The sequence below is a fragment of the uncultured Streptomyces sp. genome, assembly GCF_947488945.1.
In the GTDB taxonomy this organism is placed as follows: domain Bacteria; phylum Actinomycetota; class Actinomycetes; order Streptomycetales; family Streptomycetaceae; genus Streptomyces.
Genome location: NZ_CANLBS010000016.1, coordinates 115,343 through 171,971 on the forward strand (window position 1 = coordinate 115,343; position 56,629 = coordinate 171,971).

Annotated in this window: 48 protein-coding genes and 1 pseudogene (2 of these 49 cut by a window edge); 20 read left to right on the top strand and 29 right to left on the bottom strand. The window is 73.1% G+C overall.

Going from position 1 to position 56,629, the window contains the following annotated elements:
• The 10 genes from Q0994_RS23645 to Q0994_RS23690 form a co-directional block, all read right to left on the bottom strand.
• On the bottom strand, positions 1-141 hold the 5' portion of the coding sequence (locus tag Q0994_RS23645; protein WP_299538091.1) for a hypothetical protein. Its footprint begins 15 nt before the window's first position; only the first 141 of its 156 coding nucleotides appear in the window; the start codon lies at positions 139-141; its stop codon lies beyond the left edge, outside the window.
• Positions 138-686 (bottom strand): hypothetical protein, encoded by a 549-nt coding sequence (locus Q0994_RS23650; RefSeq protein WP_299538092.1) that lies wholly within the window; start codon positions 684-686, stop codon positions 138-140. The genes Q0994_RS23645 and Q0994_RS23650 overlap by 4 nt, the downstream gene beginning before the upstream one ends.
• Before the next feature lie 972 nt (positions 687-1,658).
• On the bottom strand, positions 1,659-1,988 hold the full coding sequence (locus Q0994_RS23655; protein WP_299538093.1) for a hypothetical protein: 330 nt from the start codon (positions 1,986-1,988) through the stop codon (positions 1,659-1,661).
• A complete protein-coding gene (locus Q0994_RS23660) occupies positions 1,985-2,491 on the bottom strand; it encodes a DUF6232 family protein (protein ID WP_299538094.1) in 507 nt (168 codons plus the stop codon). The genes Q0994_RS23655 and Q0994_RS23660 overlap by 4 nt, the downstream gene beginning before the upstream one ends.
• Before the next feature lie 337 nt (positions 2,492-2,828).
• Entirely contained in the window at positions 2,829-3,080 is a 252-nt protein-coding gene (locus Q0994_RS23665; protein WP_299538095.1) for a hypothetical protein, read from the bottom strand.
• Between the two features lie 568 nt (positions 3,081-3,648).
• The gene (locus Q0994_RS23670; RefSeq protein ID WP_299538096.1) at positions 3,649-5,172 is read right to left on the bottom strand and encodes an aldehyde dehydrogenase family protein; all 1,524 of its coding nucleotides are present in this window, start codon (positions 5,170-5,172) and stop codon (positions 3,649-3,651) included.
• A gap of 123 nt (positions 5,173-5,295) precedes the next feature.
• Positions 5,296-6,552: a GAF domain-containing protein gene (locus tag Q0994_RS23675; protein WP_299538097.1), complete on the bottom strand. Its 1,257-nt coding sequence runs from the start codon at positions 6,550-6,552 to the stop codon at positions 5,296-5,298.
• A gap of 107 nt (positions 6,553-6,659) precedes the next feature.
• Positions 6,660-7,241 (bottom strand): N-acetylmuramoyl-L-alanine amidase, encoded by a 582-nt coding sequence (locus Q0994_RS23680; RefSeq protein WP_299538098.1) that lies wholly within the window; start codon positions 7,239-7,241, stop codon positions 6,660-6,662.
• Positions 7,242-7,415: 174 nt separating this feature from the next.
• Positions 7,416-8,690: an SWF or SNF family helicase gene (locus Q0994_RS23685; RefSeq protein WP_299538100.1), complete on the bottom strand. Its 1,275-nt coding sequence runs from the start codon at positions 8,688-8,690 to the stop codon at positions 7,416-7,418.
• Positions 8,687-11,563 carry a DEAD/DEAH box helicase gene (locus Q0994_RS23690; RefSeq protein ID WP_299538102.1) on the bottom strand — a complete coding sequence of 959 codons (2,877 nt, stop codon included), beginning with the start codon at positions 11,561-11,563 and terminating at the stop codon, positions 8,687-8,689. Before Q0994_RS23690 ends, Q0994_RS23685 begins: the two co-directional genes overlap by 4 nt.
• Before the next feature lie 290 nt (positions 11,564-11,853).
• Here Q0994_RS23690 and Q0994_RS23695 point away from each other — a divergent pair, with 290 nt between their 5' ends.
• From Q0994_RS23695 to Q0994_RS23710, 4 genes are all read left to right on the top strand, one after another.
• Positions 11,854-12,948, top strand: coding sequence for an acyl-CoA desaturase (locus Q0994_RS23695; RefSeq protein WP_299538103.1), 1,095 nt, complete (start codon positions 11,854-11,856; stop codon positions 12,946-12,948).
• A gap of 95 nt (positions 12,949-13,043) precedes the next feature.
• Positions 13,044-13,226, top strand: coding sequence for a hypothetical protein (locus Q0994_RS23700; RefSeq protein ID WP_299538104.1), 183 nt, complete (start codon positions 13,044-13,046; stop codon positions 13,224-13,226).
• A 963-nt stretch (positions 13,227-14,189) separates the two neighbouring features.
• Positions 14,190-15,161, top strand: coding sequence for an oxygenase MpaB family protein (locus Q0994_RS23705; RefSeq protein WP_299538105.1), 972 nt, complete (start codon positions 14,190-14,192; stop codon positions 15,159-15,161).
• The gene (locus tag Q0994_RS23710) at positions 15,158-16,678 is read left to right on the top strand and encodes an aldehyde dehydrogenase family protein (protein ID WP_299538106.1); all 1,521 of its coding nucleotides are present in this window, start codon (positions 15,158-15,160) and stop codon (positions 16,676-16,678) included. Before Q0994_RS23705 ends, Q0994_RS23710 begins: the two co-directional genes overlap by 4 nt.
• A 41-nt stretch (positions 16,679-16,719) precedes the next feature.
• On the opposite strand, the gene Q0994_RS23715 is transcribed toward Q0994_RS23710, so the two are convergent.
• Positions 16,720-17,346, bottom strand: a complete 627-nt coding sequence (locus Q0994_RS23715; protein ID WP_299538107.1) for a TetR/AcrR family transcriptional regulator — start codon at positions 17,344-17,346, stop codon at positions 16,720-16,722.
• Positions 17,347-17,484: 138 nt separating this feature from the next.
• Here Q0994_RS23715 and Q0994_RS23720 point away from each other — a divergent pair, with 138 nt between their 5' ends.
• Positions 17,485-18,627 (top strand): acyl-CoA dehydrogenase family protein, encoded by a 1,143-nt coding sequence (locus Q0994_RS23720; protein ID WP_299538108.1) that lies wholly within the window; start codon positions 17,485-17,487, stop codon positions 18,625-18,627.
• Positions 18,628-18,702: 75 nt separating this feature from the next.
• Here Q0994_RS23720 and Q0994_RS23725 read toward each other — a convergent pair whose 3' ends face one another.
• The 3 genes from Q0994_RS23725 to Q0994_RS23735 all read right to left on the bottom strand — a co-directional run bounded on the left by Q0994_RS23725 (position 18,703) and on the right by Q0994_RS23735 (position 21,818).
• On the bottom strand, positions 18,703-20,538 hold the full coding sequence (locus Q0994_RS23725) for a long-chain fatty acid--CoA ligase (RefSeq protein WP_299538110.1): 1,836 nt from the start codon (positions 20,536-20,538) through the stop codon (positions 18,703-18,705).
• Between the two features lie 93 nt (positions 20,539-20,631).
• Positions 20,632-21,657, bottom strand: coding sequence for an LLM class F420-dependent oxidoreductase (locus Q0994_RS23730; RefSeq protein ID WP_299538111.1), 1,026 nt, complete (start codon positions 21,655-21,657; stop codon positions 20,632-20,634).
• A complete protein-coding gene (locus Q0994_RS23735) occupies positions 21,657-21,818 on the bottom strand; it encodes a hypothetical protein (protein WP_299538112.1) in 162 nt (53 codons plus the stop codon). Before Q0994_RS23735 ends, Q0994_RS23730 begins: the two co-directional genes overlap by 1 nt.
• A gap of 279 nt (positions 21,819-22,097) precedes the next feature.
• Here Q0994_RS23735 and Q0994_RS23740 point away from each other — a divergent pair, with 279 nt between their 5' ends.
• Positions 22,098-22,766: a TetR/AcrR family transcriptional regulator gene (locus Q0994_RS23740; RefSeq protein ID WP_299538113.1), complete on the top strand. Its 669-nt coding sequence runs from the start codon at positions 22,098-22,100 to the stop codon at positions 22,764-22,766.
• A gap of 19 nt (positions 22,767-22,785) precedes the next feature.
• On the opposite strand, the gene Q0994_RS23745 is transcribed toward Q0994_RS23740, so the two are convergent.
• Positions 22,786-23,592: a hypothetical protein gene (locus tag Q0994_RS23745; RefSeq protein ID WP_299538114.1), complete on the bottom strand. Its 807-nt coding sequence runs from the start codon at positions 23,590-23,592 to the stop codon at positions 22,786-22,788.
• 232 nt (positions 23,593-23,824) lie between these two features.
• Here Q0994_RS23745 and Q0994_RS23750 point away from each other — a divergent pair, with 232 nt between their 5' ends.
• Positions 23,825-24,727: an oxygenase MpaB family protein gene (locus tag Q0994_RS23750; protein WP_299538115.1), complete on the top strand. Its 903-nt coding sequence runs from the start codon at positions 23,825-23,827 to the stop codon at positions 24,725-24,727.
• Positions 24,728-24,747: 20 nt separating this feature from the next.
• Here Q0994_RS23750 and Q0994_RS23755 read toward each other — a convergent pair whose 3' ends face one another.
• A complete protein-coding gene (locus Q0994_RS23755) occupies positions 24,748-25,359 on the bottom strand; it encodes a class I SAM-dependent methyltransferase (RefSeq protein WP_299538116.1) in 612 nt (203 codons plus the stop codon).
• A gap of 174 nt (positions 25,360-25,533) precedes the next feature.
• On the opposite strand from Q0994_RS23755, the gene Q0994_RS23760 reads away from it, so the two are divergent.
• The 4 genes from Q0994_RS23760 (at position 25,534) to Q0994_RS23775 (ending at position 29,920) form a co-directional block, all read left to right on the top strand.
• On the top strand, positions 25,534-26,340 hold the full coding sequence (locus Q0994_RS23760) for an MHYT domain-containing protein (protein WP_299538117.1): 807 nt from the start codon (positions 25,534-25,536) through the stop codon (positions 26,338-26,340).
• 79 nt (positions 26,341-26,419) lie between these two features.
• Entirely contained in the window at positions 26,420-29,005 is a 2,586-nt protein-coding gene (locus tag Q0994_RS23765) for a nitrate- and nitrite sensing domain-containing protein (RefSeq protein WP_299538118.1), read from the top strand.
• Positions 29,002-29,436: a roadblock/LC7 domain-containing protein gene (locus tag Q0994_RS23770; RefSeq protein WP_299538120.1), complete on the top strand. Its 435-nt coding sequence runs from the start codon at positions 29,002-29,004 to the stop codon at positions 29,434-29,436. Before Q0994_RS23765 ends, Q0994_RS23770 begins: the two co-directional genes overlap by 4 nt.
• Before the next feature lie 79 nt (positions 29,437-29,515).
• Entirely contained in the window at positions 29,516-29,920 is a 405-nt protein-coding gene (locus Q0994_RS23775) for a DUF742 domain-containing protein (protein ID WP_299538189.1), read from the top strand.
• Between the two features lie 59 nt (positions 29,921-29,979).
• Here the strand turns inward: Q0994_RS23775 and Q0994_RS23780 are convergent, their stop codons facing one another.
• Positions 29,980-30,474 (bottom strand): MarR family winged helix-turn-helix transcriptional regulator, encoded by a 495-nt coding sequence (locus Q0994_RS23780; protein WP_299538121.1) that lies wholly within the window; start codon positions 30,472-30,474, stop codon positions 29,980-29,982.
• Positions 30,475-30,695: 221 nt separating this feature from the next.
• Here Q0994_RS23780 and Q0994_RS23785 point away from each other — a divergent pair, with 221 nt between their 5' ends.
• Positions 30,696-32,834: an MMPL family transporter gene (locus Q0994_RS23785; RefSeq protein WP_299538122.1), complete on the top strand. Its 2,139-nt coding sequence runs from the start codon at positions 30,696-30,698 to the stop codon at positions 32,832-32,834.
• A gap of 49 nt (positions 32,835-32,883) precedes the next feature.
• Here the strand turns inward: Q0994_RS23785 and Q0994_RS23790 are convergent, their stop codons facing one another.
• On the bottom strand, positions 32,884-33,426 hold the full coding sequence (locus Q0994_RS23790; RefSeq protein WP_299538123.1) for a GNAT family N-acetyltransferase: 543 nt from the start codon (positions 33,424-33,426) through the stop codon (positions 32,884-32,886).
• Between the two features lie 320 nt (positions 33,427-33,746).
• Here Q0994_RS23790 and Q0994_RS23795 point away from each other — a divergent pair, with 320 nt between their 5' ends.
• Positions 33,747-34,418: an ATP/GTP-binding protein gene (locus Q0994_RS23795; protein WP_299538125.1), complete on the top strand. Its 672-nt coding sequence runs from the start codon at positions 33,747-33,749 to the stop codon at positions 34,416-34,418.
• Positions 34,419-34,753: 335 nt separating this feature from the next.
• Here Q0994_RS23795 and Q0994_RS23800 read toward each other — a convergent pair whose 3' ends face one another.
• The gene (locus Q0994_RS23800; RefSeq protein ID WP_299538126.1) at positions 34,754-35,182 is read right to left on the bottom strand and encodes a PPOX class F420-dependent oxidoreductase; all 429 of its coding nucleotides are present in this window, start codon (positions 35,180-35,182) and stop codon (positions 34,754-34,756) included.
• Positions 35,183-35,322: 140 nt separating this feature from the next.
• Here Q0994_RS23800 and Q0994_RS23805 point away from each other — a divergent pair, with 140 nt between their 5' ends.
• From Q0994_RS23805 to Q0994_RS23815, 3 genes and pseudogenes are all read left to right on the top strand, one after another.
• Positions 35,323-35,739: a roadblock/LC7 domain-containing protein gene (locus Q0994_RS23805; protein WP_299538128.1), complete on the top strand. Its 417-nt coding sequence runs from the start codon at positions 35,323-35,325 to the stop codon at positions 35,737-35,739.
• 150 nt (positions 35,740-35,889) lie between these two features.
• Positions 35,890-36,738, top strand: a pseudogene (locus tag Q0994_RS23810) (DUF6397 family protein); the annotation flags it as partial.
• Positions 36,739-36,979: 241 nt separating this feature from the next.
• Positions 36,980-37,468, top strand: a complete 489-nt coding sequence (locus Q0994_RS23815; RefSeq protein WP_299538130.1) for a GNAT family N-acetyltransferase — start codon at positions 36,980-36,982, stop codon at positions 37,466-37,468.
• A 764-nt stretch (positions 37,469-38,232) separates the two neighbouring features.
• On the opposite strand, the gene Q0994_RS23820 is transcribed toward Q0994_RS23815, so the two are convergent.
• On the bottom strand, positions 38,233-40,524 hold the full coding sequence (locus Q0994_RS23820) for a SpoIIE family protein phosphatase (RefSeq protein WP_299538132.1): 2,292 nt from the start codon (positions 40,522-40,524) through the stop codon (positions 38,233-38,235).
• A gap of 316 nt (positions 40,525-40,840) precedes the next feature.
• Here Q0994_RS23820 and Q0994_RS23825 point away from each other — a divergent pair, with 316 nt between their 5' ends.
• Positions 40,841-41,899, top strand: a complete 1,059-nt coding sequence (locus tag Q0994_RS23825) for an enoyl-CoA hydratase/isomerase family protein (protein WP_299538133.1) — start codon at positions 40,841-40,843, stop codon at positions 41,897-41,899.
• Positions 41,900-42,071: 172 nt separating this feature from the next.
• Here Q0994_RS23825 and Q0994_RS23830 read toward each other — a convergent pair whose 3' ends face one another.
• From Q0994_RS23830 to Q0994_RS23860, 7 genes are all read right to left on the bottom strand, one after another.
• On the bottom strand, positions 42,072-43,550 hold the full coding sequence (locus tag Q0994_RS23830) for a rhamnulokinase family protein (RefSeq protein ID WP_299538135.1): 1,479 nt from the start codon (positions 43,548-43,550) through the stop codon (positions 42,072-42,074).
• Between the two features lie 230 nt (positions 43,551-43,780).
• Entirely contained in the window at positions 43,781-45,826 is a 2,046-nt protein-coding gene (locus Q0994_RS23835; RefSeq protein ID WP_299538137.1) for a bifunctional aldolase/short-chain dehydrogenase, read from the bottom strand.
• Positions 45,827-45,950: 124 nt separating this feature from the next.
• Positions 45,951-47,117 carry an L-rhamnose isomerase gene (gene rhaI / locus Q0994_RS23840; protein WP_299538139.1) on the bottom strand — a complete coding sequence of 389 codons (1,167 nt, stop codon included), beginning with the start codon at positions 47,115-47,117 and terminating at the stop codon, positions 45,951-45,953.
• A gap of 372 nt (positions 47,118-47,489) precedes the next feature.
• The gene (locus Q0994_RS23845; RefSeq protein ID WP_299538141.1) at positions 47,490-47,723 is read right to left on the bottom strand and encodes a hypothetical protein; all 234 of its coding nucleotides are present in this window, start codon (positions 47,721-47,723) and stop codon (positions 47,490-47,492) included.
• Between the two features lie 298 nt (positions 47,724-48,021).
• Positions 48,022-48,459: a hypothetical protein gene (locus tag Q0994_RS23850; RefSeq protein WP_299538142.1), complete on the bottom strand. Its 438-nt coding sequence runs from the start codon at positions 48,457-48,459 to the stop codon at positions 48,022-48,024.
• Between the two features lie 263 nt (positions 48,460-48,722).
• On the bottom strand, positions 48,723-50,093 hold the full coding sequence (locus Q0994_RS23855; protein ID WP_299538144.1) for an FAD-binding oxidoreductase: 1,371 nt from the start codon (positions 50,091-50,093) through the stop codon (positions 48,723-48,725).
• A 382-nt stretch (positions 50,094-50,475) separates the two neighbouring features.
• Positions 50,476-50,988 carry an SRPBCC family protein gene (locus Q0994_RS23860; RefSeq protein ID WP_299538145.1) on the bottom strand — a complete coding sequence of 171 codons (513 nt, stop codon included), beginning with the start codon at positions 50,986-50,988 and terminating at the stop codon, positions 50,476-50,478.
• A gap of 421 nt (positions 50,989-51,409) precedes the next feature.
• Here Q0994_RS23860 and Q0994_RS23865 point away from each other — a divergent pair, with 421 nt between their 5' ends.
• From Q0994_RS23865 to Q0994_RS23875, 3 genes are all read left to right on the top strand, one after another.
• A complete protein-coding gene (locus tag Q0994_RS23865) occupies positions 51,410-51,961 on the top strand; it encodes a glycoside hydrolase family 25 protein (protein WP_299538147.1) in 552 nt (183 codons plus the stop codon).
• A 190-nt stretch (positions 51,962-52,151) separates the two neighbouring features.
• Positions 52,152-53,882, top strand: a complete 1,731-nt coding sequence (ctaD, locus tag Q0994_RS23870; RefSeq protein ID WP_299538149.1) for a cytochrome c oxidase subunit I — start codon at positions 52,152-52,154, stop codon at positions 53,880-53,882.
• A gap of 95 nt (positions 53,883-53,977) precedes the next feature.
• Positions 53,978-54,280, top strand: a complete 303-nt coding sequence (locus Q0994_RS23875) for a hypothetical protein (RefSeq protein WP_299538190.1) — start codon at positions 53,978-53,980, stop codon at positions 54,278-54,280.
• A gap of 55 nt (positions 54,281-54,335) precedes the next feature.
• Here Q0994_RS23875 and Q0994_RS23880 read toward each other — a convergent pair whose 3' ends face one another.
• Both Q0994_RS23880 and Q0994_RS23885 read right to left on the bottom strand, forming a co-directional pair.
• Positions 54,336-56,075 carry an FUSC family protein gene (locus Q0994_RS23880; protein ID WP_299538191.1) on the bottom strand — a complete coding sequence of 580 codons (1,740 nt, stop codon included), beginning with the start codon at positions 56,073-56,075 and terminating at the stop codon, positions 54,336-54,338.
• Between the two features lie 423 nt (positions 56,076-56,498).
• Positions 56,499-56,629, bottom strand: partial view of an antitoxin gene (locus tag Q0994_RS23885; RefSeq protein WP_299538150.1) — the 3' portion only. 61 nt of this gene lie beyond the right edge of the window; 131 of the gene's 192 nt are visible here — the last part of the coding sequence; its start codon lies beyond the right edge, outside the window; the stop codon is at positions 56,499-56,501.

Below are 56,629 nucleotides of genomic sequence, written 5' to 3' on the forward strand. Positions count from 1 at the left end.
TGTGCCCTCCCGCCGACGCGAGGGCGTTGTCCACCAGAGACCGAGGTAGCGGGTGGCCCAGTTGGTGATCACCGGGTTGCCGCTGATGACGGTGACGCCCTGGTCGTCCGTGTGGACGCGGGTTGCGAAAGTCGAGGTCATGAGCGCTCCTCCAGTGTGATGCGGAGGTGGGTGTACGCGGTGGCCGGCTTGGTTTGGGCAGCGGCCAGATCGCGGGACTCGGTGGAGTCCAGGGGCGGAAGGCACACGGTCGGGCGTCCGGCCGTGAACCGCAACGGCATTCCGAGGTAGCCGCCCTCGTGGGGGGCGGACAGTTCGATGACGCCGTCGGTCCGGCCGAGGACGCGTGCGAGGGCGGCGACGGTCGCGCCGGCGGGCCCGGAACGGACGCGGCCGATGCCCGCCGCAATCCGGCCGGGCCGGGCAACGAGTTCTTCACGGACGCGCTGGACGTGGATGCGGGCGGGTCGGCCGTGGATGGTGGGGGAGGAGGCGCAGATCACCGCGCGGTCACCGTGCTCGCCGATGACGTGCCCCTCGACGGCGTGCGTCGGTACCCCGGCCATGCGGGCCAGGATCAGCCGGCACCGGGCGGTGTCCGTGCTCGGTCCGATGTTCCGGACCCGGTTGCACCCGGACACCTCGGCGAACAGGCGCGGCATGATGTCGACGGGGTTGGTCACCATTATCACCGGCACGTGCCCGGCCAGTTGTTGGGCGAGACGTCGATGGTGGCCCCGTTTGCACGGAGCCCGGCCATGCGTACGTCGCGGGTGTGGGTGTTGACGAACTGGGCCCGAGGGCGGTCTGGTGGAGTACGGCGGGCCGCTGATGCCGTCGCACTTCCTGGCGAACGTGCCGGGGATGGACCGTTCGGGAATCGAGGTGTGTTCCACGAGGAACACGCCGGCAGAGCGGTGCAGGACGGGGGCCGGCTCGGCGCACACCCGACTGCAGAAGGCCGGCGGTGCGGTTACGTTCCTGGGCGATGGCGTCGGTCAGTGCGGTTCCGGGAACGTGTTCGGTGCACAGGCCGCCGGGCCGGTATCCGGCGACGGCAGGTACGCGCAGCCCGGCGGTGGCGAGGGTCCGGCGCTGAGCGGCTTCCCGTTCGAGGAGTGTGCCGGGCGAGGCGAGGTAGGCGGCCTGAGCCACCCTGACGGCGGCCCAGCCCCGGCGCTGCCGCGGAACACCGACACCAGCGGCATCCCCAGTATGTCGACTTTGGCGTAGAGGGAGCGGCCGTCGACGTTCAGCTCCTGGACGTGGCTGGTGACGCTCGGGACGATGGGGGACCGGGCTGTATGGCGGCGGTCGGCCAAAGGGTTGGGGCGGCGGCAATCCGGACAGCGAGACGGCCCCTGCTTAGCGCGCGCGAGGCGGGGGCCGCTGGTACGCCTCCGACTACACCCGGCCTCGGTGTGGCCCGCGGCAGTCAACCTGCTCGAACATGGCGATGCTCCCTCCCGCACGCTGGAGCAAGGAGGAGATCTCCTTCGCCCAGCTCGGGGCGCCACATGTCCGGACAGCAGGACGACCCCCTCCCGCGCGCTGGGAAGGGGGCCGTCCTGCTGTGGACTTCGAGATTGTGGGCGCTGCTCAGACGGGGGACGTTGCTGGGGGTGGGAGCGAGCGCGGGCGGAAGGCCGGCCGTGGGCTCACGCTCCGCCCCAGGACTCCATCACTCCGCGCGCAGCTTCCACCACGGGAACCCCGACGCTGCCGATCATGGTGGCGACTCCCGCGATGCTGGTAAGGGCCAGACGGACCCTGCTCGGCTCCGCACCGCTTCCGGGGGCCAAGGTCTGCATGCCAGCCTCCACGACGGGCAGGTCTTCCTCCGCCAGGTGGGGGCGCAGGGTTGCGACGGCGATCTGCAGACGGCGCAGCGCCTCCTCCTCGGACGGTGGCGTGTGGTGGTGCACGATGCCGGTGTTGTGGTCTCCGTGCTGAGTGACGGCGTCGCCGATGTGTATGCGCTCTGTCATGACCTGACCTTCTTCCCCGTGTTGTGGTTTCCGTACTGGTTGATGAGGTCCCCGACGTGCAGGGTCTCCACCCGCAGCGAGAAAGAGGCATGAGGGTCATCGATCGCGTCCATGATCATGTTCACTAGCCGGTACACCTCGTCCAGCGACCAGCTCACCAAGGCGGTCTCCGGTGAGCCCGCCGTTTCGATGATCAGGGCGTAGAAAGTCTTCCGGAGAAGAATTCTGACCAGTCGGATTACCGTCGCAGCGAGAAGCAGGCCCATTATGAACTGACTGAACGTTCGCAGTCCCGTCGCACCTGCGGCGTTCATGATCCAGAACCAGATGCCCGTCGCCAGAGCGAGCAGAGCGATGCGTCTGACGAAACTCTTGACCGCGTGCGCATAGGGGGGCTTGTACATCGCCGCCTGTGCGCGCGCAATGTTCTGGAGGGGATATGCCGCCGAACCAACCCATAACACTCGTCTGCTGACTCTGACTTCGAGCGTCTCGCTCTTCAATTGCCCCCAGTGTCACTCTTTACGGATGCACCAGCATCCACTACGTGCTGTACACCGGCAAGCGTCCGGCCTGCCGTGTGCCGTCGCAAAACAGCCAACTCACCAACTCACTTACGAGTTGCTGTGGTCCGGCCCCTGGGGCCCGGCGCCCCTCCGTGATCTCCAGCACCCGTTGGCCCACGCCCTCCGAAGGCTGCTGCCGACGGGGAAAGGGGCCCCGCCACGCCCCCCCTCTGACCCAGGGCCCGCCCCAGCACCCCGAACACCGACCCGACAGCACAACGGCCCCCTTCTCGCCGCGCGAGACAAGGGGGCCGAACCGTACGCGACCAGCCGGTCACAGATCCCGATCCCGATTCCATCGCGATACCGACATCGCGTAGAGCACGTTCCCGATTCCGGCCGTGCACATCAGCAGCCAGAAATGGACCCACGCCGACTGCCGGCGACGACGCACCCCGCCATAGCCGCCCACGGCAGCCGACGCGGCAGCCGACGGCGACGCCGCCGAGGACGAACTGTTGTTGATGATCACGGTGCGAACCGGCCCGTTGTACGGGGTCGGCTGCTGGTCTGGTGCGGTCGACATGCCCGTTGTCCTCCTGAAAGCGCTGGTGCTGGAGCGACCGCGCCCTAGGCATGCAGATCAGATCACCGCAGGGGAATCGCGGCGCGTCACCCGGAAGAGGGCGACCACGGCAGCCCTCTCCCACGTCGTGCGGGCAAGGGGGCCGTCGCCGATTCAGCTGGCCGGCCTCGTCGCTGGCCTCCGGCCTGGCCAAGCGCCCTTACGACCTGAGGCACGCCGGGATTCCCTTCTGGCTGTACTCGGGTGTGGATCCCGCTGAGTGTGCTCGTCCAGCGGGCCAGAGCATCGAGGTTCTCTTTCGCTTCCACGCCAAGTTCCTCGACGGCCTCCAGGAGCACGCCAACCGCCTCATTGAACAGTCGATGAGGGAGTGGGACCGCGTCAGCCGAGGCGCAGCTCCGGTCGAGTGAACCGTACTGGACCGGAAATAGACCGGAACGGCTGGTCCGGGGCGGGAATGCCGTGGGAGGAACTGGGATTTCCCCGTGCCTCACTCTCGATCCCTTCCGGGTCGAAGGGCGGGCGCCTGACCGGTGAAATTTCAGGTCAGGCGCCCTTTCGCATATGTCTAGAAGAATCCCTGCTTCGCCTCCGCGTACGACACCAGAAGGTTCTTGGTCTGCTGGTAGTGCTCCAGCATCATCTTGTGGTTCTCGCGGCCGATGCCCGACTGCTTGTAGCCGCCGAAGGCCGCGTGGGCGGGGTAGGCGTGGTAGCAGTTGGTCCACACGCGGCCGGCCTTGATGGCGCGGCCCGCGCGGTAGGCGGTGTTGATGTTGCGGCTCCACACGCCCGCGCCGAGGCCGTACAGGGTGTCGTTGGCGATGTCGATGGCGTCGTCGAAGTCGGTGAACGAGGTCACCGCGACGACCGGGCCGAAGATCTCCTCCTGGAAGATCCGCATCCGGTTGTCGCCCTCGAAGATGGTCGGCTGGACGTAGTAGCCGCCCGCCATGTCCCCGTCGTGTTCGATCCGTCGGCCACCCGTGAGGATCTTGGCACCCTCCTGCTGGCCGATGTCGAGGTAGGAGAGGATCTTCTGCAACTGGTCGTTGGAAGCTTGCGCGCCGATCATCGTGTCGGTGTTCAGCGGGTGGCCGGGCACGATCTTCTCGGTGCGGGCCACGGCGGCTTCCAGGAACTCGCCGTAGTGGCCGCGCTGGATCAGCGCCCGCGACGGGCAGGTGCACACTTCGCCCTGGTTCAGGGCGAACATGGTGAAGCCCTCCAGCGCCTTGTCCCGGAAGGCGTCGTCGGCGGACCACACGTCGTCGAAGAAGATGTTGGGGGACTTGCCGCCGAGTTCGAGGGTGACCGGCTTGATGTTCTCGGAGGCGTACTGCATGATCAGCCGCCCCGTCGTCGTCTCGCCGGTGAACGCGATCTTCGCGACCCGCGGGCTGGACGCCAGCGGCTTGCCGGCCTCCGCGCCGAAGCCGTTCACGATGTTGACGACGCCCGGCGGCAGCAGGTCCGCCACCAGGCTCATCCAGAGGTGGATCGAGGCGGGCGTCTGCTCGGCCGGCTTGAGGACGACGGCGTTGCCCGCCGCGAGCGCCGGCGCCAGCTTCCAGGTGGCCATCAGGATCGGGAAGTTCCACGGGATGATCTGGCCGACCACACCGAGCGGCTCGTGGAAGTGGTACGCGACGGTGTCGTCGTCCAGTTCGCTGAGCGACCCCTCCTGGGCGCGCAGCGCGCCCGCGAAGTACCGGAAGTGGTCGATGGCCAGCGGGATGTCGGCGGCCAGCGTCTCGCGCACCGGCTTGCCGTTCTCCCACGTCTCGGCGACCGCCAGCTCCACCAGGTTCGCCTCCATCCGGTCGGCGATCTTGTTGAGCACCGCCGCGCGGTCGCCGGGCGAGGTGGCACCCCAGCCGGGGGCCGCCGCGTGCGCCGCGTCCAGGGCGCGCTCGACGTCGTCGGCCGTGCCGCGGGCGATCTCGGTGAACGGCCGGCCGTCGACGGGGCTGGGGTTGTCGAAGTACTGGCCCTTCGCCGGCGGGACGTACGCACCACCGATCCAGTGGTCGTAGCGCGACTCGTACGAGACGATGGCGCCCTCGGTGCCCGGCGCGGCGTATCGGGTCATCTCTGTGGCCTCCCGGACCCGGCCGCCCGCCGTTGGACGGCCTCTGGGAGGAGGCTAGGAAGCGCGACGTTGCAACGCCGTTGCGCTCGTGCGGTGCCCGCGTCGGCCGGGCGCGCCTCCGCCTCAGCGGCGGCCCAGTTCCGCGTCGAGGGAGCGCGCGCGGGCCATGGCCGCCGGCCGGCAGGCGGGGGCGGCCGACGCGGCCAGCGCGTGCCACACCGGCAGGTCCTCCTCGCCCCACGGGCTGTGCGCCCAGTCCGCCAGCAGCCCCGGATCGCCGCGCGACAGCAGCGCGGCCCGCAACTGGTCGGTGAGGCGCTCCCGCAGCCGTACGACGACCGGAGCGCGGGAGGCGGGCAGCAGCGGACCGGCGTACGCGTCGAGGGCGGGGGCGAGCGCGCCGGAGGAGAGCCGGCGGGCCACCGTGTCGAAGTCGGCGTCCACCGGCGCGGTCAGCCGGTACGGCCGCGAGCGGAGCAGTTCGGGGCCCAGCAGGCGGCGCAGCCGGGAGAGTTCGGCCCGCAGGGTCACCGGGGTCACCGACTCGTCCTCGTACAGCTCCACGTGGAGTTCGTCGCCGCCGACGCCCTCCGGGTGCCGGGCCAGCGCGACCAGGATCTCGCTGTGCCGGCGGCTCAGCCGGACGGTCCGTCCGTGCGCGACGAGCACCGCCTCGTCACGGCCCAGCGCGCTGAGCCGGACCGCGGCCGCCGACGGGGGCGGGGCGAGGAGCGCGAGCTGCGACTCGGCGGCGCGGGCCACCGCCTGGACGAACGCCAGGCTGTGCGGATGGGCGAGGCGGTGTCCGCCGGTGATGTCGACGGCACCCAGCACCCGCCCGGTGTGCGGGTCGTGGACCGGCGCGGCGGCGCACGTCCACTGCTGCACCGGGCGCAGGTAGTGCTCGGCGGCGAACACCTGCACCGGCCGGTCCACGGCGAGTGCGGTGCCCGGGGCGTTGGTTCCGGCTGCGGACTCCGACCACCGGGCGCCCTCCACGAAGTTCATCCGGCCCGCGCTGCGCCGGGCCGCCGCGTGGCCCTCCACCCACAGCAGCCGGCCCTGCGCGTCGCACACCGCCAGCAGGTGTTCGCCGTCCGCCGCGTACGCGCTCATCAGCTCCCGGATCACCGGCATGGCGGGGGCCAGCGGGTGGGCGTCGCGGTACGGGCCGAGTTCGTCGGGCTCCAGTTCCACCGCGGGGGCGCCGTCCGGGCTCACCCGGGCCCTCGCCGAGCGGCGCCAGGACTCGCCGACCACGGTGCGCACCGGCCGCTCCAGGCGGCCCGCAGAGGTGAACGTCTCATGTGCGTGGCGCAGCGCGCCGAGCCGGTCGCCCGGGTCCGCGCCGCTGCTCAGGGCCACCCAGGGGTCCGTCACTTCGTCCTCCCGTCCAGTGGCTTCGTGTGTTCCATCGTGGTCGGCGGGAGGGCCCGCGACAAGACGCGTGCGCGGCCCGGATGCAGCTCACCCGAAAGGGTGGGTCATTAGAACTTGTTGACGAGGTGCAGGTAGTGGTCCCAGTCCCAGTGGATCCCCGGATCGGTGTGGTCGCTGCCGGGCACCTGGTGGTGGCCCACGACGTGGTCACGGTCCTTGGGCACGCGGTGGCGGTCGCAGATGCCGGCGGTGAGCCGGGCGGAACCCGCGTACATCGCCGGGGTGAAGTACTCGGGGGCGTCCACCCAGCCCTCGTGCTCTATCCCGATGCTGCGGGTGTTGTAGTCCCAGTTCCCGGCGTGCCAGGCGATGTCGCGCTCGGCCACGCACTGCGCGACGTAGCCGTCCCCCGAGCGCACCACGTAGTGGGCGGACACCTGCTTCGCCGGATCCCGGAAGATGCCGAGCGTCCGGGTGAAGCTCTGCTGCGCCACGTGCACGACGACGAACGAGACGGCGCGCACGGAACCGGGCCCGGCGGCCGTGTAGTTGGCCGCAGCCGCCGGGAAACCGTGGGCCTGCGCGGTGTCGGTGGGCCCCAGCGGCGCGGTGGGGGCGCGCACGGAGGCCGGGGCGAGGGCCGACACCGCGACGAGTCCGGCGCCCTGGAGGATCGTTCTGCGGTGCATCGTCGGTGCTCCTGGGGGCGGTACGGGGTCGGTTTCCGGGCCTTGCGGGGCCCGCGGCACGCGCCCGGAGCCCTGCCCCGGACGACGCCCCGCACCGGCCCGCGGTTCCCGGGCCCGCGGTTCCCGCCACCGTGCCTGCGCCCTCGCTCGCGCCCGCCCGCCCTCCCCGCGTCCTCACTCCTCCGCCCGCGCCCCCTCCAGCGCGCCCGCCGGGTCGGCGGCGGCGGGCCCGGCGGGCACCCAGCGGCCGCGCTCCCTGGCGTACGGCCACCAGCGGCCGTCCCGGCCGAGGCGGAGCTGGGCGTCCCGGCCCCTCACCGTCCACCGGTTGCGGACGTTGCGGAACCGGGGCCGTTCCTCCGCCTCCCAGGCGGCGTCGAGCGCCGCCCGCGCCCGGACCGCCGCCTCCGGATCGAGGTCCCATTCCTCCTCCAGGGCGGCGAGCGCCCCGGCCCCGCCGTACCGCCAGGCCCGTAGCGCGGTGTCCAGCTCCGACCGGGTCCGCGCGGTCCCCGCCGCGAGCCGGGCGACGATTGCCTGCGTCGTGTGCGCCGACGAGGCCAGCCGTACCGCGTCCTGACGCTCCGTCAGTGCGGCGGGGACGGGCTGACGCGCGTGCGCGGGCGCGAGCGCCTCCGCCAGCATCCGGTGTGCGCGCGCCGCGGCGTCCGACGCCAGCGCCTCCAGTGCCGCCGGGTCGAGACCGGGGGCGGGGCCGGGCTCGGTCAGCAGGGAACGCGCCTGCCCGGGCTCCGGGGGAAGGGGCGGGGGAGCGGGCAGCGCGGGCAGCGCGGAGGCCGCGGCGAACACCTCCTCCGCCGGTACGCCGACCGGCCGTGCCGGTCCCCTCCGGTCGGCCCCGGCCGACTCCTCGACGGCCAAAGCCTCGCTGCGGGACTGGAGTTCGTCCAGCAAGTCCCGCTCCCCGCGCCCGCGCAGCAGCAGCAACACGAACGGGTCCCGGTCCAGCAGCCGGGCCACCTGGTAGCAGAGCGCCGCCGAGTGCGGGCAGTGGTCCCACGCCTCGCAGCCGCACTCCGGTTCCATGTCGCCGATGCCGGGGAGCAGGTTCACCCCGGCCTCCGCGGCGTCCTCCACCAGGTGCGGCGGCATCTCCCGTTCCAGCAGCGCCGCGATATGACCGGCGCGGGCGGCGGCCATCCGCAGAAAACGGTCCCACCCCTCCTCGTCCAGCGTCTGGAGCAGCACGTCGCTCCGGTACGCCGAACCGTCCGGGTCGCGGACCACCGCGGTGATCCGGCCCGGCCGCACCGACACCGCCCCGACCCGGCCCTCCCGCGCCAGCCTGCGCCCCTTCTTCAGCTGCTGTCCGTCGAGCGCCGTGTCCTCCAGCGCCTTCAACCACGCCCGGCCCCACCAGGAGACGGCGAAGCTCCGCCCCGGCGCGGGCGCCGGCGCCGCGAAGATCCGCTCGTTCGCCCCGCTCATCGCGTGCCCCCTCGCAGTTCCACCAGATCGGCCAGTTCGGCGTCGGTGAGTTCGGTCAGCGCCGCCTCCCCGGAGCCGAGGACCGCGTCCGCCAGCCCTTGTTTACGGGCGAGCATCTCCGCGATCCGGTCCTCGACGGTGCCCTCCGTGATCAGCCGGTGCACCTGTACCGGCTGGGTCTGCCCGATCCGGTACGCGCGGTCCGTGGCCTGGGCCTCCACGGCCGGGTTCCACCACCGGTCGAAGTGCACCACGTGTCCGGCCCGGGTGAGGTTGAGCCCGGTGCCCGCCGCCTTCAACGACAGCAGGAACACGGGGGATTCGCCCTCCTGGAACCGGCGGACCATGTCCTCGCGGCGGGCGACGGGCGTTCCGCCGTGCAGGAACCGGGTTCGCACCCCGCGGGCCGCCAGGTGCTCCTCCAGCAACCGCGCCATCGCCACGTACTGGGTGAACACCAGCACGCTCGCGCCCTCGGCGAGGATCGTGTCGAGGAGTTCGTCGAGCAGCTCCACCTTGCCGGACCGCCCGGCGATCCTCGGCCGCTCCTCCTTCAGGAACTGAGCCGGGTGGTTGCAGATCTGCTTGAGCGAGGTGAGCAGCTTCACCACCAGGCCGCGCCGGGCGAACCCGTCCGAGCCGGAGATCTCGGCCAGCGTCTCGCGCACCACCGCCTCGTACAGCCCGGCCTGTTCCAGCGTCAGCGACACCGTGCGGTCGGTCTCCGTCTTCGGTGGCAGCTCCGGGGCGATGCCGGGATCCGACTTGCGCCTGCGCAGCAGGAACGGACGGACGAGCGCGGCCAGCCGCCCGGCCGCCGCCGGGTCCTCGCCGCTCTCGACGGCCACGGCGTACTTCCGCCGGAACGTCCCCAGCCGGCCGAGCAGACCCGGGGTCGTCCAGTCGAGGATCGCCCAGAGTTCGGAGAGGTTGTTCTCGACCGGAGTGCCGGTGAGGGCGACCCTGGCCCGCGCACCGATCGTCCGCAGCTGCCGGGCCGTCGCCGCGTGCGGGTTCTTCACGTGCTGCGCCTCGTCGGCGACCACCAGGCCCCACCCGGTCTCCGCGAGCCGGGCGGCGTCCAGCCGCATGGTGCCGTACGTGGTGAGGACGAACTCGCCGGGTGCGAGAGCGTCGAGGGAGCGCGCGGTGCCGTGGAAGCGCCGTACCGGGGTGCCGGGGGCGAAACGTTCGATCTCCCGCTGCCAGTTGCCCATCAGCGAGGCCGGGCACACCACCAGAGTCGGACCGGCCGTGGCGGGGTCGTCCTGGCGGTGCAGATGAAGAGCGATGAGCGTGATCGTCTTCCCGAGCCCCATGTCGTCGGCGAGGCAGCCGCCGAGGCCGAGCGAGGTCATGGTGTGCAGCCAGTTCAGACCGCGCAACTGGTAGTCGCGCAGCGTCGCGCGGAGCGCCGCCGGCTGCTCGACATCGTGCTTCCCGGCCTCGGCGGAGGCGGTGACACGGGCCCGCAGCTCCTCCAGCCAGCCGGTGGCGGCGACCTCGACGCGCCGTCCGTCGACCTCGGTGGAGCCGGTGAGCACCGCGCCCAGGGCGTCCACCGGGGTGATCGACCGCTCCCGGGTCGCGGCGGCGTGCCGGGCCTCCTCCGGGTCGACCAGGACCCACTGGTCGCGCAGCCGCACCACCGGGCGCGCGGCCTCCGCCAAGCGGTCCAACTCCTCGCGGGTCAGCCGCTGGTCGCCCAGCGCGAACCACCAGCCGAACGACAGCACCGCGTCCGGGGAGAGGACGGCGGGTGCGTCCGTCGCCGGCCCCGGCCCGTCCGTGTCGGGCGGGCCGATCACCGCGCGCGCCGTCAGTTTCCGGGCGAGCTCCTTCGGCCAGTGCAACTGGACGCCGGTCGCCGCGAGCGCGCGGCCCGCCGGGCCGAGCAGTTCGCCGATCTCCTCGTCCGCGGGCTCCACGGAGTCCGGCACGGCGGCCGACAGCAGCGGCGACAGCGGGGGCCAGGTCCTGGCGGCCCGCCGCAGCGCCGGCAGCGCGTCCATCCGGGCCCGGGGGCCGAGCGCGCGGGCGGCGGGCGTGGCTCCGGCCCACACAGCGGCCGCGTCGGCCACCAGCGTGGGATCGGCGAGGCTGTGGAGCTGCGGCACCACCCGGAATGAGGGCGCGGGGGCTCCGTCCGCGTCCCCGGCTCCGTCGGTGAGCCCCGAGACCTCCACCCGCAACGACAGCCGTACGCCCGCGTCGTGGCCCGCCGCGACGTCGGCCGCCCAGCCCCGCCGGTCCGGCAGGTGCTGGGGCCGGGTGCCGGCCCAGGCCGGTCCGCCGGCCGCGAGCGGGGCGGCCGGGGTGCGGGGAAGGCCGTCCGCGACCGCGTCGAGGAAGGCGCGCAGCAACGGTTCGGGTTCCCGCAGCAGCACGGGGGACACCGGCGCGGCGTCCGGCCCCCCGACCGGCACCGCGTGGGCGGCGGGCGGCATGGCCGCGGCCAGGGCGCGTACCCGCTCCAGGTCGTCGGCGGACAGTGGGCCCGCCCGCCATGCGTCGTGGTCGGACGCGCTGAGCCCCGGCAGCAGCAGCCCGCGCGCCGCGAACTGCAGGGCGAGCAGTCCCGCCGCACCCCAGAACGCCACCGACCCGGTGACTTCCGCAGCCGTGCGCGCCCGGGTGAGGACCGGCAGTGCCTCGGCCACCGGCAGGCACAGCGCCGACACGGGGTGCGGGGCGGCGCCGGGGCGGGCCACCGTCACGCTGCCCGCGGTATCGGGGACGTCCGGCAGCGGTTCGCCGTCCGGGTGCCAGAACGCGACCGTGCCGGTGCGGGCCGGGTCACCGGGGAGAAAGACCGCCTCGCAGCGGGAGAGCCGGGGGAGCAGGGAGAGCGTTGCCGCCGGGAGGCCGTGCACAGCGTGTCAGAGTCCTCAAATTTGACTAGTGGGGTTCGCGGTCGCCGAGGGTACTGCATCCCGGGCCCGGACAGGTGCCGCCGGACGACGGCGGAGGCGTGCGGAGAGGCACCGCCGCGCACCGTGCGGGTGCCCGTGCCAGGGCGGGGGTGGCGCTGACCGGCCGCCCGGAGGAAGGGGTAACCCCCGTGCGTACCGGGAGGGTGGCGCCATGGCTGCGCCGGGGTGCCGGACGTTACGTTTCACCAGGTCAGGACAGCTATCCGCACCCCTCGCAGCCCGGAGACGCCATGCCCCACGCCGTGACCATCCTCCCGGACGACGCTCCCGGCCCGCGCGCCTGCGACGGCACCGGGCAGCAGGGCGCGGGACCCGCGCCCGCCCGCGAACCCGCGGCGGGCAGCGACTTCGCGCCGCTGCTCCGCGTCGTACGGGGCCAGGGCCTGCTCGAACGCCGCCCCGGCTGGTACGCGGCCCGGGTCGCCGTGAACCTCCTCGGGCTGGGCGCGGTGTCCGCGGGCGTCCTGCTGCTCGGCGACAGCTGGTGGACGCTGACGCTCGCGCTGCCGCTGGCCGTGCTCTGGGCGCGTACCGCCTTCCTCGCCCACGACGCCGGGCACAGCCAGATATCGGGGAACCGCACGGTGAACCGGGCCCTCGGTCTCGTCCACGGCAATCTGCTGCTGGGCATGAACGAGGCGTGGTGGAACGACAAGCACGTCCGTCATCACGCCCACCCCAACCACGTCGACAAGGACCCCGACGTCGGGGTCGGCGCGCTGGTCTGGACGCAGGGGCAGGCGGCCCGGCGGGTGGGCTTCGCCCGCTGGGTCACCCGCAACCAGGCCCGCCTCTTCTTCCCGATGCTGCTCCTCGAAGGCATCGCCCTGAAGGTCTCCGGCTTCCGGTACCTGCGCCGGCAACCCGTGCGTGACCGGGTCCTGTCCGCGTCGCTGATGACGGCCCACCTCGTGTTCTGGGGCGCGCTGTTCCTCGCGGCCATGCCGGTCGGCAAGGCCGTCGTCTTCGCCCTGCTGCTGCACGCGCTGTTCGGGCTCCATCTCGGCGCCGCCTTCGCCCCCAACCACAAGGGCATGGAGATGCCGGACCCGGACGGCGACCGCTGGGGACACCTGCGGCGCCAGGTCCTCACCTCGCGCAACGTCCGGGGCGCGGTGCTCACCGACTGGTTCCTGGGCGGACTGAACTACCAGATCGAGCACCACCTCTTCCCCAGCATGCCGCGGCCCCACCTCCGGCTGGCCCAGCCGCTGGTCCGCGCCCACTGTGCGGCCGTCGGCGTGCCGTACACCGAGACCGGGCTGGTCGAGTCCTACCGGCAGGGTCTGGCCCACCTGCACGAGACGGGCGCGCCCCTGCGCTGACCGGCGCCGGACCGGTATCCGCAGCGCGGAACCGATCCGCGCGCGCGAGCGTTCCAGACAGAGAAGCGGCTCGTGCCGCGGAGGAGGCGTGTGTCATGTCGAACGGTGCGAAAATCGCCATCGGGGGAGTCGTCGCCGCGGTGATCCTGATCCCGTTCATCGGGTTCTGGTGGTCCCTCGCGGTGCTCATCGGGGTGCCCGCCGTCGGGTATCTGATGCTGGACCCCTCCCAGCGTCGCCGGCTCCGCCGGGTCGGACGCAAGCAGATAGGCCGCTGAGCGCGACCGCCGCGGCGGGCCACGTGGCGCCCCCGCGGCGGCGTACGCGTTCCCCGAGCCCGTTCCGTCCCCCACGCCGCCCGGCCCGTGACGGCGGCGTAGGGACCGCTTGAGGGCGTCGCCCCGGCCGGATGCGACCGGCGGCTTCGGACGTGGCCGCCACGCGTGCGGCGTCTTTCCCGCGCCACTGGTCGGTGCCTCGTGGTGCGGCCGAGCGGCGCCGGCGTCCCGCCCGAGCCGCCCCTCCTCGAGGGCGCGCTCGTCGCCGTACATCCCCAACTGGGTTGCTTCCAGGGAGTGTTCGGAACGGCCCTCCCGGGGCCGAGCGCAACGCCGAGTGGGCGCCGGCGCCGACCGCCGGGCGTGCCGCCTTCAGTGCCAGGGCCGTCGGCAGCGACAGCAGCAGCTGCACGTTACCCGCGACGTCCTACGACGGACCCCGCAGCGAAAGGGACCGGCTCACTCGCGGCCTTTCTGGTCACCACGCTTCCGGCGGTCGTCGTGCGGCGGGGCGCCGGAGTGTTGCGCTCACGGCCGAGGCGTTTTCAACTCCACCGGGTGCCACGGGAGTTGGAACAGCGACCTGGGTGCGGCAGAACAGTCATGGCTCCTCCGCTTCTTCGTGTGTCCGAGGTATTGACGCGCCCGTTGAAACAAGTCGATAGTTTTTGTATCTTCGGATCATCGGTGGCATCCGGGCGCTCCTAGCCGTCGTCCCGACCGCAGGAAGGAGGCCCGCATGCGTGACCGACGTACTGGCTTACGCCGTGTCGCCGCAGGTGAGAGCCAGGCCGACCGACAGCCGACAGCCGAGCGTCGTGACGTCCGCCCTCCGCACCCGGCGCCCGGCGGCGCCGGGCCTCACCCGGCCGCAGGCGCGGCGGACGGCGGGGTGGACCGACGCCGGGACGGTGCACTTCTCCGACCTGACCACACGCAGCGGGCGACGACAGGAGACAGACCATGGGCCGCTACAGCCGCCTCCACCGCATGGAGCGGATGGATCCGCAGAAAGACTACGAGCAGATCTTCCGCTGGATCACCCAGTACGAGTTCCCGTGGGACTACCTGCAGGGCGTCTCGGTGGCCTTCCTGCGGGACTACGGCGTGCCGCGCATCTCCCGCCTCCTCGACCGCACCCAGGAGTTCGAGCGGGCCGGGCAGAAACGCTACGACGACACGGTCCTGATCGCCAACGAACTGGTCCAGGACGGCATGGAGTCCGAGCGCGCCCGCGCCGCCGCCCGCCACCTCAACCGCATCCACGGCCGTTACCGGATACCGAACGAGGACTACCTCTACGTCCTCGCCACCACCGTCGTCGGTCCCAAGCGCTGGATCGACCGCTACGGCTGGCGCCCCCTGTGCGAGCAGGAGACCGAGAGTATGGCGCTGGTCGGGCGGCGGATGGGCGAGATGATGGACATCGACGGGCTGCCCGACGACTATGCCGGATTCGCCCGTATCCACGACGAGTACGAGGCGAGGATGTTCGCCTACGACCCCGCCAACCGGCGGGTCGCCGCCGCCACCCTGCGGACCGTCACCTCGTGGTATCCGGGCGCCCTGCGGCCCCTGGTCGCCCGCGCCTCGCTCGCGGTGCTGGACGACGAACTGCTCGCCGCCCTCGGGTTCCCGCCCCAGCCGCCGCGGGTGCGCGGCGTCGCGCACCGGGCACTGCGCACCCGTGCCGCCGTCGTACGCCGCATGCCGGCCCGGCCCGGCCGGTACCCCTACCGCGCCAAGCCCCGCAGTTACCCGTTCGGGTGGACCCTGGACGACCTGGGCCCGCACTGGGCGCACTCCCGGCCGACGCACCCCCTGCCCGACGAGCGCACCGGCGACGCCGGACACGAGACCCCCACCGGATCGGCCGCGACGACGGCGACCGACGGCACCACCGCGCCACTGACCACACCTCAGGAGCACCGATGACCGAAACGGCACCCCCGGCAGCTTCGGCCTTCACCGTCCACGCGCCCGGCACCGGCAAGCCGCTCGCCGACCACCCGGTGCACGGCCCGCGCGAGGTCGACGCCGCCGTGGACCGTGCCAGGTCGGCGGCGACCCGTTGGGCGGCGCTGTCCGCCGCCGGGCGCAAGGGCCGTCTGACGCTGTGGCGGCGCTCGCTCGCGGCCCACCTCGACCGCATGGCCGAGACGATCGCGGCGGAGACCGGCAAGCCCGTCGGCGACGCCCAACTGGAGGTGGTCCTCACCCTGGAGCACCTCGCCTGGGCCTCCCGCAACGCCGGACCGCTGCTGCGCAGGCGCGGTGTGGGCACCGGCCTGCTCGCCTCCAACCAGCGCGCCACCGTGGTCCACCGGCCGCTCGGCGTCATCGGGGTGATCGGGCCCTGGAACTATCCGCTGTACACCCCGATGGGCTCGATCGGGTACGCCCTGTCGGCGGGCAACGGCGTGGTGTTCAAGCCGTCCGAACTGACCCCCGGCACGGGCGTCCTGCTGGCGGAGCTGTTCGACGAGGCGGTGCCGGAGTACGCGGGGCTGCTCACGGTCGTCACGGGTGCCGCCGGGACCGGTGACGCGCTGGCCCGCTCCGGTGTCGACAAACTGGCGTTCACCGGCTCGCCCGGAACCGCGCGCAAGGTGATGGAGGTCTGCGCCCGGTCGCTGAAGCCGTTCCTGGCCGAGTGCGGCGGCAAGGACGCGACGATCGTCACGGCCGACGCGGACCTCGACGCGGCGGCCGACGCCGTGGTCTGGGGGGCGATGAGCAACGCCGGGCAGACCTGCGCCGGAGTCGAACGCGTCTACGCGGTGCGGGAGGTGCACGCCGCGCTCTGCGAGAAAGTGGTGGAGCGGGTCCGCGCGCTGCCCACCGGACCCGGTGCGGACTCGGCCTACGGTCCGATGACGCTGCCGGGGCAGACCGAGGTGGTGCGGCGTCACGTGGAGGAGGCGCTGGCGGCGGGCGCGCGTGCCCTGTTCGGGGGCTCCGAATCGCTGCCGACGGCCGGGGAGGAGCGGACGGTCGGGGAGTTCGTCGGCCCGGTGGTCCTCGCCGACGTGCCGGAGGACGCCTCGGCGATGCGGGAGGAGACGTTCGGGCCCACGGTGGCGATCAATGCCGTGGCCGACGTGGACGAGGCGGTGCGGCGGGCCAACGACTCGTCCTACGCCCTCGGAGCGACGGTCTTCTGCGGCAACGGCCGCACGGGGGCGGAGATCGCCGCACGGCTGCGGGCCGGGGCGGTCTCGGTGAACTCGGTGCTGGGCTTCGCCGCCGTGCCGGGCCTGCCGTTCGGCGGGTCCGGGGACTCGGGCTTCGGACGGATCCACGGCGCGCAGGGGCTGCTGGCGTTCACCGCCCCGCAGTCGGTCACGGTCCAGCGCTTCGCGCCGCCGGTGAACCTCACGTCGTTCACCGCGCCGCTCGCCGCGCGGGCACGCGCGGTGGCCATGGCGCGCTGGATGCACCGGCGCCGCTGATCCGCCGCGGGGGAGCGGGCCTGCCGGTCCGGCGCCGGGGATCAGGCGTCGACGAGGGGGGCGAGGTACCGGCGGGCGAACGCACGCGCCTGGTTCTCGTCCTCCATCTCGATGCAGCTCGACGGGTTCAGCAGGAAGGACACGGCGACCCGGACCATGAGTTCGGCGACGGGCCGGGGGTCGGAGTCGGGGCGGCCTCCGGCCCTTCGGGCGCGCCGCAGATGGGCCGCCAGGTACTCGGTGGTCGCGGAGAGCATGGGGCCGCCCTGGACCGTCAGGTAGGGCAGGACCACTTCGGGTTCGAGGCGGAGCAGACCGCCGAGGAGGGGGTGGCTCCTGGTGTGCCGCAGCGCCACCACGAAGCCCTCGACGACCCGCTCGTGCATCGTCGGCAGGGGGGCCACCGCCGCGTCCAGCCTCTCGAAGAAGAGGCTTCCCTCGCGCAGCAGACACGCCTCCACCAGGCCGTCCTTGGTCTGGAATCGCCGGTAGACGGTGACCCGGGAGACGCCGGCCCGCTTGGCGACGTCGTCCACCGAGGAGCGGCGCAGGCCGAAGGTCGTGAACTGTTCGAGCGCGGCGTCCAGGATGCGCGCCGCCACCTTTTCGTCGGTCTTGGGCCGGGCCAGGGTCCGGGCCAGCAGCGAGTCGTTCGCAGGAATCTTCATGGTGCTTCTCACGATACCGCCCCAGCGGTGTCCGAGAAACTAAGAAACAACTAGCATTGCTTTGTAACATGCTTGGCTATTGGACACACCAGCTCGGTGGTGGCACACCCGTGCCGCCACCGGAACGCGGAGGACCTCATGGGCAGTCGTCTCACCCCCGAACAGTCCGACTTCGTCGCGGCGCTCCGCGACTTCGCCAAGCGGGAGTGCGGCACGCGCGAGCAGCGTGACGCCCTGACCGGCGGCGGCCGTGAGCCGCACAACGCCGAGCTGTACGCGCGCCTCGCCGACCTCGGCTGGCTCGGCGTCTGTCTGCCCGAGGAGTACGGCGGCGCGGGCGGCGGCCTGTCCGAGGCGTGCCTGTTCCTGGAGGAGACCTCGTACGGCATGGTCCCGGCCGGCGGCTTCATCACCAGCGTCATCACCGCCAAGGCCTACGAGCGGTTCGGCACCGAGGCGCAGAAGAAGGAGGTGCTCGGCGGCGCGGTGCGCGGCCGGATCCTCTCCATCGCGATGTCCGAGCCGGCCGCCGGCTCCGACGTCGGCGCGCTGGCCTGCCGGGCCGTCCGGGAGCCGGACGGCGGCTGGCTGATCGACGGTCAGAAGACCTGGATCTCCAACGCCCACATGGCCGACGGCGGCATCCTGCTGGTGGCGCGCACGGGCGGCGAGAAGCACGCCGGCCTCACCATGTTCCACGTCCCGGCCGGCACCCCCGGCGTGGAGGTGCGCGGCATCGAGACGATGGGTGGCCGCGAGGTCAACGACGTCTTCTTCACCGGCGTGCGACTGCCCGCCGACGCCGTCGTCGGGGAGGTCGACAACGGCTGGCGTCAGCTGATGGCGGGCCTCAACTACGAACGCCTCTTCCTCGCCGCCAACATGCTCGGCCTCGCGCGCCGCGCCTTCGACGACGCGGTCGCCTACGTCCGCGAGCGGGAGCAGTTCGGCCGCCCCGTCGGCTCATTCCAGGCCATGCGGCACCGCGTCGCAGACCTCGCCACCGAGATCGAGTGCACCCGGCTGCTGGTGCGCGAGGTGGCGGCGGACTGCGACGCCGAGCCCGACCGGCTGTTCCCGCGCGAGGCGTCCATGGCCAAGCTCAAGGCCACCGAACTGGCCAAACGCGCCGCCCTCGAAGGCATGCAGATGATGGGCGGCTACGGCTACGCCACCGAGTACGACATGGAGCGCCACCTGCGCGCCGCGGTCGTCTCCACCGTCTACGGCGGCACCAGTGAGATCCAGCGCGACGTGATCGGCAAGAGCTACGGCCTCTGATCCTGCGGCGTCCCGGCGAAGGCGGGCGCCCCACCTCCCGTGGGTGGGGCGCCCGCCTTCTCGCGTGCCGGACGGTCAGTCCCCGTACAACTCCGTGAGCACCTCGGCGTACTTGTCCCGGATGACCACCCGGCGCATCTTCAGCGACGGCGTCAGCTCACCGGTCGCCGGGCCCCACTCCTGCGCGAGCAGGGCGAACCGCTTGACCTGCTCGGTGCGGTTCAGCCGCGTGTTGGCCGCCGCCACCGCCCGGTCCACCTCCGCCCGCACCTCGGGGTGCGCCGCCAGGCCGGCCAGGCCGATGGACGCGTCGATGCCGTGCGTCCGGGCCCAGACCGGCGCGGACTCCGCGTCCAGCACCAGCAGCGCCACCAGGTACGAGCGGTTGTCGCCGTGCACCAGGGCCTGCCCGATCAGCGGGTGCTCCTTGAGGGTGTTCTCCACCAGGGCGGGGGAGACGTTCTTCCCCGTCGAAGTGATGATCATTTCCTTCTTCCGGTCGGTGAGCCAGACGAACCCGTCCTCGTCCAGCCGGCCGATGTCCCCGGTGTGCAGCCACCCCTCGTCGTCCAGTCCGGGTCGCAGCGAGCCGTCCGCGTCGAGATAGCCGGTGAACACGGACGTGCCCCGCACCTCGATCTCGCCGTCCTCCGCGATCCGCACCTCCACGGACTCCACCGGTTTGCCGACGGATCCCAGCTTGAAGCCGGTCCGCGGGCTGTTGGTGGTCGCCACGCCGGTCGTCTCCGTCAGCCCCCACGCGTCCATGATCACGATGCCGAAGCCCGCCCAGAAACGGACCACGTCGATCGGCATCGGCGCCGACGCGCTGGCCGCCCAGGCCACCCGGTCCAGGCCGCCGGCGGCGAGCAGCGGCAGCAGCACCTCGGTGCGCGCGCGGGCGTAGGCCGCCTCCAGTTCGGGCGGCGGCTCCTCCCCGCGCTCCCGGAAGCCCACGTGCTCGCGGGCGACCCGCGCCGCCTCCTCGATGATCGCCTGCTGGTCCGCCGGCAGCAGTGACAGGATCGAGCGCACCGCGGCGGAGAGCTTCTCCCACACCCGCGGCACGCCGAAGAACTGTGCGGGGCGCACCTTGCGCACGATCTCCGCGACGCGTGCCGGGTCGTCGCAGAGGTAGACGTGCGACGCCCGGTGGCACGGCAGGTAGATGCCCAGCATGCGCTCGGCGATGTGGGCGAACGGCAGGTAGCAGATGTGCTCCACGTGCGCCGGCAGCTCCACCACCGCGTCCAGCGAGTGTGCGTTCGCCAGGATCTGACGGTGGTTCAGCACCACGCCCTTGGGTTCCCCGGTGGTGCCCGAGGTGTAGACGACCGTGAGCGGGTCCTCCGGACGGGCCGTGTCCAGCGACTTCGCGAACTCCTCCGGCACGGGCTCCCGGCCGAGCGCCGCGTACGGCAGGTGCGGGCCCTCCGCGCCGGGCTGGACCACGACCAGCCGGGACAGCGGCGTGTGCGGATCGTCGACCAGCGGAGCCCACAGCTCCACCTGCGCAGGGCCCTCGACGACCGCGACGCGCGCCCGGCAGTTGCGGGCGATGTGGGTGATCTGCTCGGGCGCCGACGTCCCGTACACGGTGACCGGCACCGCGCCCAGGCGGGCCAGCGCCAGGTCCGAGAGCCAGTGCTCCGGGCGGTTCGACATCATCAGCAGCACGTGGTCGCCGCGGCCGACGCCCAGCGCCGCGTACCCGGCGGCGAGGTGGCCGGTGTGCTGCCGGACCTCGGCCCAGGTCAGGGTCGCCCAGCCGCTCTCGTCGGCTCCGGCGCCGTCGGCCTCCTGCCAGGACAGCGCCGGCAGATCGGCGTAGAGGCGGGCGTTGCGTTCCAGCAGCAGCGGAAGGGTCTGCTCCGCCGCTGCTTCCCCAGTCGTGCTCGGGGCTGTCGTCATCTAACTCGGCCTCCTGGCGTGGGCGGTTCGGGGGGGTGTCTTGGTGGGGCGGCGCGCCGACGGAGGTCGGCTGCGGGGTCGGAGGGCCGCAGGTCACAGCCAGCTCTTGACCTGCTCGATCAGCCGCGCGGGCTCCGGGCCGACCGGGGTGACGTTGAGCATGGTCACCCCGGCGTCGCGGAAGGCGTCGACGCGGTCGCGCACGTAGCCGGCGGATCCGGCCAGGCTGACCCGTTCGCAGAGTTCGGCGGGGACCGCCGCCTCCGCCTCGCGCTTCCGGCCGGCGAGGAAGTGCTCCTGCACGGCTGCGGCCTCCGCCTCGTACCCGTACGCGCACGCGAGGTCGTAGTAGAAGTTGCGGCCGGGTGCGCCCATGCCTCCCACGTACAGGGCGATCGTCGGGCGCATCAGGTCGCGGGCCGCCTCCGCGTCGTCGCCGATCGCGAGCAGTCCGCCGGCGACGACGTCCAGCGGGCCGAGCGACGGGTCGCGCCGTGCCGCGCCCTCCGCGAGGGAGGCGCCCCAGACCTTGCCGGCGTGTTCCGGGGTGTAGAGGAACGGCAGCCACCCGTCGGCGAGTTCGGCCGTCATACGCACATTGGCCGGGCCGAGCGCCGCCACGTACACGGGGACGGTGTCGCGCACCGGGCGGGTGAGCAGCTTCAGCGGCTTGCCGAGGCTGCCGCCCTTCTCCGGCGGGAGCGGCATGTCGGTGATGCCGTGGTGCTCGATCACCTCGCGGCGCAGGATGCGCCGGGTCAGCCCGATGGTCTCGCGCGTACGGCCGAGCGGCTTGTCGTACCGCCGGCCGTGCCAGCCCTCGACGACCTGCGGGCCGGACGCGCCGATGCCCAGCAGGGCGCGTCCCTCGGTGAGGGCGTCCAGCCCGGCCGCGGTCTGCGCGATGAGGGCGGGGGTGCGGGAGTACACGTTGAGGATGGCCGAACCGATCTTCATGCGCGTCGTCCTGGCGGCGAGATAGCCCATGATCGTCGGGGAGTCGAAGCCGTAGGCCTCGGCCACCCACACGGCGTCGAGACCGGCGGACTCCAGAGCCGCCGCCCCATCGGCTGCGGCACGGGGGTTGCCCGCATAGGTCAGGGGCATGGAGAGTTCCATCAGGCGACGTCCTTCACGACTGTGGTCGGGGTGCGGGTCGGGGAGAGCGGGTCCGGCTCCACGACCGGCGCCGGGGAGCGGTGGTCGGGGCGAAGGGCGGCCCCGCACGCTCCCTCGGACTCATCGGTTCCCTTCGCGGGGTTGATTCGGTACGCACTCACGAGGAACGTACTGAACGTTCGCTAAGAAGGTATGAGGAGTCGAAGAGGCGGTCAACGCTTGGGACGGCATCAATTCTCCGCAGCGCCTCGAAGTCTTCGATGCGCAACATCCGGGTGGACGCTCGGTGTTGGTGTGCCGGACCTGGAAGGCTGCGCCCGCCGCGTCCGGTCCGGGCGTCCCCGAGAGGCTACTGAGCGGTCGTTAAGCAATCAAACGATGGTGTTCCGTGTCCGTGGACGTACGATGCACCGCGTCGCCGCACCGTCCGAGGAGAACCGTTGACCACCGACCCGAGCCAGGCCACCGCTCCGCCGCAGCACTGGCGCGCGTACGGGCCGCTCGAACTCCACCCCATCCTGCTGCACGCCATGCAGGCGTTCAACGAGCATGGCTACCACGGTACTTCGGTGCGCGACATCGCCGCCCGGGTCGGTGTCACGGTGCCGGCGCTCTACTACCACTACGCCAACAAGCAGGCCCTCCTCTCCACCCTGCTGGAGGCGTCCGTGAAGGACGTCCTGGACCGCTGCCGGGCCGCCGCCGCCGAGGCGGGCGACGAACCGCTGCCCCGCTTCCGCGGCATGGTGGAGTCGATCGTGCTGTACATGGCGCACCGCCGGGGGCTCGCCTTCCTGGACACGGAGATCCGCAGCCTGGAACCGGAGAACCGGGCGCGGTACGTGGCGCTGCGCGACTACCTGGAGCACATGCTGCTGGACACGGTCCGCGACGGCATCGCCCGCGGGGTCTTCACGACGCCGATCCCTGCCGACGCGGTCCGGGCGGTCCTCATCATGTGCCAGGGCGTCGCCAACTGGTACAGCCCGGACGGTCCGCTGACCGCCGAGGAGGTGGCCGAACGGCACGTCCTGCTCAGCCTCGGCACCGTCGGCCACCCCGGCGTGCTCCGGAGCGGCGAGGTGGTCCGGCAGCCCCGCGGGCACTGACCCGCGAAGGCCCGCCCCGTCACGCCGGGCGGGCTGCGAGCTCCGCGAGTCCGGCGAGCAGGGACGGGAGCTCCGGACCCCGGCGTACGGGTATGACCTCGCCGGGCTCGTCGTCCAGCAGCAGGAACGCCATGTCGTCGGTGCGTGCGACCAGCGACCAGCCGGGACCGTCGGCCCGGACCGTGCGCGCGGCCTCCGTGGCGAACTCCGTCCGGACCCGGCCGGGCGGCGGCGCGTCGTCGAGGTATCCGCGCGCCTCGGCGAGTGCGCGGCGCACCCCGGGGTGGCCGCCGGAGGAGACGGACGCCGACGGGGCGCCGGGGCCGGACGGCGGATCCTCGATCCTGCCCCGCCAGGCCGCCCAGTTCGCGCCGACCTCGTCCGCGCCGAGCCGCCGCACCGCCGGCCCCCAGGTCTCCGCGTCCGGCGGTGACAGCGGGGCGGGGCCGCCGGGCTCCGCCGGTTCCGGATCGTGCGGGGCGGGCACGCCCGGCGCGGACACCGCCAGCGCCAGCGGCCAGCCCGGCAGGGCGGTCACCATGCTCCGGTCGTCGGGGCTGAGGTCGTACTCCATGCCGCAGTCCCAGGCGGCGATCGCGCCCGCCACCAGCGACACGTCGTCCACCACCACGGTCCAGCGCGCGCCCGCGCCGTCCTGGCCCAGTACCAGGCCGTAGCCGTCGGCGAAGGGTTCGAGCGACAGAGCGGCGCAGGCCGCCACGTAGTCGTCCCCCAGCACGCCCGGGAAGCGCTCCGGGGTCAGGAGCAGCGCGGACAGCACGTACAGCGCGTCGTCGTCGGCGATCGTGTCGTCCGTCCCGCCCACGATGTCCTCCTCGGTCGTTCCGTGTGTGTCGGTCGGCGCACCTTAACCAGTGGGTAACCTCGCCGTCGAGGGTGGTGGCGCACCGTCCCGCCCGCGTGCGGCCCGTGCGCGGCACCCGGACGGGAGCCCGCCGGACCGGGGCGGGCGTGTGCCGGGAGGCCGCCGCCGCGTCCCGGCGCGGGGCCGTCGCGCGTAAGGTGGGAGTTCCGCCACGCGAAGGGGGATCCGGACCATGAGGCGCTTCGACCGGCTGAGGCAAATCCAGCGCATGGACCCCGAGCGGGACTTCATGGAGATCTTCCGGCTGACCGTGACCTGCGAATTCCCCTGGGACGTCACCCGGGCCCTCGAACTCGCCCTGTACCGCACCTATGCGGTCCCCAGCATCGGCGGACTCCTGGCCACGACTGCGGAGCTGACGGACCGTCCGCAGAAGCGCTACGACGACACCTCGCTGCTGCTGGACGCGGTGGTCGAGCACGGTTTCGACAGCGAACCGGGCCGGACCGCCATCCGCCGGATCAACCGGATGCACCACGCCTACGACATCTCCGACGACGACATGCGGTACGTCCTGTGCACCTTCGTCGTGGTGCCCAAGCGCTGGATCGACGCCTACGGCTGGCGGCGGCTCTCGGGACACGAGGTGCGTGCCATCGCCGCGTACTACCGGACGCTCGGCGCCCACCTGGGCATCCCGGACCTGCCCCGCGACTACGAGGGCTTCGAAAGGACCCTCGACGCCTACGAGGCCGAGCATTTCGGCTGGGACGAGGGGGCGCGCCGTGTCTCCGACGCCACCCTGGAGCTGATGGGCTCCTGGTACCCGGCCCCGCTGGCTCCCGTGGTGCGCGGCGCGGCCCTCGCCCTGCTCGACGAGCCGTTGCTGCGCGCCTTCCGCTACGCGTCGCCGGGGCCGGTGGCGCGCGGGCTGACCCGGGGCGCGCTACGGGCGCGGGCCCGTGTCGTGCGCCTGCTGCTGCCGCCCCGCGCCACGCCGCACTTCGCCCGGCAGAACCCGGAGATCAAGGGCTACCCCGACGGCTACGAGGTGGCCGGTCTCGGCACCTTCCCCGTGCCGGGCGTGCGCGGCTGCCCGGTGCCGCACGCCGGCGCGCGGGACGCCGCGGGCTGACGGGGCGGCGCCCCGCCCCCTCACCCGCCGGCAGGCGAAGTCCGCACCGCCAGCACCAGATACCGGTCCGGCTCGTCCGCGTACGAGGTCATCCGCCAGCCGGCCCGCTCCAGCAGCGGTTCCAGCACCGGGCGGGCGCGCAGGTCGTCCGGCCCGAGGACCCGCCCGTGCCGGGCGGCCAGCGCCGCCCGGCCGACCGGATGGAACAGCGCCAGCCGGCCGCCCGGCGCCACCACCCGACCCAGCTCCCGCAACCCCTCGGCCGGCCGGGCCAGGTGGGAGACCAGGCCTGCGCCGAAGACCGCGGTCAGCGCCCCGTCGCGCACCGGCAGCCGCGCCACGTCGGCCAGCAGCAGAAAGCCGTCGGCGTCCCGGCCCGCCCGCGCCGCCTCCGTCAGCATCCGCGCCGTCAGGTCGGCGCCCAGCACCGTGCCCCTCGGCCCCACGGAGGCCCGCAGGGCCGGCAGCGCGCGGCCGGTGCCGCACCCGGCGTCCAGCACCGCGTCGCCCGGCCGCAGCCCCAGCGCGCCGACGGCGGCGGCGTACGCGGGCCCGTCGTCGGGGAACCTGGCGTCCCACCCCGCTGCCCTGACGCCGAAGAAGTCCTGCACACGGGTCTGATCGTCGGACATGAGGACATGATCCCGCACTCAGGGACGGAACGACACGATGCGGACCGAGAACGTGCGATCAAGGACATGAGCACGCGTCTCCCGGTCGCTCGGCAATCTCTATCTGTCATATTCCGCCAGCTTTCGAAACTAGCCCCGAACGTGCGCCTGCCTCCGGGCTAGCGTCCGGGACTTATGGGACACCTGGACCACGCCGCCTTCGGCTGGCTGACACCCGTGCTGTCGTACGCGATGGCTTCGATCGGCGCCGCCCTCGGCCTGCGCTGCACCGTCCGTGCGCTGGCCGCCACCGGCGCCTCGCGCCGCAACTGGCTGCTCACCGCGGCCTCGGCCCTCGGCACCGGCATCTGGACGATGCACTTCGTCGCGATGCTCGGCTTCGGAGTGACCGGCACCGAGATCCGCTACGACGTGCCCCTGACCCTGCTCAGTCTGGCCGTCGCCATGGTGGTCGTCGGCGTCGGCGTCTTCGCGGTGGGACACGGCAAGGACCGCAACCGCTCGCTCATGATCGGCGGCCTCACCACCGGCGCCGGCGTCGCGAGCATGCACTACCTCGGCATGGCCGCCCTGCGCCTGCACGGCACCGTCCGCTACGAACCCCTGATGGTCGCCCTCTCCGTCGCCATCGCGGTCGTCGCCGCCACCGCCGCCCTCTGGGCCGCACTCAACATCCACACCCCCGGCGCGGTCGCCCTCGCCTCGCTCGTGATGGGCGCCGCCGTCAGTTCCATGCACTACACCGGGATGTTCGCCGTCGCGGTGGACGTCGCCCCCGCCCCCGGAGTCCTGCCGGGCGCCACCGTGATGCAGTTCGTCTTCCCGCTGACGGTCGGCCTCGGTTCCTACCTCTTCCTCACCTCCGCCTTCGTGGCGCTCTCTCCGACCGCCGAGGAATCCGACGACTTCGCCCGCGCCGTCGCCGAACGGGCCCGGCACACCGAACGGATCACCACGGGCGACACCGCCACCGCCTCCTGAGCCACCCCGCCCCGCCGGCTGCCCGGCACCCGCCGCGCCGGCCCACGCAGCCGCCCATACACCCCGGAACGAGGAGGCCATGCGCCCACCCCGCCCGCCCCAGGCTCCCGCCGCGCCGCACGACCGGGCCATACCCGCCGCACGCGGACGGCGTGCCCACGCGGGACCGCCGGCCGACGAACGCGGCGAGCAGGACGCCGCGCCGACGGAGACCGGCCGCCGCGCCCGGGGGTCGCTGCTGCGCCCCCGGACCGTGCGCGCGAAGGTCCTGTCCCTGCTGATGGTGCCGGTGGTCTCGCTGCTGGCCCTCTGGGGCCTGGCCACCGTCACCACCGCGCAGGAAGTCGCCCGGCTGCGGCAGGCGGAACGCGTCGAGGACACCGTGCGAGCCCCCGTCCAGCAGGCCGTCGCGGCGCTCCAGACCGAGCGCCGCGCGGCCCTCGTGCAGCTAGCCGCCCCGGACGCCGAGCACGCCGCGGCGCTGGAGACCGCGGCCGGGCGCACCGGCGAGGCCCTGGACCGGCTCAGGATGGGCGAGGACCACACCGTCGCCGACACCGGCAGCCTCCCCTCCCGCCTCGCCGGCCGGGTCTCCACCCTCCTCGACGGCACGGACCGCCTCACCCCGCTGCGCGCCGGGATGCTCGACGGCCCGGCGGACGGACCGGAGACGGAGACCGCCTACCTGGCGTACACCGAGGCCATCGAGTCGGCCTTCCGCGTCTCCGGCGCGCTCACCGGCATCCAGCAAGCCGGCACCGGCTCCGACGCCCGCGTCCTGCTCGAACTCGACCGGGCGGGCGAGATGCTGTCCCGCGAGGACGCCCTGCTCGCCACCGGGGCGCTCACCCGTACCCTCGACGGCACCGCGCTGCGCCGCTTCACCGGCGCGGTCGAGACCCGCCGGCTGCTGATGTCCTCCGCGGGCGCCGACCTCCCCGGCACCGAGCGGACCGCCTGGACCGCGCTCACCAGGAGCACCGCCTACCGCACCGTCGCCGCGGCGGAGGAAGCGGTGCTGGACGCCGGTTCCGGGCGGGACGCCGCCCGCGCCGTGGCCCCGGGCACCTGGGAACGCGCCGCCGCCGAGGTGCGCGAGGAGCTGCGGGAGGCCGGGACGGCGGCCGGCCGACGGGTCGCCGACCGCTCCGACCCGCTCGCCCGGGGCCTGCTCAGCCCGGCCGGAGCCGCCGTCGCCTTCGGCTTCCTCGCCGTCGCCGCCGCGCTCGTCATCTCGGTGCGCATCGGCCGCGCCCTGGTGGTCGAGCTGATGAGCCTGCGCAACAGCGCCCTCGTCATCGCCCGCCACGAACTGCCCCGCGCCATGGAGCGGTTGCGGGCCGGCGAACAGCTCGACGTCAAGGCCGAGGCCCCGCCGCGCAGGCCGTCCCACGACGAGATCGGCCAGGTCGGGGAGGCCCTCGACATCGTGCACCGGGCCGCGCTCGGCGCCGCGGTGGAACGGGCCGAACTCGCCAGCGGTATCTCCGGCGTCTTCGTCAACCTGGCCCGCCGCAGCCAAGTGCTGGTGCACCGCCAGCTCCACCTGCTCGACGGCATGGAGCGCCGCGCCGACGACCCCGAGGAACTCGCCGACCTCTTCCGGCTGGACCACCTCACCACCCGGATGCGGCGGCACGCGGAGAGCCTGATCATCCTCTCCGGCGCCGCCCCCGGCCGTGCCTGGCGGATGCCCGTACCCCTCACCAACGTGGTGCGCGCGGCCGTCTCCGAGATCGAGGACTACGCGCGCGTGGAGGTGCGGCAGCTCGCCGACGCCTCGGTGGCCGGCGCGGCCGTCGCCGACCTGACCCACCTGCTGGCCGAACTCGTGGAGAACGCCGCCCAGTTCTCGCCCCCGCACACCAAGGTGCGGATCAGCGGTGAACCCGTCGGCAACGGCTACGCGCTGGAGATCGAGGACCGGGGGCTCGGGATGGGCAAGGAGATCCTCGCCCAGGCCAACCGGCGCATCGAACAGTCGGAGGCGCTGGATCTGTTCGACAGCGACCGCCTCGGCCTCTTCGTGGTCAGCAGGCTCTCCGCGCGCCACCGCGTCAAGGTGAAGCTGCGGACCTCTCCCTACGGCGGCACCACCGCGGTTGTCCTGCTGCCCACCGCCCTGCTGCACACCGGTGCCGCCGAGACCGGTCAGACGTCCGCCGGTGCGACGCCGTCCGATCGGCCGGAGCCACCCGCCGCGGCCCGGCCCGGCGCCCGCGTCTTCCCGCCGCCCGTCGCCGTACCCGCGCTGGAAGGGGTCGCCGCCGGCCCGGACGGGGACCGGGGGCGCGCGGCCCGTGCCGCGGCCGCCCGGCCCGTCCCCGCGCTCGAGCAGCGCGAACACCCCGCCGCCGGCGTGCCGGCCGGCGTGGCCGTCCGAGCGGAAGAGCCGGCGGACGACGACCTGCCGCGCCGGGTCCGCCAGGCCCATCTGGTGCCGCAGCTCCGGACCGTACGGCCCCCGGACCCCGCCGAGGACCCCGGCGCAGCACCCCTGCCCGCCGTCGGGGAAGGGCCCCTCCCGCAGGAGCGCACCCCCGAACAGGTCCGCGACCGGATGACCGCCTACCGGGCGGGCTGGGCACGCGGCGGCGGTCCCGCACCCGGCCGGCCCCGTTCCGTGCCCGCACCCGGCCCGACCCCCGAAGGAGAACGCGGATGACCGTGGACGGAAGGACTGCAGTGCACAACAGATCCGGTGAACTCGACTGGCTGCTCGACGATCTGGTGAACCGCACGGCGGACGTACGGCACGCGGTCGTGCTGTCCGGGGACGGTCTCGCGGTCGGCGCGTCCGGCGGGCTCAGCCGGGACGACGCCGAACACCTGGCCGCCGTGGCGTCCGGTTTCCACAGCCTGGCCAAGGGGGCGGGCCGGCACTTCGCGGCCGGGGGCGTGCGTCAGACGATGGTCGAGATGGACGACGGCCACCTCTTCGTCGTGGCGGCCGGGGACGGGTCCTGCCTCGCCGTGCTGAGCGCGGCCACCGCCGACATCGGCCTGGTGGCCTACGAGATGGCCCGGCTCGTCAAACGGGTCGGCGAGCACCTGACGACACCGCCGCGGCTGCTGCACCCGCACGCGGCCGGGTGAGGAACGGAGAACGGCTGTGTGGATCGACGAGGGCGCGGAGGACGAGTACGGCGTCAGGGACCCCTACCGCGACCGGGACATGGGCCACGGCGCCGACGCGCTGAGGGGCAGTCAGTGGTACGACGCCGACGCGGGCCCCCTGGTGCGCCCCTACGCGGTGACCGGTGGCCGCACCCAGCCGGCCGCGAGCGGGGTCGTCTTCGACCTCATCGCGCTGATCGACGCGGCCGACGACGGCCCCGGGAGCGCCGACGCCTCGCTGCTGGGGCCGGAGCACCGGGCGCTGCTCGCCCTGTGCCGCGAGGAGACCCAGTCGGTGGCGGAGCTGGCGGCCGACGCCGACCTGCCGGTCGGCGTGGTCCGGGTGCTCCTCGGCGACCTGCTCGACGCCGGCCGGGTCCGGGTGAGCCGTCCGGTGGAGCCGACCAGGCTTCCGGACGAGCGCATCCTCCGTGAGGTGATCAACGGCCTGCGCGCCCTGTAGGCCGGCCCGCCTCCGCGGCCACCGGCGTCCCGCTCCGGGACGCCGGTGGCCGCGTCGCGTCAGCGTCGCAACTGGGTGAGCTCGTCGTTCATGGCCTCCAGGAACCGGACGACGACCCGGAGTTCCCCGGCGTCGAACTGGCGCCGGGCCGCGTCGGTGCTCGCCGCCAGCGGCTGGAAGAAGTCGCGCGCCACGGCCTTGGCCGCGGGCGCGTAGTGCAGATGCACCACCCTGCGGTCGCCCCCGTCGCGCACCCGCCGGATGTGCCCCGCCCGTTCCAGCCGGTCGAGGCACGCGGTGACCGCCCCGGACGTCAGGTTGAGCTGCTCCCGCAGCCGCCCCGGCGTCATGGCGGCGCCCGGCTCCCCGTGGTCGGCGTCGAGCACCGCGATCAGCGCCTGGACGTCCGTCGGATGGAGTTCGTGCGCGTGGGCGAACTCGTGCGCGATGCGGTTGAACTCGCTGTTCATGCGGCGCAGCAGCACGGCGAACGTCTGGAGCCCGGTGGGGTCGTCGAAGGCGTCCGCGCCCGGGCCCTGATCAGTGCTGCTCATGCCACCAGGGTAATGTCTCTCGATGATTGAGATAATGAATCGTCGAGAGAGTTTGGGGAAGGTGTGTCGCACGGCGCCCCGCGCACCGTGTCGGCGACGCTGTCCTGCCCCGTCGTTCCCCCCTCATGCCCGCATCCGAACCCACCGTCCGGGCGGTATCCGTCACGGAGCCCACCGCCCGCTCCCGCGCACCAGCCGCATCCGTCGAATCTGGGGAAGCAATGAAGTCCGCACCACGACACCGCCTCGTCCGGTGGCTCGTGCCCGCCGTCCTGCTCGTCGTCTGGCTGGGGATCGGAGGCGCCTTCGGTCCGTACGCCGGCAAACTCGGCGAGGTCTCCACCAACGACCAGTCCGCGTTCCTCCCGCGCAGCGCCGAGTCCACCCGGGTCACCGAGGAACAGAAGGACTTCCAGAAGTCCACCACGCTGCCCGCCATCGTCGTCTGGACGAGTGACTCCGGCGCGGACGACACGCTCCCCGGGGACACCGCCGCCGCCGCGACCCGCGCCCTCGCCGGACTCGCCGGCGAACCCGGCGTGGCGGGCACCCCCTCCCCGGCACTGCCCTCCGAGGACGACCGGGCCCTCCAGGGCGTGGTCCAGCTCGACTCCGACCTCGGGGACGCGCTGCCCGACACCCTCGAACGCGTACGCGACGCGGCGCGCGGCGTCCCCGGAACCACGGTCGGCATCGCCGGTCCCGCCGCCTCCCAGGCCGACCTCAAGGACGCCTTCGGCGGCATCGACGGACTTCTCCTCGGCGTCGCGCTCATCGCCGTCCTGGTGATCCTGCTGCTGGTCTACCGCAGCCTGCTGCTGCCGTTCCTCATCATCATCAGCGCCGTCCTCGCGCTCGGTCTGGCCTGCGCCGTCGTCTACGTACTCGCCGACCACGACGTGGTGCGCGTCGACGGGCAGGTCCAGGGCATCCTCTCGATCCTGGTGATCGGCGCCGCCACCGACTACGCCCTGCTGCTGACCGCACGGTTCCGCGAGGAACTCGGGCAGGGGAACGACCGGGCCGCCGCAGCCCTGGCCGCGCTGCGCCGCTCGTTCGGCGCGATCACCGCCAGCGCCGCGACCGTCGCCCTGGGCCTGCTCGCCCTGCTGCTCAGCGACCTCACCAACAACCGGGCGCTCGGCCCCGTCGGTGCCATCGGCATCGTCTGCGCGGTGCTCTCCACCCTGACCTTCCTCCCCGCCGTCCTCGTGCTCACCGGGCGCGCCGCCTACTGGCCAGCCAAGCCCCGGCCCGCCGACGCCGAGACCGGTGGCCACGGTGTCTGGCGACGGGTGGCGTCCCTCGTCGGGCGGTCCCCGCGCAAGGTCTGGGCCGTCACCCTCGTCGTGCTCATCGCCTGCGCCGCCTTCGCCCCCACCCTGAAGTCCGACGGCGTGCCGCTGGACGAGACGTTCGTCAACGACGCCCCGTCCGTGTCCGCGCAGGCCACCCTCAGCGAGCACTTCCCCGGCGGCTCCGGCAACCCGGCCGTCGTCATCGCCCGTGCCGACCGGGCCGGCGAGGTCGTCGCGGCGGCCCGTGCCACCGACGGCGTGGCCTCCGCCGCCACCGTCTCCGCGTCCGGCCGCCCCGGCGGCGGCGAGCCCCTGGTGGTCGACGGCCGGGTACGCGTCGACGCCACGCTGGAGGCCGCCGCCGACAGCGACGCCGCCAAGTCGACCGTCGAACGGCTGCGCACCTCGGTGCACGCGGTGCCCGGCGCCGAGGCGCTCGTCGGCGGCTACACGGCGCAGCAGGTCGACACCCGCGACACCGCCGAGCACGACCGCAAGGTGATCGTGCCGGTCGTCCTCGTGATCATCCTGCTCATCCTCATGGCGCTGCTGCGCGCGGTCCTGCTGCCCGTCCTGCTCGTCGCGACCGTCGGCCTCAACTACCTGGCGACGCTGGGCGTCGCGTCCCTCGTCTTCACGCACGCCTTCGGCTTCAGCGGAACCGACGCCTCGGTCCCGCTGTACGGATTCGTCTTCCTGGTGGCGCTCGGAGTGGACTACAACATCTTCCTGATGTCCCGGGTCCGCGAGGAGTCCCTGCTGCACGGCACCCGCGAGGGAGTGCTGCGCGGTCTCATCACCACCGGCGGAGTCATCACCTCCGCCGGTGTGGTGCTCGCCGCGACCTTCGCGGCGCTCATCGTGATCCCGCTGGCCTTCCTGGCCCAGATCGCGTTCATCGTCGCGTTCGGCGTGCTGCTGGACACCCTTGTGGTGCGCTCGCTGCTCGTCCCGGCGCTCACCCTGGACATCGGCGCCACCTCGTGGTGGCCCCATCGCGCTCTGATGCGGGCGGGCCGGCCGGACCGGGCCGACCAGTCGGCGGCGACCGCCGCGAAGTGATCGTCCCCGGACCCCGCCGCGCGCTCGTGCGGCGGGGATCCGGCCTCCGTCAGGGACCCGGCCGGCCGGGCCGTGTTCCGCGCCCCTGGAGGGTCGGGTAGCGCGGGGGAGCGAATCCCGGCGAGGTGTACAGGCCGGCGCCCTCCTCCGTCGCGTTGAGGTCGACCGCGGTCACCGGCGTCTCCTCCTCGAACCACCTCAGCAGCGCCTCCACGCACCGTCGGGCGTGGCCGAGGCGCCGGAACCGGGCGTCGGTACTCACGTTCGACAGGTGGCCGTGCAGCCCACCGGCGTCGGCGGGGCCCGGCAGGTGGGCGTCGCAGGTGCCCACGGCGCACGCGACGACGCCGGGTCCAGGGTCGTCCGCGACGAAGGCGGCGACCCGGTCACCGGGCAGCCGCCGCGCGAACCACCGCGCCGCCGCCTCCCGCCAGGGGGCGTCGGGACCTCCGGTGTCGACGCCCATCGCCTCCAGCATCGACGCGCGCAACCGGACCAGCGCGGGGATGTCGGCGGTGGTCGCCCTGCGCACCGGCACCGCCGTGCCGGGACCGGTGGACGGTGACGTACCCGTCCGCGGCGACGTGCTCATGGGCGACTCCCGCTGGCGCTCGACGGGCCGGCGGTGTGCCCGCCTTCCCACCGGGGCGGGCGAGGATAGCGTCCACCGCTCAAATGTCTCGACCGAGATGCCGGTATCCGCTCGGTCCGTGATCCCGACCGTGCACGGAGCGACGGGTGTCTGCTCATAACGGTCACATACTGATCAGTGCCCCCGTGGTGCGTCGCTCCCTCGTCATGCTGGTCCGACCGACTCCGGGAAGCGTTTCCGGACGTTGTTGGAACGAGCCCGACGAGATGTCACCGACCGGCCCGGACATCTTGGGACTCCACCGGTGGGAGAAGTGATCGATGGCCTCCGAGCACGTGGACGACGTACTGGCGGACGACGTACTGCGGGACGATGTCGGGGCGCCCGCCGGCACCGAGGTGGGCGGGGGCGGCGAGGACAGCGGCCCGCTGGCTCTGAAGATCCTGGTAGCGGGGGGCTTCGGGGTGGGGAAGACCACCCTGGTGGGAGCGGTGAGCGAGATCCGGCCACTGCGGACCGAGGAACTGCTCAGCGAGGCGGGGCAGTCGGTGGACGACACGGGCGGGGTCGAGCGGAAGACCACGACCACCGTCGCGATGGACTTCGGCCGCATCACCATCCGGTCGGGCCTCTCGCTCTACCTCTTCGGCACACCGGGTCAGGACCGCTTCTGGTTCCTCTGGGACGAGTTGGCCCAGGGTGCGCTGGGAGCCGTGGTGCTGGCCGACACCCGGCGGCTGGAGGACTGTTTTCCGGCCGTCGACTACTTCGAGCACCGGCGCATCCCCTTCGTGGTCGCCGTGAACCGCTTCCCCGGCACGCGCGACTACGGTCCCAAGGACGTCTCGCGCGCCCTGGACCTCGATCCCGGCACCCCCGTGGTGCTCTGCGACGCGCGGGACAAGGACAGCGGCAAGGAGGTTCTGATCAGGATGGTCGAGCACGCCGGACGCATGCACACCGCACGGCTCCTGGACTCCGTGGGCGGCTGACCGACCGGCCAACGGCGCGGGACGAGCCGTGCCGGTCCGGCGGTCCGCGGCGCCGATACCGAGCGGCGGTGGGCAGAGGCGGTGCGCAGCCGGATTCCGGACGCGGCCCGGTGTGCCAGCGGTCCGGGCCGCTCAGGGACTGCCGCCGGTCACCCGACCGACCGCCAGACGACCGGTGACACGTTGCATGGGCGCGGACGCGAGCCGGAAGAGCCCCCGGGGACGCGGCTCCACCGACGCGGCGCTGAAGCGTCGGCCGGCGGGTACCGGCTCGGGCGGAGGGTATCGGAGGGCGGCGACAGCCGTCGGAGGGCAGGCGGCGGAAGGAGCGAGCGTCAGTCCGCCACGTCGGCCATCGCGAGCACCTTGTCGATCCTCACGCGTACCAGCAGTTCACCGGGGACGGCGTTGCGCCGGCCGAACTCCTGCGCCGCCTCCGCTCCCATGTAGCGCGCCGCGATGCGCGTCGCCCACTCCCGCAAGGCCTCGGGTTCCTCACTCAGTTCCGCCTGTCCTTGCACCACGACGAACGCGAACGGCGGCCGGTCGTCGTCCACGCACAGGGCGACCCTGCCGTCACGTGCGAGGTTCCGGCCCTTCACGCTCTCCTTGCCGGTGTTGAACACCAGGTCCGGCCCGTCGAGCAGGAACCACACGGGTGCCACGTGCGGTGCTCCGTCGGCCTTGACCGTGGAGAGCTTGCCGGTCCGCGTGCCCCGGGAGAGGAAGGCGCGCCATTCCTCGTCGGTCATGTGATGTGCCATGGGCCCATCCTGACGCCCCGGCACGCGGATGGCGTGAAGCGACGCCCCGGGGTCACCGGAACCGCTTGCCCGCGCGGGGGCGGTACGCAAGGCTAGCGGGACGGGGGACACGGGGAACGCATCACGGGGAGGACGAGCACATGGCGCTGGACCGGGGACTCGACTGGCTTCTTGACGACCTCACCCACAGGGTGGAGCACATACGGCACGCGCTGGTGCTGTCCAACGACGGCTTGGTGACAGGAGCCAGTACCGGCCTCGTTCGGGAGGACGCGGAGCACCTGGCGGCGGTCTCGTCGGGCCTGCACAGCCTGGCCCGCGGTTCCGGCCGCCACTTCAAGGCGGGCAAGGCCCGGCAGACGATGGTCGAGTTCGACGAAGCCTTGCTCTTCGTGACCGCCGCGGGCGACGGAAGCTGCCTGTGCGTGCTGACCGAGGCCGAAGCCGACGTGGGCCACGTCGCCTACGAGATGACCCTGCTGGTCAACCGCGTCGGCGAGCACCTGGGGGTCGCCGCACGCCAGGCCGGCGCCGAGAACCTCCACCACCCCTTCTGACCTCGGTCGGCGTCCCCGTCTGCCTGACTTCCGCCGGGGAGTGGCACCGGTGACGTTGTCCACAGGTGGTTGTCCACAGGCTCCGCGGGACAGGCCCCCTCGCGTTACGGTGATCACGGAGAGTGAGTGATCGTCACGAGGGAGGTCGTCATGACGGATCGGCGGAGCGGCGCGCAGGGGCGGGGCCACGGCGGGCGCGAGGACGGGGGTCGGATCAGTGCGGTCGAGGCTGCCCGCCGGCTGGGGCTCCGACGGGACGAGTTCGAGATCGGTGTCCATCTGGGACTGATTCCTGTCATCCGGGGGCGGGGCGGCGCGGATCCGGGCATGGACCGGCATGTCGTGGAGCGCCTCCGTGCAGGGACGCAAGTGGCCCCGATGGCCGCGGTGTGCCTGGTCGGCGCGGGCGCGCCGGGCCGGCCGGACGCGCCGGGAGCGCCGGAGGCGCCGGGGCGGCCGGATCCTCCGGGCCGGCTGGAGCCGGCGGGCTCATGGTGGCTCCGGCGGCGCGTCCGGACCCTGGGCACGGTGGAGGGTGCGGAGTTGCTCGGGGTCGCCCCCGGGCGGTTCGCCCGCCTGGCGCGCGCCGGTCGCTTCGTGCCGGTCGGCCTTGCCCTGGATCGCTTCGGCGCGGCCCACTGGCGCTACCTCGCCGATGAGTTGACGCGCGTCGCGGACCACGAGCCGGCGCTCCTGCGCGGTGCGCTTCCCCCCGTAGCGTGGGCGGCCCCGGCCGAGGACGTCGACCTGCGGGCGCGCCGCTGGCGCGAGCAGCGGATCGACCGCCGCCTCGCCCTGACGACGGACCCGTGGGTCCGGGCCGCCATTGTGGCGACGGCACTGGACGACGCGCTGATCGCTTCGGTGGCCGAGGACGTGACGATGCCGGCACGACTCCGTCCGCTGCGACCTGCGCCGATCTTCCCGGGCGGAGTGAACGCCCGGACGAGATCCGCGCCCGACCGGTACGCCCGCGCCGACCGGGGCGACGAAATCCGACGGAGGACGGCCGAGTTGAGGGACGAGCTGACCCGCGCCCGCGAAGTCCGCTGCGGACCCGGCGACTTCGGGCCCTCCGAGCCGCCTCCCGAGTCGTCGAGGCGCGGGTGCCGGAAGGCGGCCGCCCGCCGCCCCACCACCGTGCGCCCGTCACCACCGGCCCCGGAGGCGCCGGTGGGGACGAGGCGGACGGCCCGGAAACGGGATGCGCCGGAGCGGACCGTTCCGTCATGCTGCCGCCATGTTGATCCGAGAAGCCACCACGGAGGACTGGCCCGCCATCTGGCCGTTCTTCCACGACATCGTCGCAGCGGGCGAGACGTTCACCTACCCCCTCCAACTCGGCCACGACGACGCGCGGGACTGGTGGATTCTCGCTCCGCCCCAGCGCACGGTGGTCGCCGTGGACGAGGACGGCACCGTGCTGGGCACCGCGAAGATGAACCGGAACCACATGGGCAACGGCTCGCACATCGCGGGCGGGAGCTACATGGTCGACCCGGCCCACGCCGGTCGCGGAGTGGGCCGGGCCCTGTGCTCGTACTCGCTGGACTGGGCGCGGGACGCCGGCTTCCGCGCCATGCAGTTCAACGCGGTGGTCGAGACGAACGAACGCGCCGTACGGCTGTACCAGTCCCTCGGCTTCGAGATCCTGGGCACACTCCCGGAGGGGTTCCGTCACCCGAGCCACGGATTCGTGGGCCTGCACATCATGCACCGCAGGCTGTGACCGCACGGACCGACGCCCGGTACGGAGGATGCGAACCGAGTGCTCCGGAAGGAAGGGATACCGCACGGCCCTCGTAGACCCGGCCGACCGGAGTCATCCCGGACCGGCGGCGACGCCGAAACGACCGGCCACCGTTCGTCGAGCTGGAGCGGCGGGTTCGGATCGGCGTCGTCGTCCCTGAAGTCCTTCATGCCCTGCCACAAGGAGCGGGTGCGGTGCACGGTGACTCCCCTGACCTCGGCCAGTACCTCCGAGCGCTCACCGGAGCCGACCGTCGAGGGCACGCACGGACTCGTCCCGCAGGGCCCCACTCCGCCTCGTGACGTGTCGCGGCGAGGAGCGCGCGGGCCGGCGCGTGCGCGCCCCGGTGAGCGGCGGCCACGGCGTCGGCGGCGCGTGCCTCCGGCGCGTCGACCACCACCGCGTGGTCCGGCGGCAGCCCGACTCCCGTCGCCTCCAGGTGTCGGACCGTGCGCCCTGTCTTGCCGCACACGCGTCTGCCCCCCTTCACGAACCCCCGAGTGCCTTCATGATCGGTTCCGTCCCACGGTGTCGACGGGCCGGCCGCGGATTCGTGTCCGTGACGCCGCCATGATGTGACCGCTGAGCCATCAAAGCCCTGCTCGGCAGCCCTGGTGCGAGCACCTGACCGATGCCGGGCAACGGTGCGCGGTCCTCCGTGATCCGGGATCAGGTGTCCGTGCCGGTGTCGCGGGGAGCGGCCCGGTGTCATGTGGCGGGGGTCGTGCACGTCGGCGCACCCGTCAGGAATCGGGTTCGGGACGCCTGACCACCGTGGTCCGGTCGGTGTCGGGGGTCGGCACGTCACCGGTGCGGGAAGCGGAGCCACCCGGAGCGCGCGCGGTGGCACCGCCGGCCGCCCCGGCAGCCGTCGTGTCCGGGGCAGCCGCGGCGTCGGGGCGGAGAACCGCGACGGCGTCGGGCGCGGGGGGCGGGGCGGAGGGCGGCGGAGGCGGGCCGATCTCGCACCAGACCGCCTTGCCCTCGCCGCGCGGCTCGATGCCCCAGCGCGTCGTCACGGCGTCGAGCAGCAGCAGGCCGCGGCCCGAGGTCGAGGTCTCGCCCGGGGTGCGGCGGCGCGGCCAGACGCTGGAGCGGTCCTGCACCGAGAGCCGCACCCGGCGGGTCGGTTCCGGCAGCACCTCCAGCGTGAGGACCGCCCCGCCCTCCGTGTGCAGCAGCACGTTGACGAGGAGTTCACCGGTCACCAGCTCCGCGTCGTCGGCCAGGTCCCCCATGCCCCAGTCGTTCAGCGCCTGCCGCACGAGGGCGCGTGCGTCGGACAGCCCTTCCGGATCGGCCTGGTGGATGTACTGGTGCAGACGGGGCGCTCGCGGGGAACCCGTGTCCGGCCGCCGACGCAGGACCAGCAGGGCCACGTCGTCACCCGATCCCCACCGTTCCCACAGCCGCTCCGACAGATGGTCCGCCAGCGCCTCGGCGTCCGGCGGCCCGGCCGCGATCTCCTGCGCGAGGGCGGCCACACCCGTGTCGAGGTCGGCTCCCGGCTCCTCCACCAGACCGTCCGTGTAGAGCACCAGGGTCTCGCCGGGCACGAGGTCCAGCCGGGTCTCCGGGAACTCCTCGTTCCCGAGGGCGGTCGAGATGCCCAGCGGCAGCCCGCCCCGCACGTGCGGGCTGCCGACCCGGCCGTCGCTGTGCCGGATCATCGGTCCGAAGTGTCCGGCCCGCGCCGCTCGCACGGCTCCGGAAGCGAGGTCCACCTGCAGATAGGTGCAGGTGGCGAACCGGTCGGTGTCGAGTTCGGCCAGGAACCGGGAGGCGCGTGCCATGACCGTCGCCGGCGGGTGCCCCTCCGCGGCGTAGGCCCGCAGCGCGATGCGCAACTGGCCCATGATGGCGGCCGCGTGCGCGTCGTGGCCCTGGACGTCACCGACGACGAGTCCGTACCGCTGGTTGGGCAGGCTGATGACGTCGTACCAGTCCCCGCCGATCTGCCGGCCGCTCCACGCCGCGTGGTAGCGCACCGCGATGTCGCCGCCCTCGACGTCCTGGATGCTGCGGGGGAGCATGGCTGCCTGCAGGTCGGTGGCGAACTGCCGCTCCTCGTCGAAGAGCATCGCCCGCTGCAACGACTGCGCGACGATGGCCGCGAGACCGAGGCACAGGATGCGCTCGTCCGCGTTGAACACCACGGGGTTGCGGTAGAAGAGGGCGAATCCGCCGAGCGGCCTCGCCTGGGCGACCAGCGGAAGGTAGGCCGCCGAGCTGAACTTCAGGCGGCCGGAGAACGCTCGCAGCGCCGGGTAGCGGCGGAAGAGGTCCGCGGACGAGTTGATGAACCGGGGCCGGCCGCTGCGGATGGCGTCGGTGAGCGGCAGCTCCCGGTTCAGGCCGCCGCTGCCGAGGCCTGCCAGGCTCTCCGGCGTGTCCTCGCTGACCGCGACCATGCGGATGTCGGAGTTCTCCACCAGACCGAGTGCCAGGCCGTCCGCGCCGATCCGCGCCAGTCCTCCGGTCCCCGTCAGGGAGGCCGTCACGTCGTCGACCGTCACGGCCCGCGACAGCGCGGCCGTCGTGCGCTCCACGATGTTCGTCTGGCGCTGGCGGCGCTTTTCCAGCTCCAGTACGAAGGCCGAGTGCGTGACCTCCGCGGTGGCGTCCCGTACCACCCCCACGATCCGGTGCGCCCGCCCGTCCTGCGTGCGCAGGATGTGCGCCTGGGCATGCGTCCACTGGGACGTCCCGTCGGGGAGCGGCACCTGGAAGTACGCGCTGTAGGAGTTGCCGCCTCCGGTGATGGCCTCCTCGACCGCGATGTCCAGGCGGGCCTTCTCCGCCGGATCGAGCAGGTCCGCCAGCGCGCCGGGCCGGGCCGTGAACGTCGAGGGGTCCACGCCGAACACCAGCAGGCCCGCCTCGTCGATCTCGAAGGTTTCGGCGTCCAGGTCCCAGTCGAAGCTGCCGGTACGGTTCATCGCGAGGCGTTCGGACGTGCCGATGCCGCCGTCCTGGGTCACGCCGACACGGACGACCGGCCGTGCGCTATCCGCTCGTTCTGCGGACTCGGTCATGGCTGCTCCGGAAGTCGGCCGGGGGCCGCTGGGCGCCGCGTCCCACACCCCATTGTCGAGCGGGCTCCGGAGGTGTGCCACAGCGGGCGGCGGCGGCCGGGCAGGGCCGGGAGCTCCGGGGGAAGGGCCCCGGCTCCCGCCTGCCCCGGCCCACGGCGCAGAATGGATCCGCGAAGATCACCGCAGCCGCAGCCGCAGCCGCAGCCGCAGCCGCAGCCGCAGCCGCAGAGGTGCCCATCCGCCCGCAACCGTCGCAGCCCGTCATCGGCCGCCCCGCGCGCCCGCTGCCGGGTCCCGATCCGATCGGAGCCCCCGCATGAACGCAGAAGACGCCGTCCTGGTGCGCCTGGAGGGCCGGGCTCTGCACCTGACTCTGAACCGCCCGCGGGTGCTCAACGCGCTGGACCACGCCATGGTCCGGCGCCTGGACGAGGCGCTCGCCGAGGCGGCCACGGACCCGGCGGTGTCGACGGTGATCATCGCGGGTGCGGGGGAGCGGGGCCTGTGCGCGGGCGGCGACATCCGCACCCTGCACGACGACGCGCGGGCCGGCGGGCGCGCCTCGCTGGACTTCTGGCGCGACGAGTACCGGCTGAACGCCCGCATCCACCGCTTCGGCAAGCCTTACGTGGCTCTCATGGACGGCATCGTGATGGGCGGCGGCGTCGGGGTCTCCGGCCACGGAAGCGTGCGGATCGTCACCGAGCGTTCCCGGGTGGCCATGCCCGAGACCGGGATCGGGTTCGTCCCCGACGTCGGAGGCACGCGCCTCCTCGCCCTGGCGCCGGGAGAACTGGGCACCCACCTGGCTCTCACCGGCACCCCGGTCGGTGCGGCCGACGCGATCCTCTGCGGCCTCGCGGACCACCACGTGCCCTCGGACCGTCTGCCGGCCCTCGTGACCGCCCTGGCCGGCTGCGTCACGCCCGAGGATGTGACGCGGACGGTCCGCGCGCACGCCGGGGAACCCGCTGCCGGAATCCTCGGCGGCCGGCGTGTCTGGATCGACCGCTGTTACGCGGCCGCAAGCGTCGAGGAGATCATCGACAGGCTCGGCGAGACGGGTGAGCCGGAGGCCAAGGAGACCGCCGAGGCACTGCTGGCCCTGTCGCCGACGGCCCTCAAGGTCACCCTGGAAGCCGTGCGCCGGGCCCGCCGTACGGCCAGTCTGGAGGAGGCGCTCGACCAGGAGTACCGCGTCTCGGCGCATGCCTTCGCCCATCCCGATTTCGTCGAGGGTGTCCGGGCCCGCATCGTCGACAAGGACGGAGACCCGCGCTGGTCCCCGCACCGCCTCGCCGATGTCACCACCACCGATGTCGAAGGCTTCTTCGCCCCGCTGGGAGCCGGTGAACTGGGCCTCGCGCGCCGGTGACCGGTCGTCCGGGGCCGCACCCCGCGCCGTCGAGGCCCGGAGGCCGCGAGCTGTTGCGCCCGAGCCCCGGGGCCGGAACCCTGCGCACAGCCGAGACCCGGAGCCGCGACCCGTTGCAGCCGCGGGACCGGCGGTGACGCGGTACGGAGCGGGTGGCGTGGACGGGCCGGTGTCAGCCGAGCCCCAGCCGCGCCTCCGCCCGGTCCCACGACGCCCGGTCGCCGGACGGGCGGTAGTGGCGCAGCTCCTGGGTCCGGGCGACGAGCCGCCGCATGTCCGGGAGGTCGCCCACCAGGCCGTGTGCGCGGGCCTGGAGCAGAATGTTGCCGAGTGCCGTCGCCTCGGCCGGCCCCGCGGTGACCGGCAGGCCGGTGGCGTCCGCGGTCCACTGGCACAGCAGCTCGTTGCGGGAACCGCCCCCGACCAGATGGACGCGGGTCAGTTCCCGTCCGGCGAGTTCCGCCGCCTGCCGGAGCGTACGCCGGTGAGCCAGTGCCAGGCTCTCCAGCACGCAGCGCACATGGCCGCCCGGCCCGTCCGCTGCCGGCTGCCCGGTGCGGGCCAGGTAGTCGTCGATCCGGGAGGGCATGGAGCCGGGGGCGAGGAAGGACGGGTCGTCCGGGTCGATCACCGCGGCGAACGGCCGTGCCCCGGACGCCTCCTTGAGGAGATCCGCGAGCCCGGGCGCCGCCCCGTCCCGGCCCCACTCCCGGCGGCACTCCTCCAGCAGCCACATCCCCATGATGTTGCGCAGGTAGCGCACGGTGCCGTCGACGCCGCGCTCGTTGGTGAAGTTAGCCGCCCTCGACGCCTCGGTGAGCACCGGCGCGTCCAGCTCCAGCCCCGCGAGCGACCACGTCCCGCAGGAGACGTAGGCGAAGTCCGGCCCGGTGGCGGGCACCGCCGCCACCGCCGACGCGGTGTCGTGCGAGGCGACGGTCGTCACCGGGGTCCGCGCGGGCAGCCCGGTGTACTCGGCCACGTGCGGCAGCAGGGTGCCCGCCGGATCGCCCGGGGAGCGCAGCGGCGGGAACAGCGACCGATCGAGACCGAGCCGTTCGATCAAGGCGTCCGACCAGGTGCCGGTCCGCGCGTCGAACAGCCCGGTCGTCGACGCGTTGGTGACCTCCGCCCCCACCGAACCGGTCAGCCAGTGCATCAGCAGGTCCGGCATGAGCAGCAGCGTCCGGGCGGCCCGCCACTGCACGTCCGAGCGGTGCGCCGCCAGCTGGAACACGGTGTTGAACGGCAGGTGCTGGAGGCCGCTGACCGCGTACAGCTCCCGCGCCCCGCAGCGGGCGAGGACCTTCGCCGACGCCGCCGCGTTGCGGTTGTCCCGGTAGTGGAACGGGTTGCCCAGCAGCGTGCCGCCCGCGTCGAGCAGCCCGTAGTCCACCGCCCAGGTGTCGATGCCGATCGAGACCACCGGGCCGCCGCGCCCCGCCGCTCGCAGTCCGTCCACCATTCCCTGGTAGAGCGCCAGTACGTCCCAGCGCAGTCCGTCGGGCAACCGCACCGGAGTGTTGGCGAAACGGTGCACCTCCGTCAGCGCCAGTTCGTCCCGGCCGACGCGGCCGGTGATGACGCGACCGCTCGTCGCACCCAGGTCCACGGCGGCGAAGACGCCGTTCTGGGGTGATGTGAAAGTCATGGGATTGTCCGTTCCGATCCGCGGAAGCCCTCACCGGTCCGCCCGGTCCCGCCGCCCTGCCCGTCCCGCCCGCCCCTGCCCGTCCCGCCCGTCCTGCCCGGCGCGCAGAGCCGCGTACCACCTCCGGCTCCACGACCGGAAAGCGTGTGTACGGGGCGTGTGTACGGGTCCCGCGCGCCGGGCGGCGCGCTCGGGTCGTGGCGGTGCCGCCCCGCCCGGCGCTGCTGTGGTCAGCGCAGGAAGGCCGCCGCCACACCCGCGTCGACGGGAATGTGCAGGCCGGTGGTGTGCGTCAGGTCGCCGCCGGTCAGCGCGAAGACCGCGCCGGCCACGTGCTCGGGCAGCACTTCGCGCTTGAGGATGGTCCGCTGGGCGTAGAACTCGCCGAGCTTCTCCTCCTCGATGCCGTACGTCGCCGCGCGCTGGGCGCCCCAGCCGGCGGCGAAGATGCCCGAACCGCGCACCACTCCGTCCGGGTTGACGCCGTTGACCCGGATGCCGTGCTCGCCCAGCTCCGCCGCGAGCAGCCGCACCTGGTGTGCCTGATCGGCCTTGGTCGCCGAGTACGCGATGTTGTTGGGCCCGGCGAACACCGCGTTCTTCGAGACGACGTAGACGATGTCGCCGCCGAGCTTCTGCGCGGTCATCACCCGGGCGGCCTCGCGGGACACCAGGAACGAGCCGCGCGCCATGATGTCGTGCTGGAGGTCCCAGTCGCGCGCGGTGGTCTCCAGCAGCGGCTTGGAGACGGAGATGCCCGCGTTGTTGACCACCAGGTCCACGCCGCCGAAGGCGAGCACCGCCGCCTTGAAGGCGTCGGCGATCTGCTCCTCGTCGGTCACGTCCACGGTGACGGCGACGGCCTTGTCGGGGCCGCCCAGATCCTCGGCGACGCGCACGGCGTTCTCGGCGTCGAGGTCCGCGACGACGACGCAGGCCCCCTCGGCCGCCAACCGCTCCGCCACGGCCTTGCCGATGCCGGAACCGGCGCCGGTGACCAGCGCGACGCGCGTGGCGAGCGCCTTGGGCTTCGGCATCCGCCGCAGCTTGGCCTCCTCGAGTTCCCAGTACTCGATGCGGAACTTCTCCGACTCCTCGATCGGTGCGTACGTCGAGACGGCCTCCGCGCCCCGCATCACGTTGATCGCGTTCAGGTAGAACTCGCCGGCGACCCGCGCGGTCTGCTTGTCCTTGCCGAAGGAGAACATCCCGACACCGGGCACCAGCACGATCGCCGGGTCCGCGCCGCGCATGGCGGGGGAGTCCGCCGTGGCGTGGCGTTCGTAGTAGGCGCGGTACTCCTCGCGGTAGGCGGCGTGCAGCTCCCCGAGGCGCGCGACCGCCTCGTCGAGCGGCGCGTCGGCGGGCAGGTCCAGCACCAGCGGGCTGACCTTGGTCCGCAGGAAGTGGTCCGGGCAGGACGTGCCGAGGGCGGCGAGCCGGGGGTGCTCGGATCGGGACAGGAAGTCCAGCACCGGTTCGGCGTCGGTGAAGTGGCCCACCTGCGGGCGGTCCGTCGAGGCGAGGCCGCGGACGACGGGTGCGAGCGCGGCGGCCCGTTCCCGCCGCAGGCGCTCCGGGAGCGCCTCACGCCCCGCCAGCACCGGCCCGAACGGCTCGGCCTCGCCGTGCTCCTCCAGGTACGTCTCGGCCGTGCGGATCATCCACAGGGCGTTGCGCTCGCACTCCTCGGAGGTCTCGCCCCACGCGGTGATGCCGTGACCGCCGAGGACGACGCCGACCGCCTGCGGGTTGGCCGCCTTCACCGCGGCGATGTCGAGGCCCAGTTGGAACCCCGGCCGGCGCCAGCGGACCCAGGCCACCTTGTCGCCGAAGCATGCGGCGGTCAGCTTCTCCCCGTCGGCCGCACAGGCCAGCGCGATCCCGGAGTCCGGGTGCAGGTGGTCCACGTGGGCCGCATCGACCAGGGCGTGCATCGCCGTGTCGATGGACGGCGCCGCACCGCCCTTTCCGTGCAGGCAGTAGTCGAACGCCGCGACCATCTCGTCCTCGCGCTCGACCCCCGGGTACACCTCCTTCAGGGCGCGTACCCGGTCCAGCCGGAGGACGGCGAGACCGGCCTCGGTGAGCGTGCCGAGGTCGCCGCCGGACCCCTTCACCCAGAGCAGTTCCGTCTCGCTCCCGGTGACCGGGTCGGTCCGCGACGCCTTGGCCGAGGCGTTGCCCCCGGCGTAGTTGGTGTTGCGCGGGTCGGAGCCGATCCGGTGGGCGCGCTCCAGGAGCGCGGCGACCTCGGCGTGCGTCTCGGACGTCATCAGGGTTCCTTCGTCATCGTGGACCGGGCGGGTGCGGGCCCGGGGGAGTGCGGGGGAAGCGGTGGCGGGGCGACGGGCGCGCCGCCGGAGCGCCGGTGGGCCGTGCCGTCGTCGGGCGCGGAGCTCAGGCGCCCCAGCCGGCCTGATCGCCGCCGACACGGGCGGCGGCGATCAGGTCCTGGTTGCCCGAGGCGAGGTAGGCGGCGAACGGGTCGCGCGCCAGGCCGAGTTCTTCCCGGACCTCCGCGAGCAGCGGACGCACGTCGGTGTTGAACGCGTCCATCAGCACGCCGTTCGACGCGAGGACGTCCCCGGACCGCTGAGCCGCCGCAAGGGCGTCGGAGTCGATGAGGAGCGCCTTGGCCGTGGCCTCCTGGACGTTGGTCACGGACCGGATGACGGCCGGGATCTTCGCCTCGATGTTGTGGCACTGGTCGAGCATGAAGTTGACGTTGGCCGCCGCCTCCAGCCCGCCGTTCTTGACCACCTCGTGCATGATCCGGAAAAGCTGGAACGGGTCGGCGGCACCCGCCATGAGGTCGTCGTCCGCGTAGAAGCGGGAGTTGAAGTCGAACGCCCCGAGCTTCCCCTCCCGCAGCAGGAAGGCGACGACGAACTCGATGTTGGTGCCCGGGGCATGGTGCCCGGTGTCCACGACGACCTGCGCCTTGGGGCCGAGCTTGAGGCAGTGCGCGTACGCCGTGCCCCAGTCCGGTACGTCCGTCGAGTAGAAGGCGGGCTCGAACAGTTTGTACTCCAGCAGCATCCGCTGGTCTTGGCCGAGGCGTCCGTACACCTCGGACAGGGACTCGGCGAGCCGGTCCTGACGGCCCGAGATGTCGTCCTGACCGGGGTAGTTGGTGCCGTCGGAGAACCACAGTTTGAGGTCCGGGGAGCCCGTCGCGTCCATCACGTCCACGCATGCGAGCAGATGGTCCGTGGCCTTGCGGCGGACCTTCGGGTCGGGGTGGGTGACCGAGCCGAGCTTGAAGTCGTCGTCCTGGAAGACGTTGGAGTTGATCGCTCCGATCCGCAGGCCCAGGTCCTCGGCGTGGCGTCCGAGGGCGCCGTAGTCGTCCACCTCGTCCCAGGGGATGTGCAGCGACACCTTGGGCGCCACCCCGGTGTAGGCGTTCACCTGCGCGGCGTCCGCCAGCTTCTCGTACGGGTCGCGCGGCACCCCGGGCTGGGCGAAGACCTTGAACCTGGTCCCGGAGTTCCCGTATCCCCAGGACGGGGTCTCGATCACCTGGGATTTGAGAGCCGCCTTGACGGCCGACACATCAGACATGAACACCTCGTTGACAGAGTCGCCCTGCGACCGGGTGAAGAGTGGATGTGAATCGTTTCATCCGCTGGCTAGGCTAGGTTTACCGCATCCTGTTCGTCAACAAGGGCGGCAAAAATGATCGCCTGTTGAATCAATTCATCCGGAGAGGCGGGGGCCGCGACGCGGGCGTCGCGGCCATCGGTCGCCCGGCGCCGCGCCCGCCCACGGAGCCTGCGCGCAGAGCTCCGCCGGGGCGCCGGCCAGGACCCGCCCGAGTGGTCTGCCCGGTCGCCGCGTCCGACCACCCGCCCGGTCGCCGCGTCGGCTCCGTCGTCGGGCCGTCGACGGTGCACGTCTGCGCCGGGGAGCGCGGAACGCGGCGACCGGACGCGGTCAGCCGCCGGACCGGCCGGTGAGGCTCGGGCGAAGCGCGCGCACCAGGGCGAAGAACCGCGCCTCGTTCCCCGCCAGTCCCGCTTCGTCGAGGGCGGAGTCGGCCTCGCGCATCGGGGCGTTGAGCAGGAGCAGATGCGGCGGTCGCCCGTCGGCGGGATCCGAGAGCACGGCGCGGCTGGCTTCGAGCAGACGGACGTACGCCTGGGCGGCGGCCCGTTCGTCGTCGTTCATCAGGGCGTCTCCTGGTCAGAGGTGTCGGACCATCAAGCATCCAACACGGGTCTGACAATGACGGGCGATCGACCGCGCCGCCCCGGAGTGAATCCGGCCGTCCGGCGGCACACGGTACGGAATCCGAGGGCTCCGGAACCGGTCCGGCCACGCGAGCCGCGAACACGGCGAAGCCTTGAGGGACCGGGTGGCGAAATCCCGCGAAACACCCCGCACCCCGCACCCTGCCCCGGCCGCCCGGCACCCCACGCCCCGCCGCTGTCGCTGTCGGCCCATCCCGCAACTCCGCACCCCCGCCTTACCGGCCCGCACCGGGGCCCCGCGTGGGCACCTCCACCTCCAGGAAACGGCGGCGGCGCTCACCGCGATACATCAGCACGGTCCAGCCCAGCGACCGCAGCGTGTCCGCGCAACCGCCGAGCGCGCTCTCCTCGCCGGTGGCGGCGCCGCTGCCGGGCGGTCCCAGCCACTCCACCCGTACGGTGCCCGTCGCGACGTCCCCGCTCACGGCATACCCGAGGCGGACCCGTCGTCCCTCGGCGTCGGTGGCGGACGGGGGCGCACCCGAGGCCTCCAGCGCCAGGGCGACGGCACGGGCGGGCCTGGCCAGCTCCCAGGCCGCGGGCATCCGTTCCGGTTCGGTCGCGCCGGAATGGCTCAGCCGACGAATCTGCATCAGCCCTTCGAACGCCGTCCGGACCGACACACGCCGTGCCTCGGCGGTGTGTCCCCACACCGCGTCACCTCCGCCGCTTCCCGCCCCCGTTCTCTCACTCACCGGCTCGTTGCCCGTCGCGGGCTCGAACACCTCGCCGTCCCCACCGCCCACCGCACGCACCCCTTCGCACCAGCCGGCCGGAGCGCCGCGCGCCCCGGAACGGCACCTCGGCGAACCCGCAGGCGATCCGACCCGTCGCCGCTGCCGGTCGACCGCGCTCACCCGGCTCCAGTGTGCCGCCCGCCACCGACAACGCCGTACGGTGAAGCGGTCCGCCCGGGTCAGGCCGGACCCAGCACCTTGCCGGGGTTGAGGATCCCGTGCGGATCCAGCGCCGCCTTCACCGCGCGATGCATCGCCAGCACCGCCGGACCGAGTTCCCTCTCCATGCCCCGCATCTTCAGCAGTCCGACGCCGTGTTCACCGGTGACCGTGCCGCCGAGCGCGATCGCGTCGTCGAGGATGTCCTCGAAGGCGAGCTGCGCCCGGGCGCGCGCCCGCTCGTCGCCCGGCGGCGTGATGATCAGCGGGTGCAGGTTCCCGTCGCCCGCGTGGGCGATGTTGGCCACCAGGATGTCGTGGCGCGCCGCGGTGGCCTCGATCCGGGCCAGCATCTCGGGGACCGCCGTACGCGGCACGCAGACGTCCTCCGTCAGCACCGGCCCCAGGCGTTCGAGCGCCGGATACGCCAGCCGCCGTGCCTGGAAGAGCGCGTCCGCCTCGACCTGGTCGGTCGAGACCGCCGCCCAGGTCGCGCCCGCCCGTTCGAAGCACTCGCGCACCCGCTCGGCCTCCGCGTCCCCTTCCGCGCCGGGGCTGTCGACCCGGCCGAGGAGCACCACGTCCGCGTCCGCGGACAGGCCCATCTTCTTCCACGCGTCCACCGCCTCCAGGCAGTGCCGGTCGACGAGTTCGAGGGCGGACGGCACGACGCCCGACGCCGTCACGGCGCTGACCGCTTCTCCGGCGGACACCACCGAGGAGAAGTACCCGGCGACGGTGCGTTCCTGCGGGCGGGCGGGGCGCAGCCGCACCGTGATCTCGGTGATCACGCCCAACGTGCCCTCCGAGCCGACCAGCAGCCCGGCGAGGTCGTAGCCGGCGACCCCCTTGGCGGTGCTGCGCCAGAGCCGGACCACCTCGCCCAGGCCGTTGACCGCCTCCAGGCCGAGCACATAGTCCCGGGTCACGCCGTACTTGACGCAGCACATGCCGCCCGCGTTCGTCGCGACGTTGCCGCCGATCGTGGACCACGGTGAACTCGCCGGATCCGGCGGATACCAGAGCCCCTGTTCGGCGCAGGCGGCGCGCAGGTCGTCGTTGACCACGCCCGGCTGCACCACGGCCAGGCGCTCGGCCGCGTCGATCCGCAGGATCCGGTTCATCTCCTCGAAGGACAGGACGATCGCGCCGTCCACCGCGTTGGCCCCGCCGGAGAGACCCGTTCCGGCGCCCCGGGGAACCAGGGGGATGCCCTGCTCGACGCAGTGCCGCACGACGGCGCGCACCTCGTCGGTGTCCCTCGGCCGCACCACGGCCAGCGGCGTGCCGTACGGCGCCCACTCGGCCTCGTCGTGCTGGTACCGGGTCAGCCCGGCGGGATCGGTGAGAACCCGCTCGGCCGGGATGCCGGGGATCGTTGCGTTCGCCACGTCGGTGGCCACCTCCTATATCAATGCATTCACCACCTATCATCGCGCGCGCCTCCCGTGCACTTTCGTCGCCTCCCCCGGAAGCCCGGAAGGGATACCGGTGGGCGGGCCGCCCGCGCCGTCCGGACCCCCGGCGGCGCGCCCGGCGTCGGAAACCCGGTCGGCGGAGTCCCCATGGCTCGTGGTGATCTTGCTGCGCGGCGCGTCAGGGTGAGAGATCCTCGACGGCGCCGTGCGCCCGGATCGGTCACGGCCCGCACCGGCGCGCCGCCCGCCGGGCGAGCCCCGCACCCGTCGCGCCGCGCCCCACGCGCCGCACTGCGATCGCGCACCGCTCCGACACGTAGCCGTGCGCGGTGCCGCGCTCCTGCGTGCCGCGGCCCTACGCGCCGCGCTCCGACTCCAGCACGGCCTTCAGCCGTTCCAGCGTGCGCCGGATGTTCCCCCGCTGGAACCGCGCGAACGTCTGGCCCCGGGTGGCGACCCGGTCGAAGGCGTTGGCCAGTGGGTCGGGCCACGCCCGCCGGTCGTCGGTCCAGGTCTCGGTGACCAGTGTCGCGCCGTCCCCCGTCGCCTCGAAGCGGTACTCCCACGTGGCTATGGGCCCCCGCAGCAGCGGGCGGCGAAGGCCGATCGCGTGGACCCGGAAGGCGAAGCGCTCCCCGGGCTCGGCCGCCGTCACGGTGCACTTCGTCGTCCAACGCAGCGGCCCCCGCTTGTTGCGGCCGTCGAAGACCATCCCCACATGGGCGGCGCTCCGTTCGCCGCGCACCGTGGCGCCCCGGTTCTCCGGACTCCATCTGCCCATCTCCGTGGGGTCGCTGACGCGCGCGTACACGGTCGCGGGGCTTGCTCCGACGACGATGCTGTCCGATACGGACGTGGTTCGGGGCACGGCGGGACTCCTCGTCCATCGACCAATGAACCTGGCTGTACCGGATGCGCGAGCAGCGGTCCGGAGCCACACCCTACTCGCGGGTAGCCCGTTCGCGTCGAGCCGTCGAGCCGTCGAGCCGTCGAGCCGTCGAGCCGTCGAGCCGTCGAGCCGTCGTCCGCTCCATGGCGGCGTCCCGTGCGACGGATGTCCGTACACGCCGCGCGAGCAGGGCGGGCCGGGGCGGGGAGGTGCGCCCGGCGCGCGAACGGCGCGATCTGCGCCCTCCGTTCACCCACAGGGACGCTTTCCGTGTCGGGTGAAACGATTCTTCTCCCGGCCCGCCCATGGTCGGCCGGACGCGCGGGCACGCAGAAGCCGCCGGTCCGGCCACGGTCGCCGGTACCCGGCCATGTTCCGCATCACGAGAAGAGGGCCAGCCATGCTGCGTGGGATCGACGTCAGCGCCTACCAGCCCGAATTCGACACGGACGGCGTGGACTTCGTCTTCGTCAAGGCCACCGAGGGCCGTTCCTACGTGAACCCCCATCTGGGCTCCCAGGTGAAACGGGCCCGCGACGCGGACTGCGTCGTCGGCTTCTACCACTTCCTCTGGCCGGGGAACGTCACGGAACAGGTCCGCCACTTTCTCGGCAAGGCGCCGGAGAAGGCCGGGGACGTGCTGGCGGTCGACTGGGAGGAGACCGGCGACGGCACCCGCGCGAGCACGTCCGACAAGGACCGGTTCCTCCGCGAGGTCAAACGCCAGAGACCCGGACAGCGGGTCCTGCTCTACTGCGGTCGCGCCTTCTGGCGCACCCACGACACCTCGTCGTACGCGGGCGACGGACTGTGGATCGCCGACTACGTCGCCGCGGGCGAACCGCGCATCGAGGCCGCCTGGCGTTTCCACCAGTACACCGACGATCCGCTCGACACCAATGTCGCCGACTTCCGCTCCCGCGACGAGCTCCGCGCCTGGGCCGGGGGGTGACCAGCGCCGAGCCCGGGACCCAGAGGCCCGTGCCGGCCACCGCCCGGCGGCGGGGCCAGGTATAGGCCGTTCGGGTGTGCTTCGGGTGCGGGTACGCCGTACGGGGAGTGATGTCCCACCGCGTCCAACTTCGTTGCGCCATCCTGATGGACGAGTCCTTGACGGGCCGTCGACTTAAGGAGCTGTCGCAGTGACGACGAGGGGCACCTCAGAACCGGTGGAAGAAGAGGCCGCGTACGCGGACGAGCTACCGGTTCGGCGCAGAAGGCCGGGGAACGTCGTCGTCACGTGGATGACCACGACCGACCACAAGACGATCGGCACCCTTTACCTGGTCACGTCGTTCGCGTTCTTCTGCGTCGGCGGCATCCTCGCGCTGGTGATGCGCGCCGAACTGGCCCGCCCGGGCCTGCAGATCATCTCGAACGAGCAGTTCAACCAGGCGTTCACGATGCACGGCACGATCATGCTGCTGATGTTCGCGACGCCTCTCTTCGCCGGCTTCACCAACTGGATCATGCCGCTGCAGATCGGCGCTCCCGACGTGGCGTTCCCGCGGCTGAACATGTTCGCCTACTGGCTGTACCTCTTCGGCTCGATCATCGCCGTGGGCGGCTTCCTCACCCCGCAGGGCGCCGCCGACTTCGGATGGTTCGCCTACTCGCCGCTGTCGGACGCGGTCCGCTCGCCGGGGCTGGGCGGAGACCTCTGGATCATGGGTCTGGCCTTCTCGGGCTTCGGCACGATCCTCGGTTCGGTCAACTTCGTCACCACGATCATCTGCATGCGCGCGCCCGGCATGACGATGTTCCGGATGCCGATCTTCACCTGGAACGTCCTGCTGACCGGTGTGCTGGTCCTGCTGGCCTTCCCGGTCCTCGCCGCGGCGCTCTTCGCGCTGGAGGCGGACCGCAAGTTCGGCGCCCACGTATTCGACGCGAGCAACGGCGGACCGCTGCTGTGGCAGCACCTCTTCTGGTTCTTCGGCCATCCAGAGGTGTACATCATCGCGTTGCCGTTCTTCGGCATCGTCACCGAGATCATCCCGGTCTTCAGCCGCAAGCCGATCTTCGGTTACATCGGTCTCATCGGCGCGACCATCGCCATCGCCGGCCTCTCGATCACCGTGTGGGCCCACCACATGTACGTCACCGGCGGAGTCCTGCTGCCGTTCTTCTCCTTCATGACGTTCCTCATCGCGGTGCCCACCGGGGTGAAGTTCTTCAACTGGATCGGCACCATGTGGAAGGGCTCCCTGTCCATGGAGACCCCGATGCTGTGGTCCGTCGGCTTCCTCGTGACGTTCCTCTTCGGTGGTCTGACCGGCGTCATCCTGGCCTCGCCGCCGATGGACTTCCACGTCTCGGACACGTATTTCGTCGTGGCGCACTTCCACTACGTCGTCTTCGGCACCGTGGTCTTCGCGATGTTCGCCGGATTCCACTTCTGGTGGCCGAAGTTCACCGGCAAGATGCTGGACGAACGGCTCGGCAAAATGACGTTCTGGGCGCTGTTCGTGGGCTTCCACGGCACGTTCCTGGTGCAGCACTGGCTCGGCGCCGAGGGCATGCCCCGCCGCTACGCGGACTACCTCGCCGCCGACGGCTTCACCGCCCTGAACACGGTCTCCACCATCTCGTCCTTCCTTCTCGGCCTGTCGATCCTCCCCTTCCTCTACAACGTGTGGCGGACGGCCAAGTACGGCAAGCAGGTGGAGATGGACGACCCGTGGGGCTACGGCCGCTCGCTGGAGTGGGCGACGTCCTGCCCGCCGCCGCGCCACAACTTCGTCACCCTGCCGCGGATCCGTTCCGAGTCCCCGGCGTTCGACCTGCACCACCCCCAGGTGAGGGCGCTCGAAGAAGCGGTCAACCGTCCCGACACGTCGGTGACCGTCGCCCCGGGCGACAAGCAAGCCTGACGCAGACCGTGGGCGGCCGCCCTCGTGGGCGGCCGCCACGCCCACGAGAGGAGGACGGCGTGCACGACAAGGACTGCGCCCGGGGCCTGGCCCGGATGGAGGGCTACCTCCTGTGGAACGCGGAGATCGAGGACGCCCGACGCCGGGCCACCCGCCTGACCGACCAACTGCCCTGGCTCACCAGCGCCCAACGCGAGGACGTCGAGCGCGTCTACGTCGCCGACCGCGCCGCGGCCTCGCGGGAGACGCTGACCCGCATCGCCGAACGCGCGGCCGAACTGCGCGGCGAGTACACCGCACGGTACGAACAGCTCCGGATGCGCTGCGTCGCTGCGACCCTGGTGGCCACGGCCGGCCTCGGCGGCACCGGAGCCGCGCTGGCCGTGCTCGCCCGCTGAGCCCCGTCGGTGCCGGGGCGGCCCCCGCGGCTGCCCCGGTGCCCTGCCCGGCGGCTCAGCCGCGTGCCCCGCGGGCCGTGTCCAGCGCGCACAATTGCGCGTGCAACCGGTCCGCGTGGCCCGGCGGCAGCCCGGCGCCACCGTCCCGCGGCTGAACCGCGCACGCCGTCACGGTGTCGATCAGCCGCTCCAGCGCGTCGGCGAACGCCTCGGCGTCCGAGACGCGCCCGGCCAGCGGCGGGAGCTCGGCCGCCGACAGGTCGACCGCGGTCCGCGCCACCGCGAGCGACCGGTACGCGTCACGGCGCAAGGCCCAGCGCCGGTCGAGATCCTCCGGGTGGTCCAGCACGTGCCGCAGATAGCGGTGGGCGGCTTCCTCCGCCTCGCCCAGCGCGGCCCGCACCGAACGCCCCCGCAGACCGGGCAGCGGCAGGTGGCCGATCACCAGGACCAGTCCGCACGCCAGCAGCGACTCGACCACCCGTCCGACGGCCGCCGGGGGTTCCCCCGACAACAACACCAACGACAGCACCAGCACCGTCACCACGGCCGTCTGGGCCGCGAAGTGCCGGGTGGCGAAGGGGATCAGCGCTCCGCACACCGCGACCGCGGCCACCGCGGGAACCGGTGCGGGCAGCGGGCCGATCAGAACCCCGAAGACCAGTGCGCCGACCACCGTGCCCGCCGCCCGGCACAGCACCCGCGAGGCGAGCGGACCCAGATCGGGCTTGACCAGGAACACCGCCGTCGCGGGCAGCCAGTACCAGTGGTCGTGGCGCAGCGACAGCGCCACCGTCGTGCTCGCCGCGCAGCACAGGGCCACCCGCACCCCGTACTCCAGGCCGGCCGCGCCGAATGCCCGCCGCAGGAACGGGGCGAGCCCGCCCCGGCCCCGGGTCCTGAGCCGACGTCCCTCGCGGCTGTCGAAGTCGGCCGCGGCCCGCAGCAGGGCGTCGTCCAGCGCCCGCAGCCCGGCTCCCTCCCGCACCGGCGCGGGCAACGGCCCGCAGGAGCCGCCGCTCAGCACCGCCCCCGCCAGCCGCTCCGGTCCCTCCGCGATCCGGTCGGGCAGCGGGTCACCCGCCCACGCCAGCGCCGTGGCGGCCTCCGCCAGCGGCAGCGACGCCGCGTACTGCGCGTGCAGCCTGCGCTCGGCCGCCGAACTCGCGTGACGGCGCAGCCGGGTCGCCGACAGCGCGTCCTGGGCGTGATCGAGGGCAGCGGTCAGCGCCGCCCGCCTGGTCGGCGCCTGCGCGCTCCCAGCAGCGCGCAGCAGCTCCGCCACCGCCCGGTACACCGCCGCCACCGCCTCGCGTTCGCCGTCGAGCCGGTACGGTCCGGACGCCGCGGGGGTTCCGGGTGACGGCAGTACGAACCGCAGGACGAGCAGCCAGCCCGCGCCCGCCAGGAAGAGCCCCGCCCGGACAGGACCCGGCTCGGGCAGCGGCATCCCCGCCCCGATCACCGCGGCCACCAGGAGTTGGGTCCCACAGGCCGAGGCGACCGGGCCGGTGGAGCTGAGTGCGCCCGCCACCAGGCCCAGCGCCCCCAGCGCCGTCGGCAGCACCCACGGGGGTCCGCCCGCACCGGCCGTGGAGACCCAGGTCCCGACGAGCAGCCCGGCGGCCCCCGCGGTCGCCGGCAGGCCGAGACGGGTCACCGCGCCGCGGCGGCTTCCGGGACGGTCGTTGATCCCGGCCAGCATGGCGCCGAGCGCGGCGGGCACCCCCACGGACGGGCGTCCGGCGGCGACGGCCACCAGCAGCGGGAGCACGGCGAGCGCCCCGCGGACCATGGCGCCCCGCGGCAACGGGCCGCGCTGGGCGCGCAGAACATGGGTGAACCAGCGGGGGAGGGGCGCGGAGAAAGCCGGGGAAGCGAGGCGTCGGAACACGGAACTCCCGTCCGTACGCGGGACCCCTACGGGGCCCGTACGAGGAAACGGAACGTGCCTGCGGACGCCTTCGGCCTGGCCGGAAGCCCAGGATAGGACCCGGCCGCCACCGGACCCGGCCCCGGCACGTTTCCGGCGTGTGAAACCTCGCCGCGGCGCCGTCCCGAGCCGGCCCGGCGCCCCCGGCCGGACGGCGGCGGCGGAGGCGCGATCCACCGGGATTCCACCCGCGACGCGGACCGGCGGACGCGACGCGGCCGGGGTGCGGTGGCGGGACGGCGCCCGGCACCGCACCCCGGCCGTCGAAGCCGGGGGTCCGGTGGCTCAGCCGCGCGGCGGATTGTCCCGGTCACCCTCGCCGAACTGCTGCTTCGCCTTGTCCTGGGCCTTGTCGACCTGGCCGCGGTACTTGCCCTGCGTCCGGTCGTCGACCATGTCGCCCGCCTTGTCGACGC

What these genes read in the sequence shown, in the direction of transcription:
- Q0994_RS23785 (WP_299538122.1), top strand. Translation starts at nt 30,696, where the DNA reads ATGAAGTCCGCACCACGACACCGCCTCGTCCGGTGGCTCGTGCCCGCC.
- Q0994_RS23710 (WP_299538106.1), top strand. Translation starts at nt 15,158, where the DNA reads ATGACCGAAACGGCACCCCCGGCAGCTTCGGCCTTCACCGTCCACGCG.
- Q0994_RS23770 (WP_299538120.1), top strand. Translation starts at nt 29,002, where the DNA reads ATGACCGTGGACGGAAGGACTGCAGTGCACAACAGATCCGGTGAACTC.
- Q0994_RS23775 (WP_299538189.1), top strand. Translation starts at nt 29,516, where the DNA reads ATGGGCCACGGCGCCGACGCGCTGAGGGGCAGTCAGTGGTACGACGCC.
- Q0994_RS23755 (WP_299538116.1), bottom strand. Translation starts at nt 25,359, where the DNA reads ATGTCCGACGATCAGACCCGTGTGCAGGACTTCTTCGGCGTCAGGGCA.
- Q0994_RS23845 (WP_299538141.1), bottom strand. Translation starts at nt 47,723, where the DNA reads ATGAACGACGACGAACGGGCCGCCGCCCAGGCGTACGTCCGTCTGCTC.
- Q0994_RS23700 (WP_299538104.1), top strand. Translation starts at nt 13,044, where the DNA reads ATGTCGAACGGTGCGAAAATCGCCATCGGGGGAGTCGTCGCCGCGGTG.
- rhaI (WP_299538139.1), bottom strand. Translation starts at nt 47,117, where the DNA reads ATGTCTGATGTGTCGGCCGTCAAGGCGGCTCTCAAATCCCAGGTGATC.
- Q0994_RS23750 (WP_299538115.1), top strand. Translation starts at nt 23,825, where the DNA reads ATGAGGCGCTTCGACCGGCTGAGGCAAATCCAGCGCATGGACCCCGAG.
- Q0994_RS23650 (WP_299538092.1), bottom strand. Translation starts at nt 686, where the DNA reads ATGGTGACCAACCCCGTCGACATCATGCCGCGCCTGTTCGCCGAGGTG.
- Q0994_RS23835 (WP_299538137.1), bottom strand. Translation starts at nt 45,826, where the DNA reads ATGACGTCCGAGACGCACGCCGAGGTCGCCGCGCTCCTGGAGCGCGCC.
- Q0994_RS23705 (WP_299538105.1), top strand. Translation starts at nt 14,190, where the DNA reads ATGGGCCGCTACAGCCGCCTCCACCGCATGGAGCGGATGGATCCGCAG.
- Q0994_RS23790 (WP_299538123.1), bottom strand. Translation starts at nt 33,426, where the DNA reads ATGAGCACGTCGCCGCGGACGGGTACGTCACCGTCCACCGGTCCCGGC.
- Q0994_RS23715 (WP_299538107.1), bottom strand. Translation starts at nt 17,346, where the DNA reads ATGAAGATTCCTGCGAACGACTCGCTGCTGGCCCGGACCCTGGCCCGG.
- Q0994_RS23815 (WP_299538130.1), top strand. Translation starts at nt 36,980, where the DNA reads ATGTTGATCCGAGAAGCCACCACGGAGGACTGGCCCGCCATCTGGCCG.
- Q0994_RS23725 (WP_299538110.1), bottom strand. Translation starts at nt 20,538, where the DNA reads ATGACGACAGCCCCGAGCACGACTGGGGAAGCAGCGGCGGAGCAGACC.
- Q0994_RS23825 (WP_299538133.1), top strand. Translation starts at nt 40,841, where the DNA reads ATGAACGCAGAAGACGCCGTCCTGGTGCGCCTGGAGGGCCGGGCTCTG.
- Q0994_RS23865 (WP_299538147.1), top strand. Translation starts at nt 51,410, where the DNA reads ATGCTGCGTGGGATCGACGTCAGCGCCTACCAGCCCGAATTCGACACG.
- Q0994_RS23720 (WP_299538108.1), top strand. Translation starts at nt 17,485, where the DNA reads ATGGGCAGTCGTCTCACCCCCGAACAGTCCGACTTCGTCGCGGCGCTC.
- Q0994_RS23685 (WP_299538100.1), bottom strand. Translation starts at nt 8,690, where the DNA reads ATGAGCGGGGCGAACGAGCGGATCTTCGCGGCGCCGGCGCCCGCGCCG.
- Q0994_RS23695 (WP_299538103.1), top strand. Translation starts at nt 11,854, where the DNA reads ATGCCCCACGCCGTGACCATCCTCCCGGACGACGCTCCCGGCCCGCGC.
- Q0994_RS23780 (WP_299538121.1), bottom strand. Translation starts at nt 30,474, where the DNA reads ATGAGCAGCACTGATCAGGGCCCGGGCGCGGACGCCTTCGACGACCCC.
- Q0994_RS23665 (WP_299538095.1), bottom strand. Translation starts at nt 3,080, where the DNA reads ATGTCGACCGCACCAGACCAGCAGCCGACCCCGTACAACGGGCCGGTT.
- Q0994_RS23875 (WP_299538190.1), top strand. Translation starts at nt 53,978, where the DNA reads ATGGAGGGCTACCTCCTGTGGAACGCGGAGATCGAGGACGCCCGACGC.
- Q0994_RS23795 (WP_299538125.1), top strand. Translation starts at nt 33,747, where the DNA reads ATGGCCTCCGAGCACGTGGACGACGTACTGGCGGACGACGTACTGCGG.
- Q0994_RS23760 (WP_299538117.1), top strand. Translation starts at nt 25,534, where the DNA reads ATGGGACACCTGGACCACGCCGCCTTCGGCTGGCTGACACCCGTGCTG.
- Q0994_RS23805 (WP_299538128.1), top strand. Translation starts at nt 35,323, where the DNA reads ATGGCGCTGGACCGGGGACTCGACTGGCTTCTTGACGACCTCACCCAC.
- Q0994_RS23670 (WP_299538096.1), bottom strand. Translation starts at nt 5,172, where the DNA reads ATGACCCGATACGCCGCGCCGGGCACCGAGGGCGCCATCGTCTCGTAC.
- Q0994_RS23730 (WP_299538111.1), bottom strand. Translation starts at nt 21,657, where the DNA reads ATGGAACTCTCCATGCCCCTGACCTATGCGGGCAACCCCCGTGCCGCA.
- Q0994_RS23820 (WP_299538132.1), bottom strand. Translation starts at nt 40,524, where the DNA reads ATGACCGAGTCCGCAGAACGAGCGGATAGCGCACGGCCGGTCGTCCGT.
- Q0994_RS23880 (WP_299538191.1), bottom strand. Translation starts at nt 56,075, where the DNA reads ATGGTCCGCGGGGCGCTCGCCGTGCTCCCGCTGCTGGTGGCCGTCGCC.
- Q0994_RS23830 (WP_299538135.1), bottom strand. Translation starts at nt 43,550, where the DNA reads ATGACTTTCACATCACCCCAGAACGGCGTCTTCGCCGCCGTGGACCTG.
- Q0994_RS23655 (WP_299538093.1), bottom strand. Translation starts at nt 1,988, where the DNA reads ATGACAGAGCGCATACACATCGGCGACGCCGTCACTCAGCACGGAGAC.
- Q0994_RS23680 (WP_299538098.1), bottom strand. Translation starts at nt 7,241, where the DNA reads ATGCACCGCAGAACGATCCTCCAGGGCGCCGGACTCGTCGCGGTGTCG.
- Q0994_RS23800 (WP_299538126.1), bottom strand. Translation starts at nt 35,182, where the DNA reads ATGGCACATCACATGACCGACGAGGAATGGCGCGCCTTCCTCTCCCGG.
- Q0994_RS23765 (WP_299538118.1), top strand. Translation starts at nt 26,420, where the DNA reads ATGCGCCCACCCCGCCCGCCCCAGGCTCCCGCCGCGCCGCACGACCGG.